A 57,671-nucleotide genomic window follows, 5' to 3' on the forward strand; every position below is an offset into this window, starting at 1 on the left:
AAACCTGAGGATATCATTGAAGAGGTTAAGGATTCCGGACTCAGGGGCCGTGGGGGGGCAGGATTCCCCACCTGGCTCAAGTGGAGCCTCTGCCGCCAGGAGGAATCCGATGTGAAGTACCTGGTATGCAACGCCGACGAGGGCGACCCGGGTGCCTTCATGAACCGTTCACTCATAGAGGGGGACCCCCACTCCCTCCTGGAGGGGATACTCATAGCATCATATGCTGTGGGTGCAGAGGAGGCCTACATCTACTGCAGGGCAGAGTACCCCCTTGCCCTTGAAAGACTCAGAACCGCAATATCTGACCTCCGGGATCTTGGACTCCTAGGGGAGGACATCCTTGACTCGGGCTTCAGCCTTGATATAAGGATAAAGGAGGGGGCAGGGGCATTTGTATGTGGAGAGGAGACAGCCCTCATAGCATCCATTGAGGGTAAAAGGGGGATGCCCCGTACCAGACCACCATTCCCAACAACAAGCGGCCTTTGGGGGAAGCCAACTGTTATAAACAATGTGGAGACACTTGCAGCTGTCTCAATGATAATGCAGCATGGTCCAGAGTACTTCAACACCCTGGGAACGGAGGGGAGTCCCGGGACCAAGACCTTCTCCCTTGTGGGAGATGTGAGGAGAACAGGGCTCATAGAGGTCCCCCTGGGCACAAGCCTGAGGGAGGTCATCCATGACATTGGTGGGGGTGTAAGGGACGGTGAGCTCAAGGCCGTCCAGATAGGGGGACCATCAGGCGGATGCCTCCCGGCCGAACTTGTTGACACGGGCATAGACTATGATTCACTGACATCTGCCGGCGCAATAATGGGTTCAGGGGGCCTCGTGGTTTTATCTGACCATACATGCATGGTTGAACTTGCAAGGTACTTCCTTGAGTTCACTCAGCGGGAATCATGCGGAAAGTGTGTCCCGTGCCGTGTGGGTACAAGGCAGATGCTCATGATACTCAATGATATAGTTGAGGGCTCAGGAAGAGAGGAGGACCCGGAGATTCTAAGGGACATCGCAGAAACCGTCAGGGCAGCCTCCCTCTGTGGCCTTGGCCAGACATCCCCCAACCCTGTTCTAACCACACTCAGGTACTTTGAAAACGAATACCATGACCACATAAACGGAAAATGCACCGCAGCATCATGCAGCCAGCTCATGCACTACCTCATAGAAGCGGAAAAATGTGATGGATGCATGGCATGCCTGAAGACATGTCCTGCAGACGCCATTGAGGGTTCAAAGGATGAGGTGCATGTTATAGATCAGGAAAGTTGCCTCAAGTGTGGGTCCTGCCTCGACACATGTAAGAGAGATGCTGTTCTGAGGGTTCCAGGGCCATACTCCCCGGCCAATCAGGACTGATAGTAGGGGGACCTTCTTCTGATGGCCTCAAGAAAGAGTTCACGGAGACCCTCAAGGTCACCGGAGCTGAGGGCTTCCTTGGTGTCAACCAGGTTGTCATTCCGGAGGAGGCATGGCTTAAGCTTCCCATCAGGGGTTACCCTCAGCCTTGTACAGTTTGCACAGAACCTCGTGTTGTCCATGGGCCTCACAACCTCCACCTCCCCGTCCCCGATGAAGTACTTCTTGCGGTCCTGCATGAACTTCCTTGTCATTATACGGTCAGCCATCTCTGCCAGTTCAGCCTCAATGGGGGTTATGTCGCAGTGGTACCTCTCCACCCCATTATCAGGGCAGCTGTCGGTTTTCAGTAGTTCTATTATCTGCAGCACCGCGCCCTGCTGACGGCAGAACTCGAACATGTCCCATATCTCATGGTGATTGACACCCCTCAGTATCACCATGTTTATCTTGACAGGGTCGAGGCCGGCCATAACGGCACCTTCTATTCCCGCCTTAACCCTCTCAAGGTAGTCCTTCCTGGTTATGAACCGGTAGGTTTCAGGTTTGAGGGTGTCGAAGCTGACATTGACCCGGTCAAGCCCGGCATCCCTCAGGGGGACGCTGAGGTCCTCAAGGAGGGTCCCGTTGGTTGTTATGGAGATATCCCTGAATCCGATACTGTCTATCCTCTCAACTATCTCCACAATATCTTCCCTTATGAGGGGCTCGCCACCTGAAAGCCTTATTTTCTTCACACCAAGGTCAGAGGCCACCCTGCATATGTTCTCTATATCCTCTGGGCTCATCTCCTCCTCTGAACGCACGATTCCGTCCCGGTGACAGTAGATACAGCTGACATTGCAGCGCCCCGTTACAGATATTCTCAGTGATACCAGCGGTCTTCTGTGGTTATCATGGACCTGCATTCTCTACCCCGATATTACTCTGGTCTTTTTATGATGAGATCAACCTTTTGATGTTTAAGGCTTTCTGTATCAAGGGCATCCACCATGCCGAGAACGGTACCTGCTATGAAGTTCTGGACGAAGGGGTTCAGGGGGACGGGTTTTCCATTTATCCTGAGGAGAACCCTATCAGGCTGGCTCTTACAGTCTGTACCATCTGCCTCGCCCTGAACCTTTGCCTTTGCAAACTCTCTGCATGATTCAAAGCCGCACTTACCGCAGTTGAGGTCCTGAAGGAGACCGTAGCTTCTTCTTTCTATGAGCTCAATCAGGTCATCCACTTCATCGATTTTGAATGGATCAACAACCTTCAGGGTGAATTCTCCCGGTGTGGATGTTGATATGTTGGCATACTCCATTGACTTGAAGCCCTCAACCACAAGGAAGTCGATGTCATCCAGCATCTCAAGGACACCCACAACCTCATCGAGATCCATTGCCCGATGGATGAGGAAGAAGGTTTCCCTTCCAGTTCCTGCAACTATCTCTGCACCGGCCCTCCGGTGCCTGTCGGTGTCCTTACCTGGAAAATCAAATCCCCCATGGGTGTGCTTGAGGGTTGCAACCCTGTAACCCCCATCCACGAGTTTCCTGACGATTTTCTCAACCAGGGCGGTTTTGCCGGTGTCCTTGGTGCCTGTTATCTCTACTATCCTCATACTTTCACCTCTTCATAAACTTTATTTTATGTGGGGATAAATTTCACTATAAAAAAATTAGCTGAAGATAACATGAAGGGGACTGTAAAATTCAGGATCGATGGAATGGAAGTTGAGGCAGCCCGGGGGATGACGGTTCTCGAGGCAGCCCTTGCAAACGGCATCTATATACCGAACCTCTGTTTCAGGGAGGGTATTGAACCATTTGGGGGCTGCAGGCTCTGTCTGGTTGAGAACAACGAGGGGCGTCTGGTCACGGCATGTGAAACACTTGCAGAGGATGGTTCTGAGTTCATATCAGAGTCTGAAAGGATAAACAGGATCAGAAGAACCACTCTATCTCTGATAATAGCTGACCACAGCAGGGATTGTCTTGCATGCCCCGCATCAGGTGACTGCAGACTCCAGGAGCTTTCATCGTACCTCAACCTATCTGATGGGGACCTTGAGAGGCTGAGGCCTGAGCTTTCAGGGCTCGAGGCTGATGAATCCAACCCGTTTTTCCTGAGGGACCACGATAAGTGCATCCTCTGTGGCATATGTGTCCGTGTCTGCAGGGGGGTGGGTGCAGAGGCGGTTGATTTTGCATACAGGGGCCATGACACAAGGATAGCCACCTTCATGGACAGGGATATACTTGATTCAAGCTGCGTCTCATGCGGTGAATGCGTCGAGGCATGCCCGGTGGGCGCCCTCCTACCCAGGACTGAGAGGCCCTCCACCGAGGTGAGGACTGTATGCCCCTACTGCGGCGCCGGCTGCGAGATATACCTTGGGGTGAGGGGGAACCGGGTTGTGAGTTCAAGGGGTGTCCCTGATAGCCCTGTTAACCAGGGAAGGCTATGCGTGAAGGGGAGGTTCGCCCTCAAATTTGTAAACAGTCCTGAGAGACTCAAAAAACCCCTTATAAAGGTTGATGGAAGGTTTGTAGAGGTAGAATGGGATGATGCCATTTCAGTTGTGGCCGAAAGGCTCTCTGAATACACTGGGGAAGAGTTCGCGGCTGTGGCATCTGCCAAGTGCACCAATGAGGAGAACTATCTGCTGCAGAAGTTCACAAGGGCCGTTATGGGGTCAGGGAACATTGACCACTGCGCAAGGCTCTGCCATGCCCCCTCACTCACAGCCCTCAGAATGAGTCTGGGCAGCGGTGCAATGACCAACTCCATATCTGAACTGGAGGGTGCCGGGTGTATACTGGCGGTGGGAACCAACCCAACAGAGACACACCCTGTAACCTCCTACAGTATAATCAGGGCCCTGAGGTCAGGTGCAAAGCTGGTTGTGGTGGATCCAAGGAAAACCCGGTTATCTGAACTTGCAGATATCCATCTGCAGAACAGACCAGGATCTGACATCCCACTTTTAATGGCAATGTGCCGCTTCATACTTGAGGAGGGCCTACATGACGGTGAATTCATAGAGTCCCGCACAGAGAAATTTGAGGAATTCAGGGACGCTGTCATGGCCCTGGATATTGATGAGGTGGAGAGGGTAACCGGCGTTAAAGCTGAGGACATAAGGAGAGCCGCAATAATTTACGCCTCAAATTCCCCGGCATCCATAATATATTCAATGGGCATCACCCAGCACGTTAACGGGACTGGCAATGTGCTTGCACTGAGCAACCTGGCGCTTCTTACAGGCAACATCGGCATAAAATCAGGCGGCATCAACCCGCTGAGGGGCCAGAACAACGTTCAGGGGGCCTGTGATATGGGGGCGCTCCCCGACCTCCTCCCCGGGTATCAGGACATTGGTGAGGCTGCAGGGAAATTCTCTGAGAAATGGAGTTCACCCATTCCCCCCGCAGGGATGACACTTCCTGAGATGTTTGATGCCGCAAGAGACGGGAAAATCAGGTGCATGTACATAATGGGTGAGAACCCACTTCTGAGCGAACCTGACATTGAAAAGACCAGAGAGGCCCTTGAGGGTCTTGAATTCCTTGTGGTACAGGATATATTCCTCACCGAGACAGCTGAACTTGCAGATGTGGTTCTGCCCGCAGCATCCTTTGCAGAGAAGGAAGGCACATTCACCAACACTGAGAGGAGGGTTCAGCTTCTGAGAAAGGCGCTGGATGCCCCCGGGGATGCGCTGCCTGACTGGCAGATAATCTGCATGATTGCAGAGAGGATGGGAAGGGAGGACTTTAATTATGAATCAGCTTCCAGGATATTTGATGAGATAAGGGAACTTGCACCCTCATATGCTGGCATCTCCCACGAAAGACTGAAATCTGGTGGGATACAGTGGCCCTGCACATCAGAGGAGGACGCTGGAACAGGATACCTTCACTCGGAAGGATTCCCAACACCCACAGGGAGGGCTTCGTTTCTGATGCCTGGTTACGAGTCCAGGGAGGTCTCGGAGGAGTATCCGCTGGTCCTTGTAACGGGGCGGAACCTCTACCAGTACCATACAAGGTCCATGACTGCAAGGGTGAGGGAACTGGAATCATTCTCAGACCATGAGGAGCTTCTCATGAACCCTGCTGACGCCGCATCCATTGGTGTCAGAGAGGGGGATACTGTTGAGGTCACATCAGAGAGGGGCTCCCTCAGGGTGAAGGCAAGGGTTACAGATGAGGTGATGGAGGGTGTGGTCTTCATGACATTCCACTTTGCAGATACTCCTGCAAATGTCCTCACAGGGGGGGACCGGGACCCTCTTTCAGGGATGCCTGAACTCAAGTTCACCCCGGTCAGGGTTTGTCGTGCTAGCCACAGATGAGATGGCCCTGATAACACACTCCTTTATGTATTTTCTATTAGTGTCTGATCAGGAATGTGTGCTAACAACACACCCATATATAAATCTTTCTATTTGTTTTTTGTAGAAAATTATTATATACATAGCGGCTAAATGTGTGATTAACACACATGGTGACCCTATGCCGAAACATATAGTTTCTGGACTCAAATACATAGCAGCTGTAAACCTAACAAAACAGGGCCATTCACAGAGAGAGATAGCCAAAGCTCTGAAGATAAACAGATCAACTGTTTCTCACTACCTCAACGGGAGAAACCTCTCATGGAGGTCAATAGAGATTGCAAGGATAATAACAGAGATGTGTCCAAGGGATTTCCTTCTTCTCACCCACTCCCTTACACAGAACACAGAGATGACAAGGACGATAGTGAATACATGCCAGCAGAGGGAATTCCAGGGAACCGTCAGGAACTCATGTATTGGGTGCGGGCTATGTGTGGACACATGCCTGATGAAGGCCATAACCCTCCGAGACCTCAAGGCACATGTGGATTCCGAATGGTGCTGCGGGTGTCTCATATGTGTTGATATGTGTCCAACTGATTCTATAGAAATAAAGGAGGTAGAAATTGATGGAAACGACCGAAGTAATTGAAGGTAAGAATATTACCGTGGAGCGAACCGGCGAAGAAAACAGAAAGTTGATCTTCCAGGATTGCCTCTGCGCTGTGTGTGGACTGTGCGGCGAGATATGCCCGGTCAGTGCAATCGAGGTTAACCCAACAGGTGCAATGGTCAGAACAGAGCAGGATGAGTCAAAGATACTTATCGATGAGAACAAATGTGTCCTCTGCGGTATGTGCAGTTCAATCTGCCCATTCCAGGCTCTTGACCTTCAGATTGATGGGACATCCATAAAGGAACTTGCAGAATATCCTAAAATCCTCAAATCAGCTGAAATTGATGATGAAACATGTATACAGTGCAAGGCATGTGAAACAGCATGTCCACAGGATGCCATAACCATAACAAGGGAACTTCCAGAAAGGAAGGATCTAATAACCGGAGAAATCGAAATAGACAAGGAAACCTGCATATACTGTGGTATGTGCGAGGAAATGTGTCCTGTTGATGCCATAGAGATAGAACACCAGATACCAAGTTCAGCAAGCCCAACCGTTGCAACCGACATCAATGTGGACGAGGACAAATGTGTTCACTGTGGAATATGTAAGAGGATCTGCCCTGTTGACGCCATAATGCAGGTCTGCAGGATCTGCCCATACGGTGAATACGAGATAAAGGTCCCTGAGGTTACAGGAACATCCTACATCGACCCTGAGCTCTGTGTAAACTGTGGCTGGTGCCAGGAGATCTGCCCGGTTGATGCTGCAACAGTGACTAAGCCATTCGAGGGAGAACTGATAATCGACCAGGACACATGCCAGGCCTGTGAAACCTGCGTGATGGCATGCCCATGCAACGTTCTCTCATTCCCGAAACCAGAGAAACCCGGTGAAAAAACAACCAAACTCTACAAGGACGAGAGATTCTGCATATACTGTGGAGCATGTGAGAGATCATGTCCTGTGAACGCCATAGAGGTTAAGAGGAGCAAAATAAATACAACTCCAATCAAATCAAAGGCATGGAAGAACGCCTTTGAATCATTACTCAAATAAATGGAGGTAATCAGATGGCAATTGGACTTAAGGCATACCCTGAACTCTGCCATGGATGCGGAAACTGTGTGATCGCATGTCCAGTGAACGCCCTAAGAAGCCCGGAAGTCGCCGGTGGAAAGGGCCCAACAGATGATGTTGAGATCATCATGATAGTGGAGGACGGGGTTGTAAACATAAAAAACCCTGACCTGTGCGGAAAATGCGGTACATGTGTTGAAAGCTGCCCTGTGAATGCAATAAGGCTGGAGGAATTAGAATGATGGTCATACTCAATACAGGAAGGACAATATGGCAGGGACAGGCCATAGAATCAGGTAAGGACCTTAAGATGTACGTGGATGCAGCTGCAATAATTCAGATGAACGCAGACATGATGAAGCAGCTCGGAATAAACGAAGGAGACAACGTCAAGGTCATATCAGAATATGGAGATGTGGTTGTCAAGGCTGTTGAAGCAAAGGAACCACTACCTGATGGAATGGTCTACATACCCATGGGCCCATGGGCCAACAGGGTCATAAGACCGGATACAGATTCAACAGCAACACCCAGCTTTAAGAACATACCGGTGGAGATCATACCCACCGATGAAGAGGTTCCTGACATGCCCACCCTCATGAAGGTCTACGGTAAGGTAGGTCAGATTTAATTAGTTCAGCGGGAGGATTCAAATGGAATACATAATCAAAAACGGATTTGTTTACTGTCCTCTTAACAACGTCGATGGAGAGAAGATGGACATCTGCGTCAGGGATGGTAAAATAGTTGAGAGCGTCAGTGACTCCGCCAAGGTCATTGATGCATCTGGAAAAATTGTGATGCCTGGAGGTGTCGACCCACACTCCCACATAGCCGGTGCAAAGGTCAACGTGGGAAGGATGTACAGGCCAGAAGACAGCCGAAGGGACGCTGAAAAGTTCAAGGCAGGAAGAGCCGGAAGCGGTTTCTCAGTACCATCAACCTTCATGACAGGTTACAGGTACGCCCAGATGGGTTACACCACCGCAATGGAGGCAGCCATGCCACCACTCCTTGCAAGGCACACCCACGAGGAGTTCCACGACACACCAATAATAGACCACGCAGCGTACCCACTCTTCGGTAACAACTGGTTCGTGATGGAGTACCTCAAGGAGGGAGACGTGGATGCATGCGCAGCCTATGCCTCATGGCTCCTAAACGCAACCAAGGGTTACGCAATAAAGATAGTTAACCCTGCAGGTACAGAGGCCTGGGGATGGGGTGGAAACGTCCACGGCATCTATGACCCAGCCCCATACTTCGACATAACACCCGCAGAGATCATCAAGGGACTCGCAGAGGTTAACGAGAAACTCCAGCTACCACACTCAATACACCTCCACTGTAACGACCTGGGACACCCAGGAAACTATGAGACAACCCTCGCATCCTTCGACCTGCCAAAGAACATAAAGGCAAACCCTGCAACAGGTGAAAGGGATACAGTTTTATACGCTACACACGTCCAGTTCCACAGCTACGGTGGAACCACCTGGAGGGACTTCGTATCAGAGGCACCAAAGATCGCAGACTACGTCAACAAAAACGACCACATAGTCATAGACGTTGGTCAGATAACCCTGGATGAGACCACAACAATGACAGCAGACGGCCCAATGGAATACGACCTCCACTCACTCAACGGCCTCAAATGGGCAAACTGTGACGTGGAACTCGAAACAGGTTCAGGTGTCGTCCCATTCATATACTCAGCAAGGGCACCTGTCCCAGCTGTCCAGTGGGCAATAGGTATGGAGTTATTCCTGCTTATCGACGACCCAGGAAAGGTCTGTCTCACAACAGACAGTCCAAACGCTGGACCATTCACAAGGTACCCAAGGGTCATAGCCTGGCTCATGAGCAACAAGTACAGGATGAACCTCATCGAGGGAGAACTCCACAAGTGGGCCCAGAGAAAGAGTACCATAGCAACAGTTGACAGGGAATACACATTCTCAGAGATAGCCCAGATCACAAGGTCAACATCTGCAAAGGTCCTGGGTCTCAGCGAAACCAAGGGCCACCTTGGAGTCGGTGCAGATGCAGACATAGCAGTATACGACATCAACCCTGAAACAGTCGACCCATCAGTCGATTACATGGCAATTGAGGAAGGATTCTCAAGGGCAGCATACGTCCTTAAGGATGGAGAAATAGTGGTTAAGGACGGAGAAGTAGTGGCCTCACCACATGGAAGAACCTACTGGGTTGACACCCAGGTTGATGAGTCAATCTACAGTGAGGTCTTTGCCAACGTGGAGAGCAAATTCAAACAGTACTACTCTGTTAACTTTGCAAACTACCCTGTGCAGGACGATTACCTGCCAAAATCCGCTCCAGTTAAAGGGGTGATGCTATGAGTGAAATAATATTAACTCCAAAGGAACAGCCCGAAGTGCCACTCGAGGCACCCAACATCAAACCCGATGTATTCGCAGGAAAGTCAATAGACGAGATCAAAAACATCCAGATAATGCACGGTAACGAGGTCGTTAAGCTGGGAGACTTCTTTGAGGTCAGTGGAGAATCAGCAGAGTCCGCAGCAGACACCAAGATCATCATCGACGGTGATGTATACAACACCAAGAGGATAGGCCAGGAGATGACAGCCGGTGAAATCCTGGTGAAGGGTAACGTGAACATGTACGTCGGAGCCGGCATGAAGGGCGGCAAGATCACAGTGGAAGGCAACGCAGCATCATGGGCCGGACAGGACATGAGGGGAGGAGAACTCGAAATCCTTGGAAATGCGGCTGACTACGTCGGATCATCCTACCGTGGTGACTGGAGAGGTATGAGCGGCGGTGTCATAACCGTCCATGGAAACGCCGGAAACGAGATCGGAGAGTACATGAACGGCGGCAAGATCATCATCAAGGGCGACGTCAACATAATGCCAGGAATACACATGAACAACGGCCTCATAGTCATCGAGGGCAACGCTGTTGCAAGGGTAGGCGGCGAAATGGCCGGTGGAACAATAATCGTAAAGGGAATGATACAGGAATTCCTCCCAGGATTCAAGTACCTTGGTGTTGAAAAGGACATAGAGGTTAAAGGGGAAACCTTCCCTGGAGCATACTACAAGTTTGAAGGAGATCACGCAATTAAGGGAGCTAAGGGTATAGTATATGCGGCTGTCGGATGCAACGGCCACATAGAACCCTAATTGGAGGTAATTATCATGGAATACGTGAAAAATGTGGTCTGCCCCTTCTGCGGAACCCTCTGTGATGACATCATCTGTAAGGTTGAGGACAACGAGATTGTCGGAACCATCAACGCATGCAGGATAGGTCACAGCAAGTTCGTGCATGCAGAGGGTGCAGTGAGGTACACCAAACCACTAATAAGGAAGAATGGTGAATTCGTCGAGGTAAGCTACGATGAGGCCATAGATAAGGCTGCAAAGGTCCTTGCAGAATCAAAGAGGCCCCTAATGTACGGATGGAGCTGTACAGAGTGTGAAGCACAGGCTGTTGGAATGGAACTTGCAGAGGAGGCAGGTGCTGTAATAGACAACACAGCATCAGTCTGTCACGGACCATCAGTGCTTGCGCTCCAGGACGTGGGTTACCCCATATGTACCTTCGGTGAGGTCAAGAACAGGGCCGACGTTGTTGTCTACTGGGGATGCAATCCAATGCACGCCCACCCAAGGCACATGTCAAGGAACGTATTTGCCCGTGGATTCTTCAGGGAAAGGGGAAGATCAGACAGGACACTCATAGTTGTTGACCCCAGGAAGACAGACACAGCAAAGCTTGCAGACATACACCTTCAGCTGGACTTTGACCGTGACTATGAACTCCTTGATGCAATGAGGGCATACCTCCTTGGAAATGAGATCCTCTACGATGAGGTTGCAGGTGTACCCAGAGAGCAGATCGAGGAGGCCGTTGAGGCCCTCAAAAAGGCACAGTTCGGTATACTCTTCTTCGGTATGGGTATAACCCACAGCAGGGGTAAGCACAGGAACATTGACACAGCCATTATGCTGGTCCAGGACCTCAATGACTATGCCAAATGGACCCTCATACCAATGAGGGGACACTACAACGTTACAGGCTTCAACCAGGTCTGCACATGGGAGAGCGGATACCCATTCTGTGTTGACTTCTCAGGTGGGGAGCCAAGATACAACCCTGGTGAGACCGGGGCAAACGACCTTCTCCAGAATAAGGAGGCCGATGCAATGATGGTCATAGCCTCTGACCCTGGTGCCCATTTCCCACAGAGGGCACTTGAGAGGATGGCTGAGATCCCGGTCATTGCAATCGAGCCCCACAGGACCCCCACAACCGAGCTGGCCGACATCATAATTCCACCGGCCATTGTGGGTATGGAGGCTGAGGGTACAGCCTACCGTATGGAGGGTGTCCCCATAAGGATGAAGAAGGTTGTTGACTCAGACCTCCTCTCAGACAGGGAGATCCTGGAGAGACTCCTTGAAAAGGTGAAGGAATACAGGGCCTCAAAGTAATCAGGCCCTCCATTTCTATTTATTTTAAAATTTTTGATCTGGTTTCTGTTCATTTTTATGGATACTTAAAGCACATTGAAATATTTCACCGGTTCTGTTTTTGATTTGGTTCCTGTTCATGTTTAAGGTAGATGAGCGCATAATTTTCACCCATGCACCAAAAAATTTAAATAGGGTATCCTCCAATAATAGAGTGTCGGAAGAAGGAAGCATACTTCCGACTGAGATGGTGATTGGTGTATGGTACGTAAAATTGCAATATATGGTAAGGGTGGAATCGGAAAATCCACAACACAGCAGAACACTGCAGCGGCAATGAGTTACTTCCATGGAAAGAACGTCATGATCCATGGATGCGACCCCAAGGCAGACAGTACACGCCTGATACTGGGCGGTAAAATGCAGACAACAATGATGGACACCCTGCGTGAACTTGGAGAGGGCGCATGCACACCAGATAAGGTTATAGAAACAGGATTTGGAGGTATAAAGTGTGTTGAATCAGGAGGCCCAGAACCAGGTGTAGGATGCGCAGGCAGGGGTGTCATAACCGCCATAACCCTCATGGAGAGACACGGGGTCTATGAAAATGACCTGGACTTTGTATTCTTTGACGTTCTCGGGGATGTGGTATGCGGGGGCTTTGCAATGCCAGTAAGAGACGGAAAGGCAGAGGAAATATACATTGTGGCATCAGGTGAAATGATGGCACTCTATGCCGCCAACAACATCTGCAAGGGCATGGTGAAATATGCCAGACAGAGCGGAGTCAGACTTGGAGGGATAATATGCAACAGCAGAAACGTTGACGGCGAAAGGGAACTCCTTGAAGAATTCTGTGATAGAATAGGGACACAGATGATACACTTCGTGCCAAGGGACAACATTGTACAGAAGGCAGAATTCAACAAGAAGTCTGTCATAGAATTCGACCCTGAATGCAACCAGTCACAGGAATACCGGGAACTCGCAAGAAAAATAATTGAAAACAAGGATTTCGTAATACCAGAACCCATGACGATGGATGAAATGGAGGACCTCGTTGTAAAATACGGGGTTCTGGATTAGGTGTTAAAAATGAAGATGATAAGGGCGATAATAAGACCAGAAAAGTCTGAAGAGGTGGCCGATGCTCTGGATGATGCAGGATTCCCGGCCCTCACAAAGATGGACGTTATAGGGAGGGGTAAGCAGAAGGGTATACGGTTTGATGAAATCTACTATGATGAGATACCCAAGACAATGCTCCTCATCGTTGTGGATGATGCTGATGCAGAGAAGGTGGTCTCGGTTATCAGTGAAAGCGGATACACAGGCAAAATCGGGGATGGTAAAATATTCATAAGCCCGGTGGAAAACGCCTACACCGTCAGAACAAGAGAGGAAGGTCTTTAGGTGTCTGGATGAAGGAAATAATCGCCATAATAAGACCAAAAAGCATGAAGAAAACCAGGGATGTCCTTGAATCCTTGGGATTCCCAGCATTCAACGCCACCAGAGTCCTTGGGAGGGGCAAGCAGAGGGCCATAATTGATGAGGTCACCATCCCCTCTCCCCCCGCTGAGATTGATGAGGTGAGGGGAACAATGAGGTACATTCCCAAGAGGATGATCCAGATAACCGTGGAGGATCCAGATGTACAGCTGGTTGTGGAGGCCATAATGAAGGTCAACCACACAGGCAAAATTGGAGACGGGAAGATCTTTGTATGTCCTGTCGACGATGCGATGAGGATAAGGACAGGTGATAGAGGTACTGAAGCGCTTTAAAACTTTATCCTTGGATCGAGATGGATAAAGTGGCTTCAGTTATCCTTATAAATCAAAGGATGATTCAAAATGCCATTTGAACTGTTTGACGTCGATGCTGAAATACCAGATAGAAAAAAGCACATCTATGTAAAGAAGCAGGGGGATCCCCAGGAGGACATACCAGCATGTAACACAACAACGATCCCTGGCTGCATGACAGAGAGGGGATGCGCATTTGCAGGCGCAAAGGGTGTGATAACCGGGGCAATAAAGGACGTGCTTCATGTTATCCATTCACCTGTTGGATGCACAGCATATGGTTACGGTACAAAGAGGTACCCCACATCACAGGAAATGCCTGATGGAAGCATGTTCCCAATAGAAAACTTCAACCTCAAATACATAACAGGAACGGATCTGAGTGAGTCTGATGTGGTGTTTGGTGGTATGGACAAACTCAAAAGGTGTATCCTGGAGGCGGTCAGGGAATTTCCTGAGGCAAATGCGGTTTACACCTACGCAACCTGTACAACAGGTCTCATAGGGGACGATATTGATGCAATCTCAAGGGAGGTCTCAGAGGAGATTGGTAAGGATGTTGTTGCAATAAACGCTCCGGGCTTTGCGGGTCCAACACAGTCAAAGGGTCATCAGGTTGCAAACTACACACTCTTTGAGAACCTGGTGGGAACCGCGGAGCCCCCGAGAACCACAGAATACGACGTGAACCTCATAGGGGAGTACAATATCGATGGGGACCTGTGGGTCCTGAAAAAATACTTTGAGGAGATGGGGATAAACGTCCTGAGCACATTCACAGGCGACTGCTGCCATGATGAGATAAAGTGGATGCACAGGGCAAAGCTGAGTCTGGTCAGATGTCAGAGGTCAGCAACCTACATTGCAAAGCTCCTTGAGGAGAGATATGGTGTCCCCTACCTGAAGGTTGACTTCTTTGGAATAGAATACTGCAGAAAAAACCTCATGGCAATAGGGGAGTATTTCGGAATACCCGAGAGGGCAGAGAGGGTGATAGAGGATAGAATGGAAAAAATAGGCCCAGAGATTCAGTATCTCAGGGATAAACTAAGGGGTAAGAGGGTCTGGGTTTTCTCAGGAGGCCCAAAAAACTGGCATCTTCCCAGACCACTTGAGGATGAACTTGGAATGGAAGTGGTTGCAGTTTCAACAATGTTCGAACACGAAGACGGCTACGAGAAGATCAAGAAAAGGGTCAGGGAGGGTACAGTGATAGTGGATGACCCCAACTCACTGGAACTCGAGGAGATCATCGAGAGATACAGGCCAGACATCATCCTGTCAGGAATAAAGGAGAAATACCTCGCCCATAAACTTGGAGTGCCCTGTATACTCATCCATTCATATGAAAACGGGCCATACATAGGCTTTGAGGGTTTCCTTAACCTGGCGAGGGACATGTACGCGGCAATATACAATCCTGTATGGGACCTGCTTGAATTCGAGGAGGATGTTAACTGATGCCAGAAATAAACGTGATGGAGAGGGGAAGGGAGCTTGTGGTAAACCCCCTCGTCACCTGCCAGCCATTCGGTGCAATGTTCGCAACCCTGGGTATAAGGAGGGGTCTGCCCCTGGTTCACGGCTCCCAGGGCTGCAGCACCTTTGTGAGATATGGGCTTAACAGACACTTCAGAGAACCCGCAGAGATAGCCGTCACATCGCTCCATGAGGACGCTGCTGTGTTTGGGGGTAGAAGTAACATAATAAATGGTGTTAAAAACCTTGTGAAGAGATTCAGGCCCGACCTTGTGGGAATTGTAACCACCTGTTCAAGTGAAATAATAGGGGATGACGTGGATGGGTTCATGAGGGTCGCTGAAACCGAACTGCACGAGGAACTTGGAGACAGATTCCAGACAAAACTGGTTCACATATCAACACCCAGCTTCGTTGAAAACCACTTCAGGGGATATGGAAACGCCATAAAATCATTCATAGAGGCCCTGGCCAGGGAGGACGGTGACTGCAACCATAAACTCAACATAATACCCGGCATAGTCAACCCCGGCGACATAAGGGAGATAGGGCACATGCTTGACCTCATGGACATAACTCCCATAATACTCACCGATACCTCAGACCCCTTTGATTCACCCCTCAGACCATCAAAAACAGAGCAGATGCCATTCTATCCCCGGGGAGGGACAGCGGTTTCTGAAATAGAGGACTCATCAAACAGTATGGGAACACTGAGCCTGACGATGTATGGGGATGAAGCTTTGAACACACTTGAAAAACGATTCAGGGTTCCGGGGGAATACTCTATGCCAATCGGGGTCCGCAATACAGATGAATTTGTCCGCAGGGCAGCAAGGATTTCAGAAAAGGATGTAAGTGATGAACTGCTTGATGAGAGAGGCATACTGATTGACTCCATGGCAGACCTCAGTTCAAGGTACCTCTTTGGAAGAACAGCCGCGGTCTACGGGGACCCGGACATGGTTGCGGGGATATCAAGGTTCCTTTGTGAACTTGGAATAACACCACTCCACACCTGCACCGGCGCAGATAATGAACTATTCATTGAGAGGATGAAGACGGTGGCAGCCGAGGCAGATGAACGGATAAATGTCATGATAAAATCAGATCTCAGGGCACTTGAAGAGAGACTCTCAGAGGAACCTGTTGACCTCATGATAGGAAACTCAGATGGCAGACTCATAGCCCAGGACCTCGGGATACCCCTTGTGAGGGTTGGCTACCCGGTATATGACAGGGTGGGCTATCAGAGGGTGCCCATCACAGGTTACAGGGGGGCTGTGAATCTCCTCAACAGAATAACAAACACGGTACTCAGGGAATACTATGAACCACAGCACTGGAAACTGCAGCAGTAAAGAGAATTTTTCAGCGGGCACCACAGGAGATTTAAAGGTTGATGAGATCCCTGAAGCGGTGATAGACACGCTCTCCCCCAGAAGAGAACACTTCACAAGGAGCTGCAGTGGGGGAGGGCCCCGCTGTAACAGGGAGTCCCTTCCAGGCATGGTAACCCAGAGGTCCTGCGTGTATGGGGGGGCGAGGGTTGTTCTCATGCCCATAACAGATGCAGCCCACCTTGTGCATGGACCCGTGGGATGCGCGGCATGCACTTGGGATATCAGGGGAAGCAGAAGCTCAAGGTCTGAACTCTACAGGACGGGATTCTCAACCGGCCTTGAGGAAAAGGATGTGGTGTTTGGTGGGGAGGATAAACTCCTTGAATGTATACTGGAGATAAATGAAATCCACTCCCCCTCAGCCATATTCGTCTACTCAACATGTGTTTCAGGCGTCATAGGGGACGACATAGCGGCTGTATGCAGAACAGCAGAAAACAAAACAGGAAAATGGGTAATACCGGTGCAGTCTGAGGGATTCAGAAGCTTCAACAAGTCGCTCGGCCACCAGCTAGCCTGCGATGTTATTCTCAGACACATAATAGGACGTGGAGATGCTGAAGTCAGGGAAAACTCGGTTAACCTTGTGGGCGAGTTCAATGTTGCAGGGGACCTCTGGGAGATAAAGGGTCTGCTTGAGAAAATGGGTATTCACGTTGTTTCATCCATAACCGGTGATTCAACGGTGGCTGAAATCTCAGAAGCCCACACAGCGCAGCTTAACATTGTACAGTGCAGCAAATCATCAGGTTACATTGCAGAGGAGATGAAGAGGAAATACGGGATACCCTACATAAATGTCAATTTTTTTGGCATAAAAGAGACCATGGATTCCCTGCTATCAATTTCAGATTTCTTTGATCTCAATGCTGAGGAATGGATCAGCTCAATGGCAGAAAAAACACATGGAATGATCAGAGGCTACAGAGGAGTCCTTGAGGGAAAAAAGGTGGCAATATATGTGGGTGGTAACAAGGCATGGTCCCTTATAAGGGCATTCGGGGACCTTGGAATGGAGGTGATAATGAGCGGAACCCAGAACGGGCTTCCTGAAGACTACCTGAAGATAATGGAGAAGTCAGGAAGGGAACTGATACTCTTTGATGATGCAAATCCAGTTGAACTTTCAGAACTCCTGCGGAAATACAGGCCTGATCTGGTTGTCTCAGGGGCCAAGGAAAAGTACCTCTCCTATAAGCTTGGAATACCCTTCTGTGAATTTAACCATGATAGGATAAAACCATTCTCAGGCTTTGGAGGATTCTTGAATTTTGCAGAGGAAGTTAAAAGGACTCTGGAAAGTCCCATATGGACCCTGGCCAGCAAAAAAAGGTTATCAGGACCAGGAGGCATGTCCGGTGAAGCGTAGAAGCACCATAATAAATCCTGGAATTATCTGCCAGCCACTGGGCGCTGTCATGGCATTCCTGGGTATCAGGGGATCAATGCCACTCATACATGGCTCGCAGGGCTGCAGCACATATATGAGGTTTCAGCTCACAAGACACTTCAGAGAACCTGTGAATATAGCTTCAAGTTCCCTGAGTGAAGCCACAGTCGTGTATGGCGGAGAAGAAAACCTCTTAAGAGCCCTGAAGACAGTTGAAGAACAGTACAGCCCTGAAGTTATAGGTGTAATCTCAGGCTGCCTCTCAGAGACCATAGGAGATGACATTGATAGAATAGTGAATAAACACAGGGAAAGTGGAGTATCTGAGGTCATAACGGTTCCATCACCTGGCTTCAGGGGTTCACACATTGATGGCTATAAGGCCGCTGTTAAATCCATTCTCAGATCACTTGTTAGTGAGCATGCTGAACCTGTGGATAGAATAAACATCATAAATGGTATCATGAGCCCCGCGGACACCTCAGAGATAAAGAATATCCTTGAGGGAATCGGCGTGGATTTCCTCATGATAACCGATAACTCAGAGTCCCTCGACGAACCCTTCGATGGTGACCCCTACTTTATAACACGTCATGGAACATCCATTCATGACATAGCTACGGCAGGTGACTCCATGGCCACCCTAAACCTTGGGGGGTACGGTGGAGGCGAGTTCCTCGAAAAGAAATACGGGGTTAAAAACATTGAACTCCAGATCCCTGCAGGCCTTGAAGGGACGGATAAATTTTTAGGGGTTCTCCTGGATCTTTTCCATTCAGATATCTCCCGCTCAATCAGGAGGGAGAGGGGGAGACTGATGGATGCAATGATAGATTCCCATCAGTACACCTCGGGAAGGAGTGTGGCCATATTTGCCGACCCATCCTATGCTGTTGCGGTAACATCACTGGTACTTGAGATGGGAATGCAACCATATGTTTTCACGGGTTCCAGGAGCAGATACTTCCATGAAAAAATCAGCCAGCTTCAGAGAAAATGGGGATTTCGATTCCCGGCAGAAAGTGGAGTGGACATATTTGGCTTAAAGGAGAACCTTGCTGGCAGAGAGGTCGATGTCCTTATAGGAAATTCCCACTGCGCAAGGGTCGCCAGGGAACTTGGAATACCACTCCTGAGGATGGGATTCCCGGTTTACGATAGGGTGGGGTCACAGAGAATAAGAATAGCAGGCTACGGCGGGGGGATATCCTTTGTTGACTCCCTCACAAACCTGATACTTGAGAGCCACTATGATGAGGGATATGAGATTGATGGTGATACATGTGATAAGGATAGCTGTTGCATCTGATGATGGTAGATACGTTAACAGACACTTCGCGGATGCAGATGCTTTCATAGTTTTTGAGAGGATTGATAATGAAATCAAATTTTCTGAAATAAGAAAGGTGGATGGAGGGAAAATAGAGAAGCACGATGATAGATGGAGGCGGGTCCTGGACCTTATTGACGACTGTGAAATCGTAATATGCAGAAGGATAGGGGAAAAACCCCTTGAGGAGGCCAAAAGGAGGGGTGTTATAGTCTTCGAATCAGATGATGGAATAGCTGCGGCAATACTGAAATCACTCACGGAACTGAACATATCCTGCAGAGTATAATGGGTCTCCCATGAGAGTCTTCACAACCTGCACAAGGGACTGTCCAGGCTCATGCGGTCTCACAGTCAGGGTTGAGGGGGGAGTGGTCAGGTCCATAGGTGGAAACAGAGGACATCCCCACAGCAGGGGATTTTTATGCAGAAAAACAGCCATCTACCACAGGAAGAGGCTCTACTCAGATAAAAGGATCCTAAAACCCCTCATTAGAGATGGAAATCAGTGGAGAACCATATCATGGGATGATGCTCTCCAGATCATATCTGATGTGATGACCAGATGTGTGGATGAATACGGTGCAGAATCCATAGTCTACTATCAGGGATTCGGCGCAAGAACGGCCCTGAGACTTCTTAACAGGAGGTTTTTCAATTCTCTGGGGGCAACAACCCTTGAGGGAACTCTCTGTGGAGGTACAGCTATAGAGGCCCATAAAATGGATTTCGGGAAAAGGATATCCCATGAACCACGCGACCACCTCAACAGCAGAAACATATTCATCTGGGGACGTAACCCGGCAGTTACCGACCTTAACCTCTGGAGAATAATAAGGAGGGCCCAGCGCAAGGGGAAAACCATCGTCACAGTTGACCCTCTAAGGACCGAGACAGCCGCCAGAGCAGATATCCACTGCCAGGTTAGACCCGGTACCGACATGTACCTTGCAATTGCACTTTCAAAGATCATCATGGATGAGGGACTTCATGATCAGGGGTTTATTGATGACCATGCAGAGAACTCAGATGCCTACCTGAACGTCCTTGATGCCTTCAGCCTCTCTGAACTATCAGGGATCACAGGGGTCCCTGAAGGGATGATGTATGACCTTGCCTTCACCTATTCAGATGGCCCGAGCAGCATAATCATTGGCTGGGGACTGCAGCGGTACTTCAACTCCCACATAACCTGCAGGTTCATAGATGCACTCGCCGCCATATCAGGCAATATAGGGATCAGGGGAGGGGGCGTTAGCAGCGGCTTTGATGAATACGGCGGTTTCGATGAATCGATATGCCTTGAAGACAGAAGAAAAATATCCATGCCGCTTTTTGGAAGGGACCTTGAGAATCTGGATTCACCAGAGGCAAAATGCGTCTTCATAACTGCAGGCAACCCGGTGAACCTGGGCCCTAATTCAATGAAAACCCTGAGGGCCCTAAGAAAAATGGATCTTGTGGTCATGGTCGACCACTTCCTCAATGACACGTCATATGCTGCCGACATATTTCTTCCAGCAACAACCTTCCTTGAGGAAACCGATCTGGTGGGCAGTTACGGTCACCCCCATATTTCTCCTGTAAATGCGGCAGTCAGGCCCTCAGGGGAATGCCGGTCAGAATTCTGGATTTTAAAGAGACTATCAGAGTTCATGGACCTTGATAACCTGGAAGGATCCCTCATGGAATGGCTTGAAATCATAGCAGCACCAGTCCTTGATTACCATGGAATAGAAATCCATGATCTTCTAAAAAGACCATACCGGGTGCCTGGAATTCCAGAGGTTCCATTTGAGGATTTCAAATTCTATACCGAGAGTGGAAGGTTCATCTTACCATCAGAAATCCCCTCAGAGGTCGCAATTTCGGATGAGAAATCTCTCAGACTTTTAACAGTAATGAACTCGGAATGGATAGGATCCAGAGAACCATATGATGAAGAGAAGCTACTGGAGGTCTTTATACATCCAGAGACCCTATTAAAAACAGGATTGGAAGATGGTGAAACCGTGACCCTTGAATCAGGTGCGGGCAGAACATGTGCAACTGTAAGGGCCTCTGATAAGGTGTATCCTGGATGCGCCCTGTCATTCAGGGGTACCTGGCTCTCAAGGGGCGGCTGTATAAATACCGTGATTGAGGATGGAAGGACAGAGGGGGGCCATGGAACACCCTACCATGAGACCAGAATAAAAATTAAAAAGCGTCATTGAGGATGAACTCATGGAATAATAGAGTTCAACGGAAAAACAAAAATTAAAAAGGAGATCTCATGCAGGTTTTCTGTTGAGCAGATGGGCCATCAGACTCACAATTATAAATCCAGCCACTATGAGTGAAACTATTTCAACCACGGCGAACATCCAATCACCTCATTCATCGACAGCCTCGATTATGCATACCCCACCCTCACATTCGTGCTCCAGTTCGATGAGGTATTCCTTCAGCTTCTCAACGTCAATCGTTGTAAGACCCTTTATTAGGTCACTGTCTATCTTTATCTGTATGACACCTGAGTTGTTGGTGACAACCTTTCCAGGAATGTATACGCGGCCGAGGGATAATCTCACCGTATCCCCTGGCTTAACCTCTTCCCTTATGTACCTGCAGAGTTCATCGCAGGTTGCTATTCTATTTTCCTTTTTCAAATAAATCACCTTGTCTCTGATTATATAATCTTATGATCATTATAAAAATAAGTTTTACACCCCGTCAACATACACGAGTATCTGGTGCCATAGTTCTTTATAAAAGGCGGTTTACACCTCGTCAACATACATGAATTCCTTGAGCTCCATGAGCCCCTCAACGGCCTTCATCCTTATATCGATACCTGCCTCACGGACAGCCGCAAGGGGGTTCAGGCCTCCAGGGGTCACTATCCCAGCGTGGTACTTCTCCACACGGGCGTTGTAGACTATCTCACTGGGTTTGCCGATTTTCAGTATGCTGAAACCTGCTTCTGATAGATCCTCAATGAGGTCTGTGGCGTGATCCCTTGCAAGGTAGGGCACCTCACGGAGACTTGCAAGCACCCTTCCTGGGCCATCAAGGGCTTCAAGAACTGCTGTCATATTCTTTGAAACGTAGATCTCATGGGGGTCCAGGGATGAGCCGCTGTAGGCTGTTAGCTCAACAAAGCGGGGATCCCTAACTCCAACCTCAAGGAGGCCCCCATACTTTGGTGTGGACATGATTCCGTTCTTTATGAGTATCCCGTCCAGGGTGAGGCTGCAGACAGTTGCAATTCCAGCCATTTTCCCTTCGTCTGTGATTCCTATAAGTGGCAGGGTTGAAAATTCGGGGCGCTTCCCCAGGACGTCACGTATGATCTCGAGGGCTTCATCAAGATCCTCTCTTTTAACAAGGGATATGTTTGCAATTACCCTTCCAGAAAAATCCCTGTGGTTGAAATCAACCCTGTTTATGAGGTTCCAGGCCTTTGAAAGCAGGAATCTGACTCTGACACCCCTTTCAGGTGCAGATGCCATCAAAATCCCCTCAGGTTTTACGAGGGGTTCCAGGTTTCTGAAGTCAATGAGGTTTTCTGCCAGTTTAATTTCGACGCTGTAACCTGCCTCCTGTATTGCACAGAGTGGAGTTATTCCGCCTATTATGGCAACCCCAATCATGCCGTCAGCCACAGGGACTCCCAGGACATCCTCCCCTGGTTCACCCACCTTGAGGACGCCTGATATGTCTACTCCTTCAAGTTTTCTGAAGAGTTTAATGGCCTCCTCCCGTGCGGTTCCAGGTATAAGGCGCAGGTTTGCAGGTACGGTCCCCTCTCCGTTTTCAATGACATCCAGAACTGAGGTCATGTTCTCGGATGTGAATGCCTCCAGGGGGGTCATCGATGTCTTTTTGTATGCTATGAGTTCCCTGAAGTTCACGGGCCTGTTCCCCTCGAACCTCACAAGCCCCCCAAACTGGGGTATTACAGGGATTCCATTCATTAGCAGAAGACCATCAACCGTTGTCCCGCAGATGGTACTTATTACAAATTCCCCATCGTGTTCTTCGAGCCTGACGCGGGGGCTCAAACAGAAACCGTTTTTCATGACATATTTCAGGGTTTCAATGGATTCAGGGGATATCCTTGATGTGTTTACAACCACCTTTCCCTCAAGGGTATCAGGGTTGAAACTTGTACGGTAGATCATACTCTCGAACTTTGAGAATATGAAGTCCACCTGGTCGTAGACGAGGCCACGGTTTATCTCCTGCAGCCCCTTCTCTGTTATCCTTCTTCCGGCGTAACCAACCCTTTCTGTAAGGCCCTTTTCATCAAGTATGCGCATGTGGTATCTGACAGCACGCTCTCCAAGATCGTAGCCCTTCTTTTTAAGTTCTGATGCTATTATCTTTGCTCCAAGGACGTCGTCGTGCTCTGCAAGGATCCTCAGAATCTCCATCATCTTCTGGTTGGTCTCTTCAGCCATCAGCAAACACCATATAAAAAATAGGGAGGGGAGTTATTTAAAGTTTAATAAAAAAAGGAGGGTTAGATGTCCAGGTATCTTTCAAGTTCGTACTTGAAGACCCTCACCCGGTAGTCGTCCCATTCCTTGTGCTTTATCTCCATGAACTTCTCATAGACATGGTCCCCGAGGGCTCCCTTGATGACGTCGTCCTCCTCAAGGGCATGGTATGCCTCCCACAGACTTGATGGGAGGGTTTCGATTCCCATTTCCCTGAGTTCAGGGATGGATTTTTCGAATACATCGATTTCAGTTGGTTCGCCGGGGTCAATCCTGTTCTGTATACCGTTCATACCTGCTTCCAGCATGGCTGCAAATGCAAGGTAAGGGTTGCATGAGGGGTCAGGCATCCTCAGTTCCACACGTGTTCCCTTACCACGGGATGCAGGGATCCTCACGAGGGTTGACCTGTTTTTGAGGCCGTATGCGATGTACACAGGGGCCTCATAGCCTGGCACGAGCCTCTTGTAGGAGTTGACTGTCGGTGCACATACAGCTGATAGTGCCGGGGCATGCTTGAGGAGCCCTCCTATGAAGTACATGGCTTCCTCTGATAGCTGGGTCTCGGTGTCAGGGTCATAGAATACGTTTTCACCGTCCTTGAAGAGTGACTGGTGGCAGTGCATACCGCTACCGTTTTCTCCGAAGAATGGTTTTGGCATGAAGGTTACCATGTAACCCATCTTGTCCACGATAGCCTTTATTGCCTGCTTGAAGGTTATGACGGCGTCTGCTGTTTTAAGTGCCTTGTCAAATTTGAAGTCTATTTCATGCTGCCCTGGGGCGACCTCGTGGTGACTTACCTCAACATCGAAGTCAAGGGCCTCAAGGTCCATCACTAGTTTTCTTCTGAAGTCTGTACCCTGGTCCACTGGTTCCACATCGAAGTATGCGCCGCAGTCGTGGGGTATTATGTTCCCATCCTCGTCCTGGTCCAGGATGAAGAATTCGGGTTCCGGTCCGACGTTGTATTCGTAGCCCAGGTGGGCGTATTTGTCAAGGGCTTTTTTAAGGACGTATCTTGGGTCCCCCTCGAATGGTTTTCCCTCTGGCCAGTATACGTCACAGATGAATCTGCAGACACCCTTTTCCTCTGGCCTCCATGGGAGTGTTGAGAAGGTGTCCGGGTCTGGTTTGAGGACCAGGTCACTTTCGTTTATGTCTACGAATCCCTCAATTGATGATCCATCAAAGAGGAGACCGTCCTTTATTATGTCCTCTATCTGGTCTGGCCTTACCAGGGGTATTGCCATGTTTTTTGGTTTTCCGTGTATGTCCACAAACTGAAGGCGGACGAATTTTACTCCGCATTCATCCATTTTAGCTATTATTTTTCCAATCTTATCTGACATGGGTTATGCCTCCGTGGCATGAGCTTAACTGTCACCGGAAGTAACTTTCCTTCTACTGGTTTATATATTTTTTGGCCATTACAGTTCGACAATTTTGAATGGTTCGCCAAGGAGCAGATCAAATTTCAGCATCCTAGGCGCGACTATTGGATCGCCCCTCCTGGTTATCAGTTTAAAGACCTCAGCCGCCTGCAAACACCCGGTAACATTGGCCACAGGCCCTATGACCGGCGGAGTTTCAGATGATAGCTCTTTAAGCTTAGCCTTAACATCCCCTGTAAGTTCAAGGCCCCTGGATGGTAGATTGAAAAGTTCCTCATAGGATGGGGAATCGGATGTGAAGACGCTCACCTGGCCCATGGATCCATGTATGGCTCCGTGTATGAAGGGTATGCCCTGGATGCTGCATCTTCTTGATGCCATGACCCTTGAGGTTATGTTATCAAGGGCATCCACCACTGCGTCACTCCCATCAATTATGGTTGAGGCATTTTTTTCTGTGAAACACTCATGAAATACCTCAACATCGGCGAATGGGTTCACGGTCCTGATGCGTTCTGCTGCAACTTCAACCTTGGGGAGTTTAAGGGCGCTGAAACTGCTCATGAGCTGCCTGTTGATGTTTGAGACATCAAATACGTCGCTGTCTATTATCCGGATTCTGCCTATGCCCATTCTTGCAAGCATCTCAACTGCAGCCCCACCTATACCACCGCATCCAATTACAGAAACAGTTGAATCCCTGAGCCTTAACTGTTCGGTCTTTGAAATGAAGCCCATCTGCCGGCTGACCATCTCCCAGTAGGCCATACCCTCATATCTCCTAGGCATTCCAACCCTCTTTAAATTCTATCACAGTATAGGTATGTCACTGAATTATATTAATGATTTTACAGGTTTTAACTGTCACCTCATGACCCGGCACTGCATCGGACAGGTGTTCAGTGTATTTGCTACCGCATAAGAATAGCAGAACTAAGTTGATTCGATAAATGACCAGTTGAGGACTGGTGATGCGATCCTTAAGAAATTGAATAGCAGAATTAACAGGACTCGATATGTCTGCTGATGTACTGCCACCATAAAACAGATGATCATCAGTGTATAATAAAAAAAGTGGTTTCAAGATGCCGGGGGCGGGATTCGAACCCGCGACCTCACGGTATCCCAGGAAAAAGTCAGAGCACTGCTTAATACCCTATGAGCCGTGCGCTCTAACCAGCTGAGCCACCCCGGCGTAGCTTATAAAAAATCAGTTTTCATCTAATTTAAACTTTTCTGTCAAACACCTACGATGCATGAAAGCCCCCATGGTGCAACCATTATTACTGGTTGACAACATAGATACAGTCAGTCACTTGCAGTGTGGGAGGTCCATGCAGATCAGGGGTCTTGATCTTTCAGAGGGTGCATGTGGAGCATGTCACCTGGTACTCAGGCATCTCTCAGAGGAGGAATTCATCGTTGAAACCTCAGAGTACCCTGAGGGCGTCAGGGCACGTATACTGGACCCCTCGGGAGAGCTGGCTGGGGAGGGCTCGGACATAACGTGGGCCCCGGCGGTTCTCGACGCAGAGATAAACGCGGGTTTTATTGATGATGACCTTTCAGATGCCCTGAAACCATTTCTTACAGATAAAAGGGACCAGAAGCGCGTTGCAGAAATGGCAGGGTATGGAAGGGTTGTTAACACAGCATCCATGGTCATATCCAGGATATGGTCAGAAGGGGGGTCCGTTGAGGTTAAAAGGGAAGGGGCAGGTATAAAGGTTGTTCTCTATTCTAAAAGCGGCGAAGAAATTGTATCCGCAGCCTCAGGGTTCTGCCCGGTCTGCGCAATCAACATAGCGGCTTCAAGGGTGGAGTCCCTGAGAAAGGAAATTGCCTCAGGAAGGTCCCGGAACACTGGAATGGAGAAGTATGAGAGGGGGATCACAGGAAGACTTGAATGGAGGGGTAGGAGGGTTCACTCATACCTCATTGAGGACGGAAAGGTTATCGGAAGGAACTGGGGGTGCTGCATAGCATATGCTACCATAAGGGCTGAAATCGATGCGGGATTTGGAAGCAGTAAATGGAACAGGCTCTTCAGGAATTACTGTGACCTCTGCCCTCTCAAACATTTCTGGCTTGACAGGTCCATGGGGGCCCTGGGCAACAGGATCCTCCACAGGATGGGCAGGGCGGGGGTAAGGGAAAATGTAAGAATGGAAGATTATATAACTGTGGATATCATATCTGGTGATGAGAGGGTTGCATGTGGTATAGGGACGCTATGCTCATTCAGTGCAACTGTAAATGCGCTTCTGAGGTCAGATGCTTCACTGATCCTGAAACCTGATCCTGCCGAAGGATTTCCATATCCCCAGCGTTGAGGTGTTCTCTGTGGGTGAACATGTAATAGAGGCCCTGGGCAAAACCCGGGTTACAGTGAGGGACGGTAAGGTGGTCCATGTATCAGAGCCACTGATCCACTACTGCCCCCTGTTCCATAAGTATCGTGGCATTGAAAAGATCACATCTGAGGCGGTCCGCCAGAATATTGAATTTCGCATCAAGGATTTTGGCATGTGCACAGCCAACCGTGAATTAAGGATGAGGGATTTTCTATCATTTGGCATCTCAGAGATTATCTCAACACTCCTTGCCGGGGGGGATGTGGACGCAGCCGTGATGGTCTGCGATGGGGCAGGAACTGTCATTGTAACAGAACCAGAACTTGCACAGGGTATAGGCGGAAGGATATCAGGTTTCATCAGCACCTCTCCTGAAAAGGATGTTATAGAAAAAATTGGCCCCAAAAATGTCCTTGACCCTCAAAGGGCAACGATAGACCAGCTTAAGGGCGTTGAAAGGGCTCTTGAAATGGGTTACAGAAGGGTTGCAGTCACAGTCAAGGATCCAGATGAGGCAGAGCAGTTAAGGGAAATCGGTGATGGAGAAATATACCTCTTTGCGGTTCACCTCACGGGAATAGATTACAGGGGCGCAGAGAGAATAATCAATACATGTGATGTTGTAACAGCCTGTGCATCAAAGTACATAAGGCGAATAGCAGATAGAAGGGCGCTGCTGAAGGTGGGCTCCTCAATACCCATATATGCGTGCACAAAAAAGGGTAAGAGGTTCATTGAACTCAGATTGGAGATGATGGGGACTTCGGGGAAGAAAAATTCAGAAAGAAATCCACTGTCACCTGAACCCCTTGTATAACTCTAAAGGTGGTCCGCAACAGCCTTTATGATGCAGCTCTGAGTTATGAGCCCCACGAGCATATCATCTTTTACAACAGGCAACCTCTGATAACCGGTATCTGCCATTATCCTGCTTATCCTGCTTATTGGAGTATCCTCATGGACAACAACAAGGTCCTTGCTCATGATATCCTTCACCCGCAGTTTCAGGGCCTCACCACCGGCAAGCAGAATATCCCTGTGGGTTATGAGACCAACAAGCCTGCCGTCCTCCACAACAGGGACGCCGCCAACATTTGCACGGACCATCTTGAGATTTGCAGCTGCCACAAGGTCTTCTGGATTAGCCACAATAACATCACGCAGCATTATGTCCCTTGCACGGAGCTTTCTCATCATGAAATTATTTTTATTGATGTCCATATATTAAGATTGAGGGATCAAAGTGACTCAGATGGAAGATGCAAGAAAGGGCAATATAACCCCTGAAATGGAGGAGGTAGCCCGAAAGGAGAACATTGATATTCAGATTCTCATAAAAAGCATTGCAGATGGTAGAACTGTCATACCATCCAATGTTAATAGAAGTTCATCACCATGCGGCATAGGGGAGGGCCTTTCAACGAAGATAAATGCCAATATTGGTTCATCCTCAAAGATGGAGGACATTGACCTTGAAGTTGAAAAGGCAATGGCGGCCGTGGAATATGGTGCAGATGCGGTCATGGACCTCAGCACGGGTCCAATGCTCCGGGAAGTCAGAAGGGCCGTACTCGAAGCCGTAGACGTACCCGTTGGAACAGTACCCATCTATGAGGCGGGCGTTGAGGTCTTCAGATCCAGCGGCTCGGTTGTGGGCATGGATGAGGACGACATGTTCAGGGCAATAGAGAACCAGGCCAGGGATGGCGTTGACTTCATGACAGTGCACTCAGGTATAACCCTTGAGACAGTTGAGAAGGTCCAGCGATCAGACAGGATAATGGGTATAGTGAGCAGGGGCGGAGCATTCCTGGCGGCATGGATAATTCACAACGAGGAGGAAAACCCCCTCTACAGCAACTATGACTACCTCCTTGAACTGGCATATGAATACGATGTAACACTGAGCCTTGGGGATGGCCTGAGACCAGGGTGTCTTGCAGATGCATCGGATATACCCCAGATTCAGGAACTCCTCATCCTGGGGGATCTCGTTGCAAGGGCCCGTGATGCAGATGTACAGTGCATGGTTGAGGGTCCCGGCCACATGCCACTCGACCAGATCGCAGCAAACATGAAGATACAGAAGTCTGTCTGTGACGGCGCACCATTCTATGTCCTAGGTCCAATAGTCACCGATATGGCCCCTGGGTATGACCATATCAGCGCGGCCATAGGTGGTGCGGTTGCTGCAATGAATGGGGCTGACTTCCTCTGCTATGTAACACCCGCGGAACACCTCGCCATACCCGGCGTGGAGGATGTTATTGAGGGGGTGGTGGCTTCCAGGATAGCTGCACAGGCCGCGGACGCCGCAAGCAAATTGCCGGGGGCCTGGAAATCTGAACTTGAAATGGCAAATGCAAGGAAATCCTTTGACTGGGATAAACAGTTTGAAATGGCATTTGACTCAAGAAAACCTGCAGAGTACAGGATGCAGTGCCCGATCGATGATTCAGAGATGTGCACCATGTGCGGGGAATACTGCGCCCTAAGGATCCTCAGAGGCGATTGAAGCACTGTTGAACATGGCCTCTGGAATGTCTGTGCTACCCCAGGTCTGAGGCAGGGGACGGGAACAGTTGCATCGAGAGGTGCCTTCCATTCCCCAATACTTAATATGCTTCAGCAACAGAAATTACAGTGGTGGTCCAATGAAATTTGAACATGTCGACGGGACCGAAAAGGCAAAGATCCGGCTTTTTGCCCTGAGCACGTGTGGCTGGTGCAAAAAAACCCGTGAACTGCTGGAGGAACTAGGGGTGGCCTATGATTACATATACGTCGACCTCCTCCAGGGTGATGAACGAGAAAAAGCCCTCAGTGAGCTCCGGAAGTGGAACCCATCCCTCTCATTTCCCACACTTGTGATAGACGATGGGGATGTTATTGTGGGATTTGATGCACTCTCAATAAAATCAGCCCTCAGGTAGGGGATCATCATGGCTGATGAACTTGAAGCACTCTACAGAGAGATCAGGGAATCTGCAGAGAGGTCCGGCTATAAAATCAACCCTGACAGGGAATTTGTCATGGACCTCCTGCGGGGGATCCTCACCAACCGTGAGAGGTATGGATATGATTCATGCCCCTGCAGGCTCGCATCCGGCAATCCGGAGGAGGACAGTGATATAGTATGCCCCTGTGATTACAGGGACGAGGATCTTGAGGAGTATGGGACCTGCTACTGCGGCCTTTACGTTGCGGATGATGATGTGGAGTTTAAATCAATCCCTGAGAGAAGAAATATGGAAAAAATCCCTGAGGGAAAACTTGACCTAAAGATCCCGGTACTCCGGTGTCGTGTATGCGGTTATCTCTGCGCAAGGAAGGCACCACCTGAACCGTGCCCCATATGTGGGGTCAGCGGGAAATTTGATGTTTTCCTTGAATAGAAGATGGTGAGGTGAATCCTTGCTGGAAGGCTACAGTGAAGTCAAAGAGGATCTCAGGTTCATTTTTGGCTCTGAGGTGAGACTGAAGGTCCTGCTTGCTCTCATGGATGGTCCCATGGAGCTATCTGAGATGAGGTCAGTTATAAGATCAAGCTCATCAACGATTCTACATGCAATATACCAGCTGGAAGAGAAGAGAATGGTCTCAAGGACCAACCGCCGGTATGAACTTTCAGCAACAGGGAGGATAATATCCCTCAAGGTGCAGGGTATCATAGGGTCACTTCTTGCCCTTGGAAATCTTTCAGAATTCTTCCTTGACCATGACCTGTCATCAATACCAGATCACCTCCTCTCAAGCATAGAAGCCCTTGCAGGGGCCACTCTTCTTGAATCAAAGCCAGAGAACCTTACAGAACCATATGAGGTGGTGGCAAAGAACGCCCTGAATTCAGAGAGGGTCTGGATCCTATCAGGGGTATATCACCCCTTCTATGAGGATCTCCTGAGGTCAGGGGCGGAGACTGAGATAATACTTTCAGAGGATCTTATAGCCTCCGTTGAAGATGATTTGCCTCAGAATACCGGTATTCATTCCATACAGGCAAAGCTTAAGTTCAGCCTCATAATAACGGAGGGTTCAATGGCCCTATCTCTTTTTCTGTCAGAAGGTCTCTATGATCCATCAAGGTTCCTCTTTTCGAGGGATGATAAGGCAATTGAATGGGCATGGAGCCTCTTCAGACACTTTACAAATGATGGAGTTGGATAGATTGCTCTATATTGAACTTGCAGAGGTCTACAGAAAACTGGAATCAACAACAAAGCGCCTCGAAAAGACAGATATCCTTGCAGGGCTCTTCAGCAGCGTTGAAAGGGACCTTTTACCTGTGGTGACCATCCTCATGCTTGGAAGGGTTTTCCCAATCTGGAGTGAGGAGGAACTCGGGGTTGGCATAAAACTTCTCATGAGGGCCATATCAACTGTCGTGGGGGTTTCGGTTGATGAAATAGAGGATGCCATAAGGGAGGAGGGGGATATAGGGCTTGCCAGCGAGAAACTCTTCTCAAAGAAAACCCAGACTACCTTCTTTTCGCAACCACTCACGGTTGAATTTGTTTATGATAAACTGCGCTCACTTGCATCTGTAACAGGTGAAAGGGCCCAGTCAAGGAAGATAGGCATACTTGTTGAGGTCCTATCCCAGGCAAAGCCCCTTGAGGCACGTTACATCACCAGGACGGTCCTTGAGGAACTCAGGGTTGGCGTTGCAGAGGGAATTATAAGGGATGCCATCTCCAGGGCCTCAGGAGCCGACCCCGCCCTTGTCGAGAGGGCCCACATGCTCACCAATGACCTGGGTATGGTGGCTGCCGTTGCAATGGAGGATGGCAATTCAGGCCTTGAGAAGCTGAACCTTGAACCTGGAAGGCCTGTAAAGCCAATGCTTGCACAGCTTGCTGAAAGCATAGAGTCGGCAATAGAGGAACTTGGAAGGGCATTCTGTGAGACAAAGTATGATGGGATAAGGGTCCAGATACACAGAAAGGGAGACGAGATATCCATTTTCACACGTAGACTTGAAAACATAACTGCAGCGGTCCCTGACATCCTTGAGGGCGTTGAAAGGGCGCTCCCGGATGAAGACTACATAGTTGAGGGTGAGATAATCGTTACAATTGAGGGCAGACCCGCTTCCTTCCAGTACATACTCCAGAGGGTCAGGAGAAAGTATGATATAGAACGATTGAGGAGGAAGGTTCCCCTTTCCCTCTTCCTCTTTGACGTCCTCTACTATGAGAGACCCCTTATCGACGAACCCCTTAGGGAGAGGAGGGGGGTTCTTGAATCAATCATCTCTGAGATTCCAGGGGAGATTGAGGCGAGCCGGATGGTTGATGTATGCCCGGATAACGTTGATGAAGCCCTGTGGCTCTTCAGGGAATCAATAAGGGAGGGTCATGAGGGTATAATGATAAAGGACACAGAGTCACCATATATACCGGGCATAAGGGGCAAAAAGATGCTTAAATTCAAGGCCGAACCTGAAACACTGGACCTCATTGTGGTTGGCGGCACCTATGGCCGTGGAAAAAGGGCCCACCTCATTGGTTCATACCTTCTGGCGGCAAGGGATGATGATACAGGGGAACTTGTGACGGTTGCGCATGTTGCAACGGGCCTGGATGATGAAACCCTCCAGGAACTCTCAGAGAGGATGGAGGATCTTGCCATTGAGAGGAAGGGGAGGAAACTGAGGGTTAGGCCTGATATAATACTTGAGGTGGCCTACAGTGAAATAGTCCGGAGCCCTGAGTATGAGAGCGGTTACTCCCTTCGTTTTCCTGTTGTAAAACGCATAAGGGATGATCTGAGCCCTGAGGACATTGATACGGTTTCCCGTATAGAGTCAATGTTCAAGGCCTGATGCGGAACTTCAGCAATATTTAAATATCCATATGTATTACATAATCTCATGGGTTTCATACTGGATGACAGGGCACTACTCATCATCTCAGTTTTACTCGGAATCGCCGGGTTTATTGGAATGATAGTATCCTCAGCATCCCTCACACCCCCCGTCGTTGGAGTGTCAGATGTGGACAGGTCCATGGTGGACAGGGAGGTTACAGTTGAGGGTACAGTGGAGGAGGTTCATGAACTGGAATCTGGGACTTTACTTTTAAAAATAAATGATGGGACAGGGACAGTAACCGCTGTTGCATTTAAATCAGTCTCGGAGGGCATGGAACTGAGTCCTGAAATCTTAAGTGGAATGAGGATTCAGGTAACAGGAAGGGTTAAGGAGTATCATGGATCACTGGAGATCGTTGTTGAGAAACCATCATCCATCATGCCAAAATCATTTGGGAGTTAGTTCACTCATCGATGTGCAATGGTTTCAGTTCACCTGTGGCTATGTCAATTATAAGACCATGGACCTTTACTGATTCAGGTATAAGTGGCGATGAACGCAGCCTCCTGATGCCCTCAATCACGTTTTCCTCCTCATCGACTATGGGGTTCAGTGTGCTGAGGCTGAAATTTTCAATGACATCCTCATCAACACCAAGTTTCCTCATCTCTGATACTATGCGGTCCCTCTCAAGGCGTGTCATACCACAGTCTGTGTGCCCCACTATGATTATCTCCCGCACACCAAGGGCGTATATGGCCACTGCAGCTGACCTCACAGCACCATCATCCACGATGTTACCTGCATTCCTTATTATCTTTGCATCACCCCTGCCTATGCCGAGGGCCTCCTCAAGGAATCCTGTGAGCCTTGAGTCCATGCAGGTGATGATACAGAGACCCTTCGCTGGGTTTGCGCTCAGAAGGGATCCTTCTTCCTTAACAAATTTTCTGTTTTCAGAGAGGATATCCTTAATAACCATGATAACCAACCTCATTCTATGCCCATGAAAAGCATAGCGGGAATACCGATAGAGATTGTCAAGAGGAACTCCAGTGTGATATTGACCCTTCTACCTCCAGTCTTTGCATTCCTCCTGGCACTCGTACCATCCCTGAAGTACAGCACCCCACTTACATGGGATATCTACTACCACGTACATAACGCTATGCTTTACATGGATAGGGGCATCGTGTTCTGGGATCCACTTACATGTGCCCCTTACGGGAGACCCATCTGTTATCCCCCCCTCTTCCATATAATGCTGACTCTCCTTGTTAAAATCACCGGTCTTGGTTTTTTAACTGTGGCAAGGTTCATACAGCCTGTGATGGCATTCCTGATTATTCTGTCATTTTCTTATATTGCAGGAAGGTTCTATGGATCTCTCGCAGGATTTTTGACCGGAATGCTTTCAATTTCAAGCCTGTTCTTCTTAAGGATAATCATGCCCATTCCAGAAGCCCTGGCCATGATATTCTTGCCCTTTTTTGTTTATGGTTATTGCATTTCTATGGAAAATGATTCTAAACTTTATCCGGTCTTCACAGGCATCATCCTTGGCGTGCTGATGTTAACACATCTCTTATCCGCCGCAATGGCCCTTGCAGCGGTGTTAATCTCAGCGCTGGCTTTTCGAATCAGCAGGCACGCTGTAAAACCTCTAAATCTCCTGTTAATTATCCTAACGGGTTTCGTGCTGGCGATTATCTGGTACGCGCCTCTTCTAATTAAATATGGGTTTTTCTTCAGGCCACCACCGGCAGACCCACTTTCCATTGTGGGGTACCTGAACCATTTAGGGGCGTTGCTCACAGTGCTTGCACTGACAGGATTAATCTGCGCACTTAAAAGAAGAGAGAGGAGGGATATTCTTATGGCCAGCTGGTTCATATTTGTTCTGGCCCTGAGTGCCGGTTACACTGTTGGATTGAAGGTCCTATCGGATAGAATACTGTACTTCGCACTCTTTCCTGCAGCAGCAATGGGGGCCAGCATATTCAATTCAATGAAGGTGGCTGATAGCAGGTGGCCTGTTTATGTTCTGGTCCTTTTCATCTCAGTTTACTCCCTCTGCAGCGGCTACGGAATTGCAAGCACCGTGAAGCCGGAGGTTTCTGAATCTGAACTGGAAGTTGCCCAGTGGTTCAAGTATAATGGGGACCATAAAACCGTTGTAGTGTCTGATTACCATATTCAGCCGTTAATAGTTTCTATTGCAGGGCAACCGGTATCTGCAGGTGGCTATGCCCCGGGATCTAAGGACACGATTGATGCCCGGAAATATACTATCACCTTTGATTATACAGAGGATGACATCAGAATAGATAGGGTAGGTTATATAATTCTTGACACTAAAAACAGGAAAACGCCCCCGTATTCACGGAAGGTCTACAGAAACATGGACTTTGTGGTTTATAGGGTGGAAGTTTAGGATATTTTGTGGTTTATGTGGCGGAAGTCTATCAGGCTCCTTGCGATCAATAATAATATGAGGTTATAAAAATGAAGAGGCTCTTCGGTACATTTGGTGTTAGGAGACTTGCAAATGAGGTTTTAACTCCTGAATTCGCATCTAAACTTGCAGCAGCATATGGTTCCATTGTAGATGGAAAAATTGCTGTTGGGGGGGATACAAGAACATCCACGATCATGATAAAAAATGCTGTTATATCCGGCCTTCTATCAAGCGGATGCGACGTTGTTGACCTTGGGATACTGCCGACACCAGCGGTCCAGTATGCGGTGAGGAATTACTATGATGGGGGTGTTATCGTAACCGCTTCCCACAACCCCCCAGAATACAATGGCATAAAATTCGTTGACGGTGACGGTATAGGGATCCCTGATGATATGGAGGAAGAAATAGAGGATATATTCTTCCAGAAAAAATTTAAGAGGGCCTCATGGAATGAGATAGGCCATCTAAAAGTTAATCAGGGCATAATAGATGAGTACCAGGAGGAGGTTATAAGGAGGGTTGATGCAGAGGCCATCAGAAAGAGAAACTTCAGGGTGGTTGTGGACTGTGGGTGCGGCGCCGGATCCTACACAATGCCATACATCCTAAGGAAACTGGGCTGCAGTGTTGTGACCCTTAATTCCCAGCCTGATGGGTTTTTCCCTGGTCGTGACCCTGAACCTGTCCCTGAGAATCTATCTGAGCTCATGGAGACTGTCAGATCAACCGGGGCTGATCTGGGGATAGCCCATGATGGCGACGCCGATAGAACAATATGTATAGATGAAAAGGGAGAATTCGTCCTTGGTGATAGGACCTTTGCCCTTGTTGAGAAGAGGATGCTCCAGGAGAACGGTGGTGGAATAATAGTTACGACAGTTGCGACATCCTCAGCAATATATGACGTGGCAGAGGAGAACAATGGTGATGTGATAACAACCGCTGTGGGGGACCTCCTTGTGGCCAGAAAACTTAAAGAGACAGGGGGCCTGTTTGGAGGCGAGGAGAATGGTGGCCTGATATTCCCTGACTTTGTATATGGAAGGGACGCTGCCCTTACAGCCGCAAAAATCCTTGAGATAATGGCACATGAAGGAAGGCCCCTCTCTGAACTTGTATCAGAGCTGCCATCATATTACTCCGAGAAAAAGAAGGTAAAATGTCCCGATGAAATCAAGGGGGATGTCATGAAACTGGTGGCTGAAATGGTGGCCAGTGAACCTGGTGTGAGGGATATAGATACAACCGATGGCGTTAAAATCTTCAGGGACAATGGTTGGGTTATAATAAGGCCGTCAGGTACAGAACCAATATTCAGATGCTTTGCAGAGTCAGACACCCAGGAAAATGCCACTGAAATGGCTGAATGGGGAATATCATTGGTGGAAGAGGCTATTGAGAAACTCGGGAAGGTCTAGAGGTTTTCAAGGCATTCCTCCAGCAGTATCTCTGCATCCTCATTTTCAGGGTTTAACTGGAGGGCCCTGCTGAATGAATCCAGGGCCTCCTCAAATCTTTCAAGTTCCAGCAGTGCAACACCTAGGTTGGTCCAGTAGACATCATTCTCTGGATCCATTTCAATGGCCCTTCTGTAGCATTCAATGGCCTCTTCAAATCTTTCAAGTTCAAGAAGGGCGTTGCCCTTACGGTTCCAGAGATTTGGGTCCTGTTCATCTTCAAGGGCCAGTTCAAGGGCATTGTTATAGGATTCTAGGGCATCCTCCATCCTTCCAAGTTCTGAGAGCAGGTTTCCCCTTGCTGTCCATAATTCAGCATTCCGGGGGTCCCTTTCAATCGCCTTCTCATAGAATTCAAGGGCTTCAACCGGTTTTTCAGCCACCTCGAGCATAACACCCCTCCAGTAAAGCAGGGCAGGGTCATGGGGCCTTATCTTCAGGGCCCTTGAACTGGTCTCAAGTGCCTCATCCACTTCACCCGCATTAAGGAGGGTTATGGCCATGTTGTTCCATATATATGGATTTTCGGGATCTATTCTTATGGCTCTCCTGTAGTTTTCAAGTGCTTCATCGAATCTCCCAAGCCTTGTGAGATTGTCTGCCAGTCTGTTGAGCACGTAAACATCGTCAGGGTCAATGCGTAGGGCTGCAGTATAACACAGGTGGGATTTATTGAATTTTCCCGAATCAAAGAGTATGTCAGCCCTCCTGGTTATCATGGCCTTTTCATCGATCTTTTTACCCTCCCATTCCTCCACTGGAAGCTTCCTGAACCTTATAACCTGGAATTCGGTTTCATCATCCACCTCACCCTGATACATCCTTTTGAATTCTTCCTCCAGTTCCCTGGCATCCCTGAAACCATCCTCCCTTGCCAGTTCATCGTTTTTCCTGAGCTCACCGAACCTGACGGTTTCAACGTCTGTGACCACAGCCTCGAATACCTTCTCTCGGTCCTTGGAGACAAGGTTCCAGTAACAGTGAAGGCGATCACCCACCCTGAGGGGTCTCTTCCATTTTCTGCGTATGGTCATGGTCCTTTTTCCTGTTACAAGGTCAATGTCCCTGCTGCTGAATGATAGTATGGGCAATTTGGTATTTCCCCCGATTATTGAATTTCTTCCTCTCCGAACTCCTCGGTACGTATCTTAACCTTCCTGAAATATTTTTTAATCTTGAGGGCAAGTTCCCTGAGCATGCGTGGTGATGGGGGCTCAAGGTCCTTCAGTTTTTCATCCAGGACCACCCTGTTCCTGAACTGCTGGATAACGTAGATGTCACAGTCTATGGATTCTGCGATAATCTTAAGGTCCTCCTCGTCCATGAGACCAGGCACAAAGGTTGTCCGGCATTCAACCGTAACATCTGAGCCTGCAAGAAGACGGAGGCTCTCCCTAACACCATCACATCTCGCACCGGCAAGTTCCATGTAACGGTGGAAGGGGGCCTTCACATCCACTGCAACATAATCAAGTAAGGGCAGCAACCTCCTGAGGGCCCCTGGGGAGTAACCGTTGGTGTCAAGTTTTGTATGGAGCCCCAGGGAACGTGCGTGCCTTAGTACTACCTCAACATCGTCCACCTGGAGGAGAGGCTCACCACCACTCACCACGACGGCATCAACAAAGTCGGCGTATTTTTCCATCTCCTCCATGATATCTGAGAGATCAGCCTCCACCCCGCCATCTATGAGTTCAGGGTTATGGCAGTAGGGGCACCTGAAGTTACACCCTGCTGTGAATATCACAAGGGAGAGTTTACCTGGATATTCAAGGGTTGAAACTGCCATTGAACCTATTTTCATTGAAATCACGAAATGATCTCGGCGAGAACCTCAAGGAACCGTTTATCCTCCTCAAGGGTTCCAACACTCACCCTTATCCAGTACTCATCGAGACCTGAAAATGAGGTACAGTCCCTCACGATGATCCCCCTCCTTAGGAGCTCCTCTGAGAGTTCAGCGGCGGTTTTACCTGTACCCCTCACATCAAGGAGGATGTAGTTTGCATATGATTCAAATACCCTGAGGCTTTCAAAATTCTTAAGTTCCCCATACAGGTATTCCCTGCTCCTTATGGAGTACTCTGCGGATTTTTCCAGGTATTCCCTGTCCTGGAGGGTTGCAAGAGCCGCTGCATGGGATAGCCTTGTGAGGCTGAATACAGGTTTAACCCGGTGCATGTACTCTATAACCTCGGGGCTTCCAAGGCCGTAACCTATCCTCATGCCTGCAAGACCCATGACCTTCGAGAAGGTCCTCATTATAAAGATGTTCTCATGGTCAGATAATAGGTCCACGTTGCTGACACCTGAAAATTCAAAGTAGGCTTCGTCAACAACCACAAGGGCTTCTGTGGACTCTGCAACAGCCTTTATATCCTTCTTATCTATAAGACCGCCTGTGGGGTTGTTGGGTGTGCATAGAAAGACCAGGCGGGTTGAGTCATCAATCGCATCAAGGACCGATTCAAGGTCAAGGCGGTTCTCCTCAACATCCCACCGCGCATGGACTGGCCTTGCATCATGCGCCTGGAGGGTGTATTCATAGTACATATATGAGGGCATCGGCACAGCGAAGGTGTCTCCAGGGTCAATGAATGTTCTACCCAGGACATCAATGATCTCATCTGCACCGTCACCACCCACTATGACCTGATCTCCATCGACGCCCGCATAATCTGCTATGGCCTCATGGAGGTCTTCAAGGTTTGATTCAGGGTACCTGTGGGTGGATTTGAGTTCCCCTGCCATTGCCTTAACCGCAGCTGGCGATGGACCCAGGGGGTTCTCATTGGACCCCAGCTTGATTATATCACTCTCTTTGAGACCATAATTCTCTGCTATCTCCTTTATGGATCTTCCAGGTACATATGGCTCCATTTTATGAATTACTGGACGAACTCTGACCATAGAATCACTCTTCAGTTTATATTTGCAGTTATAGACCCTGTTGGTTTTCAGTCTTCATATTCCTGCGTCAGGTGGAAGTATCTCTCGGCATTCTCCCTTATGGACTCTATCTCCTCCTCATTGAGTTCCCTGACAGCCCTTGCAGGAACACCCATGATGAGACTTCCAGGCGGGAAACTTTTGCCTGAGGTAACAACCGCACCTGCACCGACAATTGAATTTTCAGCCACAAGGGCCCCGTTGAGGATGGTTGAATTCATGCCCACCAGCACATTATCCTGTATGGTGCAGCCATGGAGAACCGCAGCGTGACCCACAGAGACGTAATCACCCACCTTCACAGGGTAGCCGCTGCTTGCATGGACAACACAGTTATCCTGAATATTGGAACGGTATCCTATCCTTATGGGTTCTATGTCACCCCTCAAAACAGCGTTGTACCATACAGATGAGCCATCACCTATCTCCACGTCCCCGATTATTCTGGCGCCTTCAAATACACGGTAAGACACAGTAAAACCACCATCAGTCCCTTATAATGTACTCCTGTTTGAGTATCACAAGTTTATCAGAGGGCACATCCTCGTATATGACGCAGCCTGCACCAATACGGGAACCCTTCCCAACCTTGACACCGGGGTTGAAGCTTGAGTTTATACCGGTCTTCACACCATCCCCGAAAACGGCTCCAAGCTTTCTGCGGCCCGTGTCCACAGACTCCTCCTTAACCCTCATACGTACCGGTCCATCATCAAAACGCAGATTGGCTATATTGGTACCGGCGGCTATGTTGCAGTCTGCCCCTATGACAGAGTCACCCACATAGCTGAGGTGGTTAACGTTGGTACCATCCATTATGATGGAATTCTTGATCTCAACAGCATTACCGATGCTCACGTTATTCCCTATACATGTATGGGCACGGAGGTAACAGTTGGGTCCAATGTCGCAGTCTCTACCTATGTAAACAGGACCCTGAATGTAGGTACCTGACCTTATAATGCTTCCAGCACCCACCACCACCGGACCGTGGATGGTCACACCATCCTCCACTTCCCCATGGATGGACCTCTCAAGGCCCTTCATGAGCTTTTCACTGGCATCCAGGAGCTCCCATGGCCTTCCAACATCTATCCACTCCCTCTCTGATACTATGGCCCTTACTGGGAGGTCATCCCTCACCTGCATCATTATGGTATCTGTTATCTCGTACTCTCCCCTCCGGGATAGGGGGGTCTGCTCTATGTAATCAAAGACAGCTGGACTGAACACATATATACCGGTATTTATGAGGTTCCCGGCATCGACATCAGGGGACGGTTTTTCGATTATCTCCCGTACACAGTCACCCTCGAGCCTGACAGCCCCAAATGAACTCGGGTCGGGAACCTCACGGAGAACCATCAGGGTTTCGGGTTTCATATCACTGTAGGCGGATATCAGATCACCCACAAGCTGTGGGTCGGTTATTATGTCACCGTTCAGGACTATGAACTCGTCACTCACCATACCCGTGGCCTGGCCTATTGCATGGGCTGTTCCAAGGCGTTCATCCTGTTTCACGTAGCTTATGTTGACCCCAAATTCGGATCCGTCACCGAAGTGGGACCTCACCACATCCTCACGGTAACCGGTTATCATGATTATCTCACTGACACCGTTATCCCTGAGGGCATCCACACTGTACTCCACCATTGGTTTGCCTGCAACCGGCAGCATGGTCTTGGGCCTTGTAAGTGTGAGCGGCCGCATTCTTGTACCCTCACCAGCAGTCAGGACGACAGCCTCCATATCATCACCCTATCATATTTTCAAGGTAAGCACGGGTCTTCTCATGTATCTGACGGGCCTCCTCGTCGGTCTTACCCTCAAGGGTTATCCTTATATAGGGTTCTGTCCCTGAGGGCCTCACAAGAACCCAGCTTCCATCCTCCATTGATATACGGACTCCATCTATCGTGTTGATCTCTGCAGAGTCGGTGAACTCACGGCTGAGTTCAGAGGCCACCCTCTCCATGACGGCTCCCTTCCTATCATCTGGGCAGGGAACCTTATCTCTTATATTGGGGTAGGATGGCACCTCATCCAGTAGCACCGAAAGGGGGCCCTTCCGTGAGATGAGCTCGGCCACCCTGAGGGCTGAGAGTATTCCATCGGGGCACATGCAGAAGTCAGGGTGCAGCCAGGTCCCTGAGGGTTCTCCTCCGAAATCAGCACCCTCCTCTGCGATGGAGTTTGCCACATGGACATCACCCACCCGTGTCCTTATGACCTGGCCGCAGTCTCCAAGGCATTCATCCACACAGAGGGATGCATCCACGGTTGTGATGATCTTGCCCCCTATCTCCCTTGCCATGAGGGCCAGGAGTTTATCGAAACTTGCAAACCTTCCCCTGTCATCCACCGCGACCATCCTGTCGGCGTCGCCATCATGGGCTATCCCCAGATCAGCCCCGGTTGATCTGACAGTCTCCATGAGCTCAGAGAGGTTCTCAGGGACAGGTTCAGGGTCACGACCAGGGAAAAACCCATCAGGCTGGGAATTAAGGGTCACAACACTGCAGCCAGCCATCCTGAATATGAGTGGTGATAGGTGGGAGGCTGCACCGCACCCACAGTCAATTACCACCTTTAGGGGTCTTTCAATGCTGACCATTCCAGCGACGGCATCAGCATAGTCATCCCTGAGGTCAACTTCCCTCACTGAGCCGAGGCCATCCCACCCCCTCCTATTAAATTCTCTAGAATGAATTATTGATTCTATGATGCGCTCCTGAGATGGGCTGTAGGCCATTCCATCAGGGTTCCAGAGCTTTATGCCATTGTAGGGGGCGGGGTTGTGGGATGCCGTTATCATTACACCGGCGTCAGCACCCAGCCTTGAAGTCGCGTAACCAACAAGGGGCGTCGGCACCATTCCGAGTCTGATGACGTCACAGCCACACTCGATTATCCCTGCAATCAGGGCACTTTCAAGGAGCTGGCTGGATGTTCTCGTGTCGTAGCCAACAACGACCTTACCTCCCCCCAGGTGGGTTGCAAGGGCCCTTCCAACATCCACCGCAAGTTCAAGCGTCACCTTCTCCCCGAAACGGCCCCTTATGCCAGATGTCCCGAATAATCGCTTTTCCTTCTTCATTTTAAGCCCCGAATTTTTCCTTTCTGTTCATGAGGTCAAGGAGTATGTCCATGACATGAGATCCCCTTATCCTGCAGAGGCCACCAGCAGCCGCGGCCCTCTCACCGAATACACTCACATCATCAACCCTGACCTCTGGCCCGTTTATTGTGATGGGGACAGGGTCCCCTGTGTGGTCCATGACAGATACCGGTGTTGAATGATCCGCAGTGAGTATGAAGTAGATGTCATCGCGTATAAGGTCACCGAGGATGGAGTCAACCCTCTCTATGAACTCAACCTTACCCTCAAGGTCCCCATCATGACCAGCCTCGTCTGCACCATCTATGTTTATGAGCAGAAATTCGTATTCATCATCAAGGGCAGCCTCTATCGCATTCTTTATACTCTCCAGGTCGGTGTCTGTACCACCGGTGGCCCCTTCAACATCAATCACATCCATTCCTGTGATGTGCCCTATACCCCTTATGAGGCCTGTCTCAGCGATACAGGCCGCCCTAAGACCGTAGCGTTTCTCAAATTTTTCAACGTCAGGAACAGCACCCGCACCCCTTGGCAGTATTATATTTGCAGGCGCCTCTCCATTTCTGATTCTTTCGGTGTTCACGGGATGGTCCCTGAGGATTTCATAGGATTCCCTCACCAAATTGTTAAGTATATCGGCGGTTTTCTGTGATTCAGGGGATCCATCAAGGGCTTTCACCTTCTTAGGGGGTTTTCCTTCAGTCTTGGGATCTGCATCTGATACATTATCACCCAGCCCGGGGCCCCTGAGGACCAGGACGGCCCTGTGGCCTGTTGACTCCCTGAAGATTATTTCAACGTCCTCAAATCCATCCAGGGTCATTGAGTTGATGGCCTCTGCTATCTGGGATGTCCCTGACCTTATTCGCCCTGCCCTTCTGTCGGTTATCACAAGGTCATCGTCTGCGGTTGCAAAGTTGCATCTGAATGCAATGTCCCCTGGCCTCACATCCAGCCCCACACCTGCGGCCTCGAATGGACCCCTTCCGGTGTATACACTGTAGGGGTCATATCCCAGTATGGAGAGGTGTGATGTGTCGCTTCCTGCACGGACCCCTGGTCTTATGGGATCCATTATACCATTGATACCTGAACTGGCCAGCCTGTCCATATTAGGGGTTTCTGCGGCCTCAAGAGGTGTTTTACCTCCAAGGCTTTCAATGGGGCGGTCGGCCATTCCATCTATTATCATTATTACCCCTTTCATGATTCACCCACCTTCCTAGATTTATGGATCTCTATGCTAATAAAATTCCTATAACTGCCCCTGTTACCGTTGCAAGGAGGTTAACATGCTCATTGTTGAGGTACTTCCTTCTCTCAAGGACGGCCCCCAGGAGGCTGTCCATGAAGCAGCCCACAGTACCTGCAATCACGGCTATTTTCATTGATTTAAATGGATCGGGACAGACACCAAGCAGAAACGCTGATAAACCAATTATACCGGCCCCTGCTATCCCTGCGGCGGTTCCAACAATGGATATACCCCCATCTGTTCCGGGTTCCACCCTTTGGAGTGTTGTTATGAGGCGTGGTGTCTGCAGAACACCGATTTCACTTGCCATGGTATCAGCGGTCGCTGTTGCAACGGATCCTATGAAACCTCCGAAGAATCCATCATAGTATCCAAAGGCAGCCATTACAAAGGGCACTATTCCGTTGGATATAACATTCTTGGCACTTCTTGTTCCCTCAAAAACTCCAATGGATTTCTTGTATTCATGCCTGTACTTTGTTGAAAGAAGGCCAAGGATCAGAAAAATAAAAATGAGGATCAACCAGTTAAAACCGGCAGATAATATTATGAGCAAACCCATAAGGACCATGAAGAGGGATCCCCATACATCAAGCGCACCTCTCTGATATGTTAAAAATCCAATGAATACGCACAGAAGCACGTATCCAATGTTAAGGTCTGTCATGGGGGTCCCGGTCCATGTTTCAGGCTGGTTCCTCTAGAACCCTTGTTTTTATTATCTCAACCCTCTTGAGGGGGTATATCTTCTTTGCCTGGTGGTATATCTCTGAGGCGATCTTTCCTGTTACAATGCCCTCAACGAATTCCTCGAAGGTCTTTTCAGAGGCTATCTCCTTCACGTGTTCCTCTATGCTCTGCCTCATGTATTTCTGCTGTGAGGACTTGGCCCTCCTGATTGTTATGGCCAGTGGATGGACCTTAAGCTTGTAACCATCCTTTGTTTCAACTATAACCGGGGCATCGACCCTGCTTGTACCCCTCCTTATCATGCTCCTGACGTAGTCTGTTGTGACCTGATGACCTATGAATTTGGTGGTCGCCTCACTTCCGGCAACGTTGTTTATCTGGAACTTCAGTTTGACGTACTGCTTTGAAAAGTCGCCTGTCAGTTCCCTCATTGTTGCCTCAACCCTCCTCTTGAGGAGGAAATCAGGGTCCCTTGATGGTGTTGTTCCTATATCGTTTTCTCCAAACATTTTAGGACTCTTTATCACATACCATTTCTTCTCTTTCCATGTATCACGTACTCTCCTTCTTCGAGCCTTTGCCATTATATCACCTTAAATTTAACACCGTAAAAACAGCTGGTTTAATATAATTCAAAAAATTCATCTTAACTGGTTAAACCATGATAGGAAGTTTCTACACCGCCAGTTATGAATAGTCTATAATTATGATGAGGCAGTATTTAAACCTTGACATCATGGGGGTATATGGTTCACCTTAAGCAGGGATTCACTGCTGTGCGGGGTCCACTTTTGTGGGGTGCGTCCGGGATCTTCAGATGGCAGAGTTCATGAATTCGAAGTGCCTCACCCACCTTTCCAGGACCTCATCAACCGACCCCTCCTCGGCCACAAATTTTAAACCAGCATCCTCGATTCCCATCTTCCCTTTCAAGCCCACCTGGACGGCTATTACAACATCACAGTCCATTATGGAATCAAGAACCTTTCTCCACTGATGCTTATCACTTTCAGCGATATCAACAGTTCTTTCCTCTACGAATTCCATTTTTCCATCGCTGTAGTCATATATTAAAAGTTTTGATGCCCTTCCAAAGTGGAGGTCCACCTCCTCCCCGTTTGAGGAGGCGACTGCTACCCTCATATTACTCCCCGCTGTGAATCCTCTTTATGAGTTCGGCCACGTTCTCCCCAAAGCGCCTTATGGTTTCCATTCCCTCCTCATCATCCTCAACCTCACCTGGGGCCCATCCAAATACCATGTTCCAGTAGGTTGAACCGGGGACTATCATATCATTTATGAAGTAGAACATGAGGAGTTCCTGTATCTTTGCTGTGTGGCCTCCCCGCCTTGCAACAGCAATGGGGCCCCCAACCTTCCAGCTCAGGAATCCGTCTGAGACCCTTGAAACCATTCCGATACGCTGGAGGGCTGACATGAGGTCGCCCCTGGCTGTGCCAAAGTAGACTGGGGTTGCAACTATCAACCCCTCAGCATCCCTTATCCTGTCGATTATCCCGTTGAGGCCATCATCGATCTTGCAGCGGTGCTTCTTTGCACAGCTGAGGCAGGCACGGCAGGACTCTATATTCATCCCCCTGAGGGATACTATCTCACATTCAACACCACGACTCTCCACCGCATCCCTGCAGTGCTCAAGGACCATCATGGTGTTGCTTTCTTTCCTTGGACTTGCAGATATCATTAAAACCTTCAAGGACATTCCTCCATATTTTCATTAACATCAGCACCGCTCAAGGCACTCTGACAGCTACAGGCAGGGTCGCTGGGAAGCTTCAAAATTGCCCCCTCAAGTGTGTCGATGAGATCCTCCCTCCTCTCCTCCATAACCTCAAATACCTCTGTGATGGTGAGCTTTGAGGGGGATATGGATGCAGCGTAGTTTGATACCAGGCATATGCTTGCATAGCACATCTCGAGTTCCCTTGCAAGCACAGCTTCGGGGATTCCGGTCATCCCAACAACGGTGCCCCCGAGTGACTGGAACATCCTTATCTCGGCGGCTGTTTCAAACCGCGGCCCCTCGGTGCAGACGTATACGCCCCCATCAACTGCACCAGAGGACTCCACCAGTGCAGAGCGAAGGTCCCTGCAGTAGGGCTCCGTCATATCCACATGGACGGTCCTCTCATCATAGAATGTTGAGGGCCTGTTTTTAGTGAAGTCCAGGAAGTCGTCCGGGACGACAAATTCACCGGGCCCTATGGATTCTTCAAGGGAACCCACGGCGTTTGTTGCCAGTATCTGCCTGACACCCAGCTTCTTCAGGCCCCAGATGTTTGCCCTGTAGTTGACCATGTGGGGTGGGCTCTCATGGCCCCTGGAGTGCCTTGGCATGAATGCCACATCCCTGTCATGAAGCCTGAAAACTGATATTTCAGGTGTTCTGCCGTATGGTGTCTCCAAGGATTCCCTTCCGATTATTCTTCCATGCTCCACTATCTCGTATACTCCTGTGCCTCCGATGAGCCCTATCATTGATTCACCGCCAGACTATCCCTTTGCAACTCCCAGTGGAAGCATCCTTGCAACAAGCCTGGATATGCCGGTCTCATGGGCTGTCCTGACCACCAGGTCAACATCCTTGTAGGCACCGGGGGCCTCCTCTGCAACCACGGGCATGGATGTTGCCCTCACATAGATGCCCTCACTTTCAAGTTTCCTCTGAACATCCTCTCCACGGTAGGTTTTCTTTGCACCTGCACGGCTCATCTTTCTCCCTGCACCATGGGCGGTTGAACCGAAGGTTTCCTCCATTGCAACCTCTGTTCCGTGGAGCAGGTAGGATGATGTCCCCATGGTGCCTGGAATTATGACCGGCTGACCGATCTTTCTGTATTCACCGGGAATTTCCTTTCTGCCTGGTCCAAAGGCCCTTGTGGCTCCCTTACGGTGGACGAATAGCTCTGTATCACGTCCCTTTACAGTGTGGACCTCCCTCTTTGCTATGTTATGTGCCACGTCATAGACGATCTCCATCTCCATGTCCTCTGCACTCATCCCGAAGACACTTTCAAAGGACTCCCTCACCCAGTGAACTATCATCTGCCGGTTGGCCCAGGCATAGTTTGCTGCGGCTGCCATGGCCTGGAAGTAATCCATGGCCTCATCCGAGTCCACCGGGGCGCAGGCAAGCTGCCTGTCAGGTATGTTTATCTTGTACCTCCGGTATGCCTTGTCCATGAGCCTCAGGTAGTCTGAGCATACCTGGTGGCCGCATCCCCTTGAACCTGAGTGTATCATAACGGCGACCTTACCGGGCCTCACACCGTAGGCGGCGGCAGCCTCCTCGTCAAATATCTCGTCTATCATCTGGACCTCCAGGAAGTGGTTACCTGATCCAAGGGATCCAAGCTGGGGGATGCCCCTCTTCTTGGCCTTATCGCTGACCTTATCTGCACTGGCATCCTCCATTTTCCCGTTTTCCTCCAGGAATTTTAGGTCCTGGTCCCATCCGTATCCATTTTCAACGGCCCATTCGGCCCCGTTTTCAAGAACCTCATCGATTTCACCGGGCCTGAGCCTTATCTTTCCCTTGCTCCCAACACCTGATGGTACGTTGGTGAAGAGGGTGTTTATGAGTTCCTTTATCTTTGGCCTCACATCCTCATGGTCCAGATTGGTCCTGACCATGCGGACACCACAGTTTATGTCGAATCCAACACCTCCCGGGCTTATGACTCCTGTGCGGGCGCTGAATGCACCCACACCCCCTATGCTGAACCCGTATCCGAAGTGTATATCTGGGAGTCCAATTGAGAACTTCTGGATCCCGGGGAGGCATGCAACGTTTGCCACCTGATCAACAGCCCCCTTCTCAAGGTCCCTGAGGGCCTCATCCTTCAGGAATATTCTTCCAGGAACCCTCATTCCCTTCTTGTATGATGTTGGAACTTCCCAGACGGATTCTCTCACCTTAACCAGATCTTCCCTTATATCCATACGCATCATCCTCTCTACTTATAAATCACAGGTCCAGAATAACTCTTGCCTTCATACGGCCATCCTCTTCAAGGATATCCATCATGTGAAAGGTCACGGCCTTAACCTCATCACGCCTCTCATGGTGGTCCTTGATCACCTCTCCTGAGGCTTTACCACTAAGACACAGACCATCATCATCTTCAGTTATCTTAACTTTGAACTTACTGAATAAAATAAATTCAGTGTCATGTATAAAGAGGAGTTCATCAAGCCAGTCATAGAGTAGCGAAACCATATCCTCGGATTTTATTTCCACCCTCCTGCTTTCCTCTGCTCTGACAAGTGATGTGTCTGTCATTATCTCGAACATTGCAAGGGCGGCATTTTCAAACACCTCCTCGGGTGTACGGCCATAGGCCCAGTATCCTGCATCTGCAGTCACATCAAAGAATTCAAACCTTTTCATGGGGGACTCTCCATTTATCTGATTCAGAGGAGCCACTCTTTTCATCCACTGGTTAGTTTTCAGATGCTCTCTATCTCTTTTTTTAAATAAATTCCTGGTGAAGATGATAGTGGAGTGGTAGTATGCACAGTCTCAGGAAACCAAACAGTATCAGGAGAAGGTTCTGGCTGCTGACGGTGGCCGGTGTTGATCCAAGGTCATTCATCTTAATTTCAGTTGTGATCTCTGTCGTAGTGTGGGGCCTTCTCATGGTGGCGGCAGGGGCCAACTCCAACTGCCCTGCAGGGGTCTGATCAGTCCAGGCACCTCTTAAGTTCCTCTCTGCTGAATCTGGGGATCACAATCCTCGAATTACCACGAACACCCTTACCTGTCAGTCTCGTGTCAATGAGCCTCAGAAATTCAAGCTTCTCAATTGTCCTGTTGAATGACGAGTAACTTGCCCCTGTCCTCTCATGGAAGAGCTCATAGAGCCTGCCGGCGGTTATGTCGTCATCCTTGGCCTCAATCATACTAATGAGAAACTCCCTTTCCTGGCTGCTGAGCGTCCTCACGGTGTGCATGAGGTTAACCGGCCCGGCGCTCCCCACAGCCCTTTCAAGGTGTTCCTCTGTTATTACAGGCGATGCATCGGCCTCTGCAAGGTTGCCGCATACCCTCAGGAGGTCTATGCCGTAGCGCAGGTCCCCGGTATCCACGGTGTGATCTGTTATTCTCTCTATGAGTTCATCTGAGATCACGCCTGGATAGAAGCCCACCCTCACGCGATCTCTGAGGATATTGAATATCTCCTCGCGGGTGTAGGGTGGGAATATGATCTCCTGGGGTATGAATATGGAGTTGACGTTTTTATCAAGGGCGTACCTGAATTCAATGTCAGATAAAACCGCGAATACACCGGTTCTAACACCTTCAAACACCTCATGGGCCCTCAGTATATCGTAAAGGACCTTGTTGGCGTTTTTACTGTAAAAGAGGTGGTTTATATCATCCAGGGCCACCACAAGTGCTCTGTTTTCACTGGCCAGGTGCTGCATTATCGCCTGGTAGATTCTGGAGAACGGCACACCTGTTTCAGGGGGTTGATGCCCGAATATTTTGCTGTAGATCTGTGAGAAGATACCGAATCTTGTGGTGTGAAGCTGACAGTTTATATAGCAGCAGACAACGTTTTCGGATGTTGACTCAACCATTTCAAAGATCTTCTTGATGGCGGTGGTCTTACCTGTTGCACAGGACCCCAGTATGACGGCATTCACGGGCCTTCCATTCCTCAGGGCGGGCCTTATGCAGACTGCAAGGGCTTCCATCTGGGATTCCCTGTACCTGTAGTTTTCAGGGACATAGTCCGGGTCAAAGGCATTCATATCCCTGAAGATGGTTTCATCATGAAGCAGTATATCCCTTATATCCTTCATATCCTTCACAGCTTATTTTAAATGGGCGTGTAGATTTTTTGCAGGAGCACATCAGGATCCTCAGAATGATTTATCTGTTAACGACCTAATAAGGTTTTATCTGGATCAGCCCGTTATAAGAAGATATGCTGGATCATTTAAAATCAATAATAGACTCACCTTTATTGATTGAACTTGTTGTTACATGAACTGGAGGCCCTCACAGCAGCATGAATTCAGACCCTCATAAACGCATGATTTATAACCGAGAATGCTGGCAGACATGGTATCTGGCCCTTTCTTTCATATTTCAATTGACATGGGTACTTGTGTGGCTTCCATAAAGCAGCTACCATTTCTCTATCTGAATCCTTCCATTCATTTCAATCCACTCTATCAGTCTCTCAGCATATTCAAGTTTGAGCCTCTTAACTGGATCCGCCCTTCCTGTTTCAGAACCCATATCGGGCCTTGAGTACCTGGTTACAACCTCACCGAAGTCCATCCCGGCAAGTATCACGGTTTCTGCACCGAGAGCCTCTGCAAGGAAAACGGCCCGGTCACCATCTGTGAAGCCACCAAAATTGTATATGCATCCGTATGGGACACTCTGGGTTGTCCCTATAAGGTTCTGGAGGCGTGGAAGATACTTCCTGAGCGCCTCAAGGTTGTTGCCGTGGGCATGAACCACCAGGGAGGCCCCCCTCCTGTTGGCCTCAATTATATCCTCTATTCTACCGTCAAGGTCCGTCACGATTATATGGGGGATTAAGCCCTCCTCAAGAAGCGCTGTTGTCGCGCCATCTGCCGCCACTATGGTAACATTCCCTCTGACCTCTTTGAATCTTTTAACGTGTTTCCTGAGTGATGGCCCAGCACCGAATACGATGAAGTCCATGGAGGGAACCGTCAGGCTTTCAGGTCCCGGGCAGCCATGCTCCCTCAGGAAGGATTCCAGGTAGGATGCAGACTCCTCATCGGCCTTTCTGCTGAATCCAAAGTCATCAAGTATTCGCCCATACCATTCAAGCCAGACTTCCATTTCCATGGGACGAATTTATCAGGAGGGGTATATGATTCTTTTGATCAGTTTCTGGTTCCATCCAGTGGCAGAGCCCGGTGACCTCCATGTGGTCCTCCAACTTGAACCTTGTGGCAGCATCACATGTGTAAATCTTTTTAAATGCACGGATTAAAAATAAGTACAGGTTACAGAATCCACTTGAATCTGGAGGTTTTTTGGAAATGGATGAAACACTGCTTATGATCCCCGGGCCAACACGGGTGGCCCAGAGAGTCCTTAAGGCAATGTCAGAGAACATTGTTAACCACAGGAGCGCACTGTTTGGTAAAATACTCACTGAAACAACTGAGATGATGTCAGATGTCTTCAGGACAAACAATAAATCTTACCTGCTAACAGGGTCGGGGACGGCTGCCATGGAGGCGGCGGTTGCGAACATCATCGAACCAGGTGACAAAATCCTGAACGTTGTTGGAGGCAAATTCGGCCAGCGGTTTGCACAGATAGTTGAGGCCTTTGGCGGGGAATCAATCAGGATAGATGTGGAGTGGGGCAGCGCCGTCAACCCCGATGAGATTGGATATATGCTTGAGGAGAATGATGATATAAAGGCGGTCACCGTTGTCCACAATGAGACATCAACCGGTGTTGCAAACCCAATAAAGGAGATAGGTAAGATAATGGCGGATTACGACGCCCTCTACATAGTTGACACGGTCTCATCCCTGGGTGGGGACGAGGTTGATGTTGACGGCTATGGCATAGACATCTGCGTGACCGGCTCCCAGAAGTGCCTTGCAGCCCCACCTGGCATGGCAGCCATAACACTCAGCGACGACGCCTGGAGGGTTGTTGAATCAGTGGATAACCCCAGGACATACTACCTGAACCTCAAGAAGTACAGGAAGAGCGGGGATGCCGAACCACCTGAAACTCCCTACACACCAGCAGTCTCACTGATATACGCCATGCACGAGGCACTTCAGGTGATAATGGAGGAGGGACTCAGTAACAGGATAAAGAGACATAAACTGGCAGCTGAGGCAACCAGGAATGCTGTAAAGGCCCTCAACCTTGAACTATTCCCTGATGAATCGGTATCATCAACCACAGTGACTGCCGTTAATCTCCCTGAGGGTGTCACCGATGGGGAACTCAGGGGGACAATGAGGAACAAGTACCACGTTGAACTCGCAGGGGGCCAGGACCACCTCAAGGGCAAGATATTCAGGATAGGTCACATGGGTAACATAACCCACAGGGAACTTATAACAACATTCTCAGCCCTGGAGATGACCCTAAGGGAGCTGGGCTTTGAACTTGAAATGGGAGAGGCAGTGGCCGCGGTTGCTGACACCTACCTCCCTGAGGATGTCTGAACTGGATTATTTTTCTTTAATTCTTTTTCAGGCCAAAAATTCCTTTTTTTCTCCAGTTAAGGATCTACAGATCTGGAAGTGGTATGTTCTCCTCTTCAACCATTAACTCCACGAGATAGGGTTCTCCTGAATCAAGGCCCCTCTCAACGGCCCCTGCAACTTCACCAATTTCATAAACCCTCTCTGCACCTATACCATATGCACCTGCAAGCTTCACAAAATCAGGGTTCCTCATCTTAACAGAGTAGCTTGCACCGTATTTCATCTCCTGCCACTGCCTTATAACATCAAGCTGCCCGTTGTTCAGTATGCACATGGTGATTCCAAGGTCCAGTTCAGCCACGGTCCCGAGTTCCTGCATGGTCATCTGGAAACCCCCGTCCCCTGCCACCAGCAGAACATCGTCGTCTGGCCTTGCAAGTTTCGCACCCACTGCAGCGGGCAGGCCATACCCCATGGGGCCGAACCCCCCGGAGAAGAGGAGGCTGCGTTCCCTGAGAACCCTCCGGTGGAGGGTGACCCAGGTTGTGTGGCTTCCTGCATCACTTACCACAACCGCATCTGGGGCCGCATCTAGGATGCTGCGGACGGCTGAGGAGGTTTTAAGGGTTTTCTCTTCACCGAGAGGTAAATCATAGAGGGGAGGATTTTTTTTCCTGAAGTCATGAAGTTCCCTTAACCATCTCACAGGATGTTTAACATGAATACCATGCATCAGGAAGTCCCTTACATTCATATTTAACCTGAAATCTCCCCTCAGGACATTGGGGTCTGTATTCACGTGTATAATCCGGGGGTTACCAATCGCCGCAGAGGTCCTGTCCGAGAGCCTTGAGCCGAGCACGAGGAGGACATCACATTCCCTTGCAGCATAGTTTCCTGTGGGAGTCCCCCTTGTCCCTGTCATTCCAAGGCAGAGGGGGTGGTCCTCCGGGAGAACGCCCCTCCCACTGTAGGTCGTCACAACCGGGAGCTGGTTTTCAGTGATAAACTTCCTGAACTCCTCAACGGCCCCGGCCCAGATTATACCCGCACCTGCCAGGACCAGGGGCTTTTCCGCTGACCTCAGAACTTCAATGGCATCACTAAGGTCTGGTGTTTTAAAGGGTGTGCTGGGGGGTTTTTCAATGGTCCCCACCCCCTCCTCAAGCACATCCTTGGGGAGGTTGATGTGCATCACTCCGGTGACTCCCCTATCAAATGCATCGAGGGCATCAAGGAGTGCAAGGGCAGCATCCTCCCCATTACGGGCGGTTCTACTTTTCTTCACAACTGGACTGAAGACACCCTCTATGTCTGCCTCCTGGAACCTGCCCCCACCTTCACCCCGGGACAGGTCCCCTGTTAGGGCTATGAGGGGCACAGAATCGGTGTTTGCAGCAGCCACGCCCATCACAAGGTTCAGGGCCCCGGGGCCACCGGTGGCCACGCATAAACCTGGCCTTCCAGAGGCCCGGGCATAGCCATCTGCAGCATGGACAGCCCCCTGTTCGTGCCTCATGAGAACATGCTGGATCTCCGATTTTCTGAGGGCCTCGTAGAGGGGGAGTATCTGTTCACCGGGATGCCCGAATATGTGGGTGAAACCTGCCTCCTCAAGCATCTCTGTGAGGATCTCTGCGCACACCTTCATGAATTCAAGTATATTCTGCCAACTATTTAAATCATGAAATAGAAAAATTACTGTAAGTGGGGGTTTATTATGAGCGGGCAGCTAGATTCTCTCCTTAAGGAGGAACGAATTTTCAATCCAGATGACGAAACAGTTAGAAACAGCAATATAAGGATCTGGATGGATCAACACGGCATAGGGGATTATGATGAGCTCCTTGAAAGGGCAAGGTCAGATCCTGAATGGTTCTGGGATGAAATGGCATCTGAACTTGAATGGTTCAGTCCATACGAGAGGGTCCTTGAATGGGAACCACCCCATGCCAGATGGTTCACAGGCGGAAGGTTCAATATAACCTACAATGCACTTGACAGGCACGTGGCTGGCCCTGAAAAGAACAGGGTCGCCTATATATGGGAGGGTGAGGATGGTAGCGTCAGAAAGCTCACCTACTATGACCTCTACCGTGAGGTTAACCGTCTTGCCAATGCACTGAAGGGTATGGGTGTCAGGAAGGGGGACCGTGTGAGCATCTACCTTCCCATGATACCGGAGCTTCCGGTCGCGATGCTGGCATGCGCAAGGATAGGGGCCGTTCACAGCGTCGTATTCAGCGGTTTCTGGGCCAAGGCGTTCCGTGAGAGGGCTGCAGATGCAGAGGCAAAGGTTGCAATAACTGCAGATGCATTCTACCGGAGGGGTAAGGTAATAAGGCTCAAGGAGACCCTTGACATGGTAGCAGATGACATTCCATCACTTGAGAGGGTAATAGTCGTTGACAGGCTCGGGGAGGACGTGAACATGGTTGAGGGGCGGGATCTACGCTGGGAGGATGCGCTTGATGGGATGAGTGATGAATGTCCCTGTGAGGAGCTCGACCCTGAGGACCCCCTCTTCATACTCTACACCTCGGGCACCACAGGAAAACCCAAGGGGGTGGTGCACACACATGGGGGCTACGCAGTTGGTGTGAGTTCCACCTACCGGTTTGTATTTGATGTGAAGGAAAGGGACATCTGGTGGTGTGCAGCGGATATAGGGTGGATAACAGGTCACAGCTACATAGTCTACGCCCCCCTCATTGAGGGTTCAACATCGGTTATGTATGAGGGTGCCCCTGATTACCCTGACCCTGGAAGGATATGGAGCATGATTGAAAGGTACGGTGTGACCATCTTCTACACTGCCCCCACAACAGTCCGGCTCTTCATGAAGTACGGGAACAAGTGGCCTGAAAAGTATGACCTCAGCACCCTCAGGCTCCTTGGATCTGTGGGTGAACCCATAAACCCTGAGGCATGGATGTGGTACTACAGGACGATTGGTGGTGGCAGATGCCCCATCATGGATACCTGGTGGCAGACAGAGACCGGGATGCACATGATAACACCCCTTCCTGTAACACCACTCAAGCCCGGGTCTGCAGGGAAGCCCTTCCCCACAGTGGTGGCTGATGTGGTTGATGATAACGGTGAGAGCATACGTGGAAGCGGGGGGCACCTGGTTATAAGGACGCCCTGGCCTGCGATGTTCAGGACACTGTTCAGGGAACCTGATAGGTATGTGGAGGCGTACTGGAGCACCTTCCCGGGGGTTTACCTCAGCGGGGATGTTGCAAGGATAGACGAGGATGGCTACTTCTGGATACAGGGAAGGGAGGATGATGTCCTCAATGTCGCAGGTCACAGGATAAGCACCGCAGAGGTTGAATCGGCCCTTGTAAGCCACCCTGACGTTGTTGAGGCAGCGGTGGTCGGAAAACCTGATATACTGAAGGGTGAGGAGATAGCGGCATTCGTGACACTCAGGGACACCGTGAAGCCGGCACCACGCCTCAAGGGCGTTCTGAGGGAGCACGTCAGGAGGGAAATAGGGCCAATAGCAAGTCCGAGTTACATTGAATTCGTTGAGGATCTGCCAAAAACACGTTCAGGTAAGATAATGAGGAGGGTTATAAAGGCCCTTATAAGGGGTGAAGACACCGGTGACCTGAGCACACTCTCAAACCCCGAGTCTGTGAAGATGCTTGAGGAGAGGCTTCAGACAATTTAATCCGGTCAGTCCTCCTGGTAGCTCCCGTTGTACCTCCCAGAACCCTTAACAGGGAATACAACTCCCTGCGCTATCCTTTCACCCCTCTTGATCCTGTACTCATATTCACCACAGTTCTGGACAAGGAACTGGAGCGTCCCCCTGAATCCAGGGTCCCCAACCGCGGTGTGGACCGATACAAAGGATCGCAGAAGAGTTGACCTTGGAAGGTAAAGCATGGCATAACCCTCAGGTATCTCTATTCTTCTATCCACACTCACAAGATAGGATTTCCCTGGTTCCAGTGTGTATACAGGGGGATCCAGCCTTTCAAGGGGTGGCAGATTCTTTTCATCGTCAATCAGTGAACCTGGACCTGCCTGCCGGTAAACCTCATCAACACGGAGGTCAATCCCAGCCGGCTGTACCAGTTCCTTGAAATCCGGAAAAAGTCTTATTAACTCCTTTTCTCCGATCATATCTCATTCCTCTCTGTTGATACTGGTTATATAAGATCATCCAGTTTAAGACTTATTAGATGTGACTCCATAGTTATATCTGGTG

The 57,671-nt window shown here is 49.4% G+C and carries 57 protein-coding genes and 1 tRNA gene (1 of these 58 only partly in view); 31 read left to right on the forward strand and 27 right to left on the reverse strand.

The features are described 5' to 3' along the window. On the forward strand, window positions 1-1,368 hold the 3' portion of the coding sequence (locus OXN82_RS08645) for an NADH-quinone oxidoreductase subunit NuoF (RefSeq protein WP_321211418.1). 495 nt of this gene lie to the left of the window's left edge; only the last 1,368 of its 1,863 coding nucleotides appear in the window; its start codon lies off the left edge, out of view; it ends in the stop codon at window positions 1,366-1,368. On the opposite strand, the gene moaA is transcribed toward OXN82_RS08645, so the two are convergent. Together moaA and mobB are read right to left on the reverse strand one after the other, a co-directional pair. After that, window positions 1,359-2,276 (reverse strand): GTP 3',8-cyclase MoaA, encoded by a 918-nt coding sequence (gene moaA / locus OXN82_RS08650; RefSeq protein ID WP_147671256.1) that lies wholly within the window; start codon window positions 2,274-2,276, stop codon window positions 1,359-1,361. The genes OXN82_RS08645 and moaA overlap by 10 nt on opposite strands. A 14-nt stretch (window positions 2,277-2,290) precedes the next feature. Further along, window positions 2,291-2,974 (reverse strand): molybdopterin-guanine dinucleotide biosynthesis protein B, encoded by a 684-nt coding sequence (mobB, locus tag OXN82_RS08655; protein WP_321211419.1) that lies wholly within the window; start codon window positions 2,972-2,974, stop codon window positions 2,291-2,293. A 72-nt stretch (window positions 2,975-3,046) separates the two neighbouring features. On the opposite strand from mobB, the gene fdhF reads away from it, so the two are divergent. The 17 genes from fdhF (at window position 3,047) to OXN82_RS08740 (ending at window position 21,489) form a co-directional block, all read left to right on the forward strand. Continuing rightward, window positions 3,047-5,710 (forward strand): formate dehydrogenase subunit alpha, encoded by a 2,664-nt coding sequence (fdhF, locus tag OXN82_RS08660; protein WP_321211420.1) that lies wholly within the window; start codon window positions 3,047-3,049, stop codon window positions 5,708-5,710. 160 nt (window positions 5,711-5,870) lie between these two features. Beyond that, window positions 5,871-6,347, forward strand: a complete 477-nt coding sequence (locus OXN82_RS08665) for a 4Fe-4S binding protein (protein WP_321211421.1) — start codon at window positions 5,871-5,873, stop codon at window positions 6,345-6,347. After that, window positions 6,325-7,374, forward strand: coding sequence for a tungsten-dependent formylmethanofuran dehydrogenase subunit FwdF (gene fwdF / locus OXN82_RS08670; RefSeq protein ID WP_321211422.1), 1,050 nt, complete (start codon window positions 6,325-6,327; stop codon window positions 7,372-7,374). Before OXN82_RS08665 ends, fwdF begins: the two co-directional genes overlap by 23 nt. A 14-nt stretch (window positions 7,375-7,388) precedes the next feature. After that, window positions 7,389-7,637 (forward strand): 4Fe-4S binding protein, encoded by a 249-nt coding sequence (locus OXN82_RS08675; RefSeq protein WP_237778985.1) that lies wholly within the window; start codon window positions 7,389-7,391, stop codon window positions 7,635-7,637. Further along, entirely contained in the window at window positions 7,634-8,026 is a 393-nt protein-coding gene (gene fwdD, locus OXN82_RS08680; RefSeq protein WP_160323144.1) for a tungsten-dependent formylmethanofuran dehydrogenase subunit FwdD, read from the forward strand. Before OXN82_RS08675 ends, fwdD begins: the two co-directional genes overlap by 4 nt. Before the next feature lie 22 nt (window positions 8,027-8,048). Continuing rightward, the gene (fwdA, locus tag OXN82_RS08685) at window positions 8,049-9,758 is read left to right on the forward strand and encodes a tungsten-dependent formylmethanofuran dehydrogenase subunit FwdA (RefSeq protein WP_321211423.1); all 1,710 of its coding nucleotides are present in this window, start codon (window positions 8,049-8,051) and stop codon (window positions 9,756-9,758) included. After that, on the forward strand, window positions 9,755-10,567 hold the full coding sequence (fwdC, locus tag OXN82_RS08690) for a tungsten-dependent formylmethanofuran dehydrogenase subunit FwdC (RefSeq protein ID WP_321211424.1): 813 nt from the start codon (window positions 9,755-9,757) through the stop codon (window positions 10,565-10,567). Before fwdA ends, fwdC begins: the two co-directional genes overlap by 4 nt. A 12-nt stretch (window positions 10,568-10,579) precedes the next feature. Beyond that, window positions 10,580-11,881 (forward strand): formylmethanofuran dehydrogenase subunit B, encoded by a 1,302-nt coding sequence (locus OXN82_RS08695; protein ID WP_321212183.1) that lies wholly within the window; start codon window positions 10,580-10,582, stop codon window positions 11,879-11,881. Between the two features lie 240 nt (window positions 11,882-12,121). Beyond that, the gene (gene nifH, locus OXN82_RS08700) at window positions 12,122-12,949 is read left to right on the forward strand and encodes a nitrogenase iron protein (protein WP_237778980.1); all 828 of its coding nucleotides are present in this window, start codon (window positions 12,122-12,124) and stop codon (window positions 12,947-12,949) included. A gap of 9 nt (window positions 12,950-12,958) precedes the next feature. After that, window positions 12,959-13,276, forward strand: a complete 318-nt coding sequence (locus tag OXN82_RS08705; protein WP_321211425.1) for a P-II family nitrogen regulator — start codon at window positions 12,959-12,961, stop codon at window positions 13,274-13,276. Window positions 13,277-13,284: 8 nt separating this feature from the next. Then, window positions 13,285-13,650 carry a P-II family nitrogen regulator gene (locus tag OXN82_RS08710; RefSeq protein WP_321211426.1) on the forward strand — a complete coding sequence of 122 codons (366 nt, stop codon included), beginning with the start codon at window positions 13,285-13,287 and terminating at the stop codon, window positions 13,648-13,650. 69 nt (window positions 13,651-13,719) lie between these two features. Next, on the forward strand, window positions 13,720-15,132 hold the full coding sequence (locus tag OXN82_RS08715; RefSeq protein ID WP_321211427.1) for a nitrogenase subunit alpha: 1,413 nt from the start codon (window positions 13,720-13,722) through the stop codon (window positions 15,130-15,132). Further along, entirely contained in the window at window positions 15,132-16,511 is a 1,380-nt protein-coding gene (locus OXN82_RS08720; RefSeq protein ID WP_321211428.1) for a nitrogenase component 1, read from the forward strand. The genes OXN82_RS08715 and OXN82_RS08720 overlap by 1 nt, the downstream gene beginning before the upstream one ends. After that, on the forward strand, window positions 16,480-17,922 hold the full coding sequence (gene nifE / locus OXN82_RS08725) for a nitrogenase iron-molybdenum cofactor biosynthesis protein NifE (RefSeq protein ID WP_321211429.1): 1,443 nt from the start codon (window positions 16,480-16,482) through the stop codon (window positions 17,920-17,922). Before OXN82_RS08720 ends, nifE begins: the two co-directional genes overlap by 32 nt. Beyond that, window positions 17,912-19,252 (forward strand): nitrogenase component 1, encoded by a 1,341-nt coding sequence (locus OXN82_RS08730; RefSeq protein ID WP_321211430.1) that lies wholly within the window; start codon window positions 17,912-17,914, stop codon window positions 19,250-19,252. Before nifE ends, OXN82_RS08730 begins: the two co-directional genes overlap by 11 nt. Next, complete coding sequence (locus OXN82_RS08735; protein WP_237778973.1) at window positions 19,227-19,562, forward strand: NifB/NifX family molybdenum-iron cluster-binding protein; 336 nt, start codon at window positions 19,227-19,229, stop codon at window positions 19,560-19,562. The genes OXN82_RS08730 and OXN82_RS08735 overlap by 26 nt, the downstream gene beginning before the upstream one ends. Before the next feature lie 10 nt (window positions 19,563-19,572). After that, on the forward strand, window positions 19,573-21,489 hold the full coding sequence (locus OXN82_RS08740; protein WP_321211431.1) for a molybdopterin-dependent oxidoreductase: 1,917 nt from the start codon (window positions 19,573-19,575) through the stop codon (window positions 21,487-21,489). Between the two features lie 159 nt (window positions 21,490-21,648). Here the strand turns inward: OXN82_RS08740 and OXN82_RS08745 are convergent, their stop codons facing one another. The 5 genes from OXN82_RS08745 to OXN82_RS08765 all read right to left on the reverse strand — a co-directional run bounded on the left by OXN82_RS08745 (window position 21,649) and on the right by OXN82_RS08765 (window position 26,346). Continuing rightward, window positions 21,649-21,933 (reverse strand): DUF2097 domain-containing protein, encoded by a 285-nt coding sequence (locus tag OXN82_RS08745; protein WP_237778971.1) that lies wholly within the window; start codon window positions 21,931-21,933, stop codon window positions 21,649-21,651. A 102-nt stretch (window positions 21,934-22,035) separates the two neighbouring features. Beyond that, window positions 22,036-23,718, reverse strand: a complete 1,683-nt coding sequence (locus OXN82_RS08750) for a DUF128 domain-containing protein (protein WP_321211432.1) — start codon at window positions 23,716-23,718, stop codon at window positions 22,036-22,038. A 62-nt stretch (window positions 23,719-23,780) separates the two neighbouring features. Next, the gene (glnA, locus tag OXN82_RS08755; RefSeq protein WP_321211433.1) at window positions 23,781-25,109 is read right to left on the reverse strand and encodes a type I glutamate--ammonia ligase; all 1,329 of its coding nucleotides are present in this window, start codon (window positions 25,107-25,109) and stop codon (window positions 23,781-23,783) included. A gap of 78 nt (window positions 25,110-25,187) precedes the next feature. Beyond that, window positions 25,188-25,940 (reverse strand): HesA/MoeB/ThiF family protein, encoded by a 753-nt coding sequence (locus tag OXN82_RS08760; protein ID WP_321211434.1) that lies wholly within the window; start codon window positions 25,938-25,940, stop codon window positions 25,188-25,190. A 297-nt stretch (window positions 25,941-26,237) separates the two neighbouring features. Further along, window positions 26,238-26,346: transfer RNA gene (locus tag OXN82_RS08765), tRNA-Met, on the reverse strand. A gap of 139 nt (window positions 26,347-26,485) precedes the next feature. On the opposite strand from OXN82_RS08765, the gene OXN82_RS08770 reads away from it, so the two are divergent. Then, window positions 26,486-27,484, forward strand: a complete 999-nt coding sequence (locus OXN82_RS08770; RefSeq protein ID WP_321211435.1) for a hypothetical protein — start codon at window positions 26,486-26,488, stop codon at window positions 27,482-27,484. 10 nt (window positions 27,485-27,494) lie between these two features. Next, window positions 27,495-28,322, forward strand: a complete 828-nt coding sequence (locus tag OXN82_RS08775; protein WP_321211436.1) for a methanogenesis marker 8 protein — start codon at window positions 27,495-27,497, stop codon at window positions 28,320-28,322. A gap of 2 nt (window positions 28,323-28,324) precedes the next feature. Here the strand turns inward: OXN82_RS08775 and OXN82_RS08780 are convergent, their stop codons facing one another. Beyond that, window positions 28,325-28,702: a CBS domain-containing protein gene (locus tag OXN82_RS08780; RefSeq protein WP_321211437.1), complete on the reverse strand. Its 378-nt coding sequence runs from the start codon at window positions 28,700-28,702 to the stop codon at window positions 28,325-28,327. Window positions 28,703-28,748: 46 nt separating this feature from the next. On the opposite strand from OXN82_RS08780, the gene thiC reads away from it, so the two are divergent. From thiC to OXN82_RS08810, 6 genes are all read left to right on the forward strand, one after another. Further along, window positions 28,749-30,020, forward strand: a complete 1,272-nt coding sequence (gene thiC, locus OXN82_RS08785; RefSeq protein WP_321211438.1) for a phosphomethylpyrimidine synthase — start codon at window positions 28,749-28,751, stop codon at window positions 30,018-30,020. Window positions 30,021-30,159: 139 nt separating this feature from the next. Next, window positions 30,160-30,438, forward strand: a complete 279-nt coding sequence (locus tag OXN82_RS08790; RefSeq protein WP_321211439.1) for a glutaredoxin family protein — start codon at window positions 30,160-30,162, stop codon at window positions 30,436-30,438. Window positions 30,439-30,447: 9 nt separating this feature from the next. Next, window positions 30,448-30,900 (forward strand): ferredoxin-thioredoxin reductase catalytic domain-containing protein, encoded by a 453-nt coding sequence (locus OXN82_RS08795; protein WP_321211440.1) that lies wholly within the window; start codon window positions 30,448-30,450, stop codon window positions 30,898-30,900. Between the two features lie 19 nt (window positions 30,901-30,919). After that, window positions 30,920-31,672 carry a winged helix-turn-helix domain-containing protein gene (locus OXN82_RS08800; protein ID WP_321211441.1) on the forward strand — a complete coding sequence of 251 codons (753 nt, stop codon included), beginning with the start codon at window positions 30,920-30,922 and terminating at the stop codon, window positions 31,670-31,672. Between the two features lies 1 nt (window position 31,673). Further along, entirely contained in the window at window positions 31,674-33,329 is a 1,656-nt protein-coding gene (locus OXN82_RS08805) for an ATP-dependent DNA ligase (RefSeq protein WP_160323517.1), read from the forward strand. A gap of 48 nt (window positions 33,330-33,377) precedes the next feature. Further along, a complete protein-coding gene (locus tag OXN82_RS08810; RefSeq protein WP_321211442.1) occupies window positions 33,378-33,779 on the forward strand; it encodes an exodeoxyribonuclease VII large subunit in 402 nt (133 codons plus the stop codon). 1 nt (window position 33,780) lies between these two features. Here OXN82_RS08810 and OXN82_RS08815 read toward each other — a convergent pair whose 3' ends face one another. Then, window positions 33,781-34,299 carry a beta-class carbonic anhydrase gene (locus tag OXN82_RS08815; RefSeq protein WP_013295005.1) on the reverse strand — a complete coding sequence of 173 codons (519 nt, stop codon included), beginning with the start codon at window positions 34,297-34,299 and terminating at the stop codon, window positions 33,781-33,783. Between the two features lie 18 nt (window positions 34,300-34,317). On the opposite strand from OXN82_RS08815, the gene OXN82_RS08820 reads away from it, so the two are divergent. Beyond that, a complete protein-coding gene (locus OXN82_RS08820) occupies window positions 34,318-35,751 on the forward strand; it encodes a glycosyltransferase family 39 protein (protein WP_321211443.1) in 1,434 nt (477 codons plus the stop codon). Window positions 35,752-35,822: 71 nt separating this feature from the next. Continuing rightward, window positions 35,823-37,196 carry a phosphoglucosamine mutase gene (gene glmM / locus OXN82_RS08825; RefSeq protein WP_321211444.1) on the forward strand — a complete coding sequence of 458 codons (1,374 nt, stop codon included), beginning with the start codon at window positions 35,823-35,825 and terminating at the stop codon, window positions 37,194-37,196. Here glmM (OXN82_RS08825) and OXN82_RS08830 read toward each other — a convergent pair. From OXN82_RS08830 to OXN82_RS08895, 14 genes are all read right to left on the reverse strand, one after another. Continuing rightward, complete coding sequence (locus OXN82_RS08830; RefSeq protein WP_147671244.1) at window positions 37,193-38,326, reverse strand: tetratricopeptide repeat protein; 1,134 nt, start codon at window positions 38,324-38,326, stop codon at window positions 37,193-37,195. The genes glmM (OXN82_RS08825) and OXN82_RS08830 overlap by 4 nt on opposite strands. A gap of 17 nt (window positions 38,327-38,343) precedes the next feature. Further along, on the reverse strand, window positions 38,344-39,039 hold the full coding sequence (locus OXN82_RS08835) for an anaerobic ribonucleoside-triphosphate reductase activating protein (RefSeq protein ID WP_321211445.1): 696 nt from the start codon (window positions 39,037-39,039) through the stop codon (window positions 38,344-38,346). Window positions 39,040-39,044: 5 nt separating this feature from the next. Beyond that, entirely contained in the window at window positions 39,045-40,145 is a 1,101-nt protein-coding gene (hisC, locus tag OXN82_RS08840; protein ID WP_321211446.1) for a histidinol-phosphate transaminase, read from the reverse strand. 47 nt (window positions 40,146-40,192) lie between these two features. Next, window positions 40,193-40,657 carry a gamma carbonic anhydrase family protein gene (locus OXN82_RS08845; protein WP_321211447.1) on the reverse strand — a complete coding sequence of 155 codons (465 nt, stop codon included), beginning with the start codon at window positions 40,655-40,657 and terminating at the stop codon, window positions 40,193-40,195. 13 nt (window positions 40,658-40,670) lie between these two features. Beyond that, the gene (gene glmU, locus OXN82_RS08850; RefSeq protein WP_147671240.1) at window positions 40,671-41,936 is read right to left on the reverse strand and encodes a bifunctional sugar-1-phosphate nucleotidylyltransferase/acetyltransferase; all 1,266 of its coding nucleotides are present in this window, start codon (window positions 41,934-41,936) and stop codon (window positions 40,671-40,673) included. A 4-nt stretch (window positions 41,937-41,940) separates the two neighbouring features. Further along, the gene (glmM, locus tag OXN82_RS08855) at window positions 41,941-43,284 is read right to left on the reverse strand and encodes a phosphoglucosamine mutase (RefSeq protein ID WP_147671239.1); all 1,344 of its coding nucleotides are present in this window, start codon (window positions 43,282-43,284) and stop codon (window positions 41,941-41,943) included. Window position 43,285: 1 nt separating this feature from the next. Beyond that, window positions 43,286-44,515 (reverse strand): 2,3-bisphosphoglycerate-independent phosphoglycerate mutase, encoded by a 1,230-nt coding sequence (locus tag OXN82_RS08860; protein ID WP_147671238.1) that lies wholly within the window; start codon window positions 44,513-44,515, stop codon window positions 43,286-43,288. 31 nt (window positions 44,516-44,546) lie between these two features. Beyond that, the gene (locus OXN82_RS08865; RefSeq protein ID WP_013295015.1) at window positions 44,547-45,230 is read right to left on the reverse strand and encodes a TIGR00297 family protein; all 684 of its coding nucleotides are present in this window, start codon (window positions 45,228-45,230) and stop codon (window positions 44,547-44,549) included. 19 nt (window positions 45,231-45,249) lie between these two features. Next, entirely contained in the window at window positions 45,250-45,837 is a 588-nt protein-coding gene (locus tag OXN82_RS08870) for a 30S ribosomal protein S3ae (RefSeq protein WP_013295016.1), read from the reverse strand. Window positions 45,838-46,066: 229 nt separating this feature from the next. Beyond that, the gene (locus tag OXN82_RS08875) at window positions 46,067-46,396 is read right to left on the reverse strand and encodes a NifB/NifX family molybdenum-iron cluster-binding protein (protein WP_321211448.1); all 330 of its coding nucleotides are present in this window, start codon (window positions 46,394-46,396) and stop codon (window positions 46,067-46,069) included. 1 nt (window position 46,397) lies between these two features. After that, window positions 46,398-46,958 (reverse strand): flavodoxin family protein, encoded by a 561-nt coding sequence (locus OXN82_RS08880; RefSeq protein ID WP_414855702.1) that lies wholly within the window; start codon window positions 46,956-46,958, stop codon window positions 46,398-46,400. Between the two features lie 8 nt (window positions 46,959-46,966). Then, window positions 46,967-47,752, reverse strand: a complete 786-nt coding sequence (mtnP, locus tag OXN82_RS08885) for an S-methyl-5'-thioadenosine phosphorylase (RefSeq protein WP_321211450.1) — start codon at window positions 47,750-47,752, stop codon at window positions 46,967-46,969. Window positions 47,753-47,767: 15 nt separating this feature from the next. Further along, window positions 47,768-49,216, reverse strand: a complete 1,449-nt coding sequence (locus tag OXN82_RS08890; RefSeq protein ID WP_321212184.1) for an RtcB family protein — start codon at window positions 49,214-49,216, stop codon at window positions 47,768-47,770. A 25-nt stretch (window positions 49,217-49,241) separates the two neighbouring features. Further along, a complete protein-coding gene (locus OXN82_RS08895) occupies window positions 49,242-49,664 on the reverse strand; it encodes an archease (RefSeq protein ID WP_321211451.1) in 423 nt (140 codons plus the stop codon). 122 nt (window positions 49,665-49,786) lie between these two features. Here OXN82_RS08895 and OXN82_RS08900 point away from each other — a divergent pair, with 122 nt between their 5' ends. Next, the gene (locus tag OXN82_RS08900) at window positions 49,787-49,957 is read left to right on the forward strand and encodes a hypothetical protein (RefSeq protein ID WP_321211452.1); all 171 of its coding nucleotides are present in this window, start codon (window positions 49,787-49,789) and stop codon (window positions 49,955-49,957) included. Here the strand turns inward: OXN82_RS08900 and OXN82_RS08905 are convergent, their stop codons facing one another. Next, the gene (locus OXN82_RS08905) at window positions 49,958-51,082 is read right to left on the reverse strand and encodes an ORC1-type DNA replication protein (protein WP_321211453.1); all 1,125 of its coding nucleotides are present in this window, start codon (window positions 51,080-51,082) and stop codon (window positions 49,958-49,960) included. A gap of 328 nt (window positions 51,083-51,410) precedes the next feature. Then, window positions 51,411-52,109, reverse strand: a complete 699-nt coding sequence (locus tag OXN82_RS08910; protein WP_321211454.1) for a 6-hydroxymethylpterin diphosphokinase MptE-like protein — start codon at window positions 52,107-52,109, stop codon at window positions 51,411-51,413. A 197-nt stretch (window positions 52,110-52,306) separates the two neighbouring features. On the opposite strand from OXN82_RS08910, the gene OXN82_RS08915 reads away from it, so the two are divergent. Further along, window positions 52,307-53,464 (forward strand): alanine--glyoxylate aminotransferase family protein, encoded by a 1,158-nt coding sequence (locus OXN82_RS08915; protein ID WP_321211455.1) that lies wholly within the window; start codon window positions 52,307-52,309, stop codon window positions 53,462-53,464. A gap of 64 nt (window positions 53,465-53,528) precedes the next feature. Here OXN82_RS08915 and OXN82_RS08920 read toward each other — a convergent pair whose 3' ends face one another. Further along, window positions 53,529-55,097, reverse strand: coding sequence for a thiamine pyrophosphate-binding protein (locus tag OXN82_RS08920; protein WP_321211456.1), 1,569 nt, complete (start codon window positions 55,095-55,097; stop codon window positions 53,529-53,531). A gap of 69 nt (window positions 55,098-55,166) precedes the next feature. Here OXN82_RS08920 and acs point away from each other — a divergent pair, with 69 nt between their 5' ends. Then, window positions 55,167-57,128 carry an acetate--CoA ligase gene (gene acs, locus OXN82_RS08925; RefSeq protein WP_321211457.1) on the forward strand — a complete coding sequence of 654 codons (1,962 nt, stop codon included), beginning with the start codon at window positions 55,167-55,169 and terminating at the stop codon, window positions 57,126-57,128. A 5-nt stretch (window positions 57,129-57,133) separates the two neighbouring features. On the opposite strand, the gene OXN82_RS08930 is transcribed toward acs, so the two are convergent. Continuing rightward, a complete protein-coding gene (locus OXN82_RS08930; RefSeq protein WP_321211458.1) occupies window positions 57,134-57,586 on the reverse strand; it encodes a dCTP deaminase domain-containing protein in 453 nt (150 codons plus the stop codon). Between the last annotated feature and the right edge of the window lie 85 nt (window positions 57,587-57,671).

The sequence above is a fragment of the Methanothermobacter sp. DP genome, assembly GCF_026692625.1.
In the GTDB taxonomy this organism is placed as follows: Archaea; Methanobacteriota; Methanobacteria; order Methanobacteriales; family Methanothermobacteraceae; genus Methanothermobacter; species Methanothermobacter marburgensis.

Bases quoted from the DNA above. Each gene is read 5' to 3' on its own strand.
- moaA (WP_147671256.1), bottom strand. From the start codon at position 2,276: ATGCAGGTCCATGATAACCACAGAAGACCGCTGGTATCACTGAGAATA.
- mobB (WP_321211419.1), bottom strand. From the start codon at position 2,974: ATGAGGATAGTAGAGATAACAGGCACCAAGGACACCGGCAAAACCGCC.
- fdhF (WP_321211420.1), top strand. From the start codon at position 3,047: ATGAAGGGGACTGTAAAATTCAGGATCGATGGAATGGAAGTTGAGGCA.
- OXN82_RS08665 (WP_321211421.1), top strand. From the start codon at position 5,871: ATGCCGAAACATATAGTTTCTGGACTCAAATACATAGCAGCTGTAAAC.
- fwdF (WP_321211422.1), top strand. From the start codon at position 6,325: ATGGAAACGACCGAAGTAATTGAAGGTAAGAATATTACCGTGGAGCGA.
- OXN82_RS08675 (WP_237778985.1), top strand. From the start codon at position 7,389: ATGGCAATTGGACTTAAGGCATACCCTGAACTCTGCCATGGATGCGGA.
- fwdD (WP_160323144.1), top strand. From the start codon at position 7,634: ATGATGGTCATACTCAATACAGGAAGGACAATATGGCAGGGACAGGCC.
- fwdA (WP_321211423.1), top strand. From the start codon at position 8,049: ATGGAATACATAATCAAAAACGGATTTGTTTACTGTCCTCTTAACAAC.
- fwdC (WP_321211424.1), top strand. From the start codon at position 9,755: ATGAGTGAAATAATATTAACTCCAAAGGAACAGCCCGAAGTGCCACTC.
- nifH (WP_237778980.1), top strand. From the start codon at position 12,122: ATGGTACGTAAAATTGCAATATATGGTAAGGGTGGAATCGGAAAATCC.
- OXN82_RS08705 (WP_321211425.1), top strand. From the start codon at position 12,959: ATGAAGATGATAAGGGCGATAATAAGACCAGAAAAGTCTGAAGAGGTG.
- OXN82_RS08710 (WP_321211426.1), top strand. From the start codon at position 13,285: ATGAAGGAAATAATCGCCATAATAAGACCAAAAAGCATGAAGAAAACC.
- OXN82_RS08715 (WP_321211427.1), top strand. From the start codon at position 13,720: ATGCCATTTGAACTGTTTGACGTCGATGCTGAAATACCAGATAGAAAA.
- OXN82_RS08720 (WP_321211428.1), top strand. From the start codon at position 15,132: ATGCCAGAAATAAACGTGATGGAGAGGGGAAGGGAGCTTGTGGTAAAC.
- nifE (WP_321211429.1), top strand. From the start codon at position 16,480: ATGAACCACAGCACTGGAAACTGCAGCAGTAAAGAGAATTTTTCAGCG.
- OXN82_RS08740 (WP_321211431.1), top strand. From the start codon at position 19,573: ATGAGAGTCTTCACAACCTGCACAAGGGACTGTCCAGGCTCATGCGGT.
- OXN82_RS08750 (WP_321211432.1), bottom strand. From the start codon at position 23,718: ATGGCTGAAGAGACCAACCAGAAGATGATGGAGATTCTGAGGATCCTT.
- glnA (WP_321211433.1), bottom strand. From the start codon at position 25,109: ATGTCAGATAAGATTGGAAAAATAATAGCTAAAATGGATGAATGCGGA.
- OXN82_RS08760 (WP_321211434.1), bottom strand. From the start codon at position 25,940: ATGCCTAGGAGATATGAGGGTATGGCCTACTGGGAGATGGTCAGCCGG.
- OXN82_RS08770 (WP_321211435.1), top strand. From the start codon at position 26,486: ATGCAGATCAGGGGTCTTGATCTTTCAGAGGGTGCATGTGGAGCATGT.
- OXN82_RS08780 (WP_321211437.1), bottom strand. From the start codon at position 28,702: ATGATGAGAAAGCTCCGTGCAAGGGACATAATGCTGCGTGATGTTATT.
- OXN82_RS08790 (WP_321211439.1), top strand. From the start codon at position 30,160: ATGAAATTTGAACATGTCGACGGGACCGAAAAGGCAAAGATCCGGCTT.
- OXN82_RS08795 (WP_321211440.1), top strand. From the start codon at position 30,448: ATGGCTGATGAACTTGAAGCACTCTACAGAGAGATCAGGGAATCTGCA.
- OXN82_RS08810 (WP_321211442.1), top strand. From the start codon at position 33,378: ATGGGTTTCATACTGGATGACAGGGCACTACTCATCATCTCAGTTTTA.
- OXN82_RS08815 (WP_013295005.1), bottom strand. From the start codon at position 34,299: ATGGTTATTAAGGATATCCTCTCTGAAAACAGAAAATTTGTTAAGGAA.
- OXN82_RS08820 (WP_321211443.1), top strand. From the start codon at position 34,318: ATGCCCATGAAAAGCATAGCGGGAATACCGATAGAGATTGTCAAGAGG.
- glmM (WP_321211444.1), top strand. From the start codon at position 35,823: ATGAAGAGGCTCTTCGGTACATTTGGTGTTAGGAGACTTGCAAATGAG.
- OXN82_RS08835 (WP_321211445.1), bottom strand. From the start codon at position 39,039: ATGAAAATAGGTTCAATGGCAGTTTCAACCCTTGAATATCCAGGTAAA.
- hisC (WP_321211446.1), bottom strand. From the start codon at position 40,145: ATGGTCAGAGTTCGTCCAGTAATTCATAAAATGGAGCCATATGTACCT.
- glmU (WP_147671240.1), bottom strand. From the start codon at position 41,936: ATGGAGGCTGTCGTCCTGACTGCTGGTGAGGGTACAAGAATGCGGCCG.
- glmM (WP_147671239.1), bottom strand. From the start codon at position 43,284: ATGAAGAAGGAAAAGCGATTATTCGGGACATCTGGCATAAGGGGCCGT.
- OXN82_RS08860 (WP_147671238.1), bottom strand. From the start codon at position 44,515: ATGAAAGGGGTAATAATGATAATAGATGGAATGGCCGACCGCCCCATT.
- OXN82_RS08865 (WP_013295015.1), bottom strand. From the start codon at position 45,230: ATGACAGACCTTAACATTGGATACGTGCTTCTGTGCGTATTCATTGGA.
- OXN82_RS08870 (WP_013295016.1), bottom strand. From the start codon at position 45,837: ATGGCAAAGGCTCGAAGAAGGAGAGTACGTGATACATGGAAAGAGAAG.
- OXN82_RS08875 (WP_321211448.1), bottom strand. From the start codon at position 46,396: ATGAGGGTAGCAGTCGCCTCCTCAAACGGGGAGGAGGTGGACCTCCAC.
- OXN82_RS08880 (WP_414855702.1), bottom strand. From the start codon at position 46,958: ATGATATCTGCAAGTCCAAGGAAAGAAAGCAACACCATGATGGTCCTT.
- mtnP (WP_321211450.1), bottom strand. From the start codon at position 47,752: ATGATAGGGCTCATCGGAGGCACAGGAGTATACGAGATAGTGGAGCAT.
- OXN82_RS08890 (WP_321212184.1), bottom strand. From the start codon at position 49,216: ATGGATATAAGGGAAGATCTGGTTAAGGTGAGAGAATCCGTCTGGGAA.
- OXN82_RS08895 (WP_321211451.1), bottom strand. From the start codon at position 49,664: ATGAAAAGGTTTGAATTCTTTGATGTGACTGCAGATGCAGGATACTGG.
- OXN82_RS08900 (WP_321211452.1), top strand. From the start codon at position 49,787: ATGCACAGTCTCAGGAAACCAAACAGTATCAGGAGAAGGTTCTGGCTG.
- OXN82_RS08905 (WP_321211453.1), bottom strand. From the start codon at position 51,082: ATGAAGGATATAAGGGATATACTGCTTCATGATGAAACCATCTTCAGG.
- OXN82_RS08910 (WP_321211454.1), bottom strand. From the start codon at position 52,109: ATGGAAATGGAAGTCTGGCTTGAATGGTATGGGCGAATACTTGATGAC.
- OXN82_RS08915 (WP_321211455.1), top strand. From the start codon at position 52,307: ATGGATGAAACACTGCTTATGATCCCCGGGCCAACACGGGTGGCCCAG.
- OXN82_RS08920 (WP_321211456.1), bottom strand. From the start codon at position 55,097: ATGAAGGTGTGCGCAGAGATCCTCACAGAGATGCTTGAGGAGGCAGGT.
- acs (WP_321211457.1), top strand. From the start codon at position 55,167: ATGAGCGGGCAGCTAGATTCTCTCCTTAAGGAGGAACGAATTTTCAAT.
- OXN82_RS08930 (WP_321211458.1), bottom strand. From the start codon at position 57,586: ATGATCGGAGAAAAGGAGTTAATAAGACTTTTTCCGGATTTCAAGGAA.